The 57671-nt window shown below is 30.0% G+C and carries 67 protein-coding genes and 1 pseudogene (1 of these 68 running past the window's edge); 62 read left to right on the top strand and 6 right to left on the bottom strand.

All coding sequences use genetic code 11. The features are described 5' to 3' along the window. The 11 genes from ACREV6_RS21920 to ACREV6_RS21870 all read left to right on the top strand — a co-directional run. Positions 1 to 373, top strand: partial view of a sensor histidine kinase gene (locus tag ACREV6_RS21920; protein ID WP_431580175.1) — the final stretch only. The gene continues 458 nt to the left of window position 1, outside the view; 373 of the gene's 831 nt are visible here — the last part of the coding sequence; the start codon falls outside the window, past its left edge; its stop codon occupies positions 371 to 373. 135 nt (positions 374 to 508) lie between these two features. Next, a complete protein-coding gene (locus ACREV6_RS21915) occupies positions 509 to 1537 on the top strand; it encodes an ABC transporter ATP-binding protein (protein ID WP_431580174.1) in 1029 nt (342 codons plus the stop codon). After that, positions 1512 to 2516, top strand: a complete 1005-nt coding sequence (locus ACREV6_RS21910; protein ID WP_431580173.1) for an ABC transporter ATP-binding protein — start codon at positions 1512 to 1514, stop codon at positions 2514 to 2516. Before ACREV6_RS21915 ends, ACREV6_RS21910 begins: the two co-directional genes overlap by 26 nt. Further along, positions 2513 to 3301 (top strand): ABC transporter permease, encoded by a 789-nt coding sequence (locus tag ACREV6_RS21905; RefSeq protein ID WP_431580172.1) that lies wholly within the window; start codon positions 2513 to 2515, stop codon positions 3299 to 3301. The genes ACREV6_RS21910 and ACREV6_RS21905 overlap by 4 nt, the downstream gene beginning before the upstream one ends. 3 nt (positions 3302 to 3304) lie before the next feature. Next, a complete protein-coding gene (locus tag ACREV6_RS21900) occupies positions 3305 to 4114 on the top strand; it encodes an ABC transporter permease (protein ID WP_431580171.1) in 810 nt (269 codons plus the stop codon). A gap of 23 nt (positions 4115 to 4137) precedes the next feature. Next, the gene (locus tag ACREV6_RS21895; protein WP_431580170.1) at positions 4138 to 4482 is read left to right on the top strand and encodes a hypothetical protein; all 345 of its coding nucleotides are present in this window, start codon (positions 4138 to 4140) and stop codon (positions 4480 to 4482) included. 22 nt (positions 4483 to 4504) lie between these two features. Further along, on the top strand, positions 4505 to 5596 hold the full coding sequence (locus ACREV6_RS21890; protein ID WP_431580169.1) for a radical SAM protein: 1092 nt from the start codon (positions 4505 to 4507) through the stop codon (positions 5594 to 5596). Positions 5597 to 6778: 1182 nt separating this feature from the next. Then, positions 6779 to 8974 (top strand): CHAT domain-containing protein, encoded by a 2196-nt coding sequence (locus tag ACREV6_RS21885; RefSeq protein WP_431580168.1) that lies wholly within the window; start codon positions 6779 to 6781, stop codon positions 8972 to 8974. Between the two features lie 37 nt (positions 8975 to 9011). Then, the gene (locus ACREV6_RS21880; protein ID WP_431580167.1) at positions 9012 to 10346 is read left to right on the top strand and encodes a tetratricopeptide repeat protein; all 1335 of its coding nucleotides are present in this window, start codon (positions 9012 to 9014) and stop codon (positions 10344 to 10346) included. A 335-nt stretch (positions 10347 to 10681) separates the two neighbouring features. Beyond that, entirely contained in the window at positions 10682 to 11185 is a 504-nt protein-coding gene (locus ACREV6_RS21875; RefSeq protein WP_431580166.1) for a GNAT family N-acetyltransferase, read from the top strand. 232 nt (positions 11186 to 11417) lie between these two features. After that, positions 11418 to 12230, top strand: coding sequence for a creatininase family protein (locus ACREV6_RS21870; protein WP_431580165.1), 813 nt, complete (start codon positions 11418 to 11420; stop codon positions 12228 to 12230). Between the two features lie 81 nt (positions 12231 to 12311). Here the strand turns inward: ACREV6_RS21870 and ACREV6_RS21865 are convergent, their stop codons facing one another. Beyond that, positions 12312 to 12890 (bottom strand): L-2-amino-thiazoline-4-carboxylic acid hydrolase, encoded by a 579-nt coding sequence (locus ACREV6_RS21865; RefSeq protein ID WP_431580164.1) that lies wholly within the window; start codon positions 12888 to 12890, stop codon positions 12312 to 12314. Between the two features lie 1078 nt (positions 12891 to 13968). Here ACREV6_RS21865 and ACREV6_RS21860 point away from each other — a divergent pair. The 12 genes from ACREV6_RS21860 (at position 13969) to ACREV6_RS21805 (ending at position 23888) form a co-directional block, all read left to right on the top strand. Beyond that, positions 13969 to 14538: a GNAT family N-acetyltransferase gene (locus tag ACREV6_RS21860; RefSeq protein WP_431580163.1), complete on the top strand. Its 570-nt coding sequence runs from the start codon at positions 13969 to 13971 to the stop codon at positions 14536 to 14538. Positions 14539 to 14774: 236 nt separating this feature from the next. Next, a complete protein-coding gene (locus ACREV6_RS21855; RefSeq protein WP_431580162.1) occupies positions 14775 to 15041 on the top strand; it encodes a hypothetical protein in 267 nt (88 codons plus the stop codon). Between the two features lie 82 nt (positions 15042 to 15123). Further along, entirely contained in the window at positions 15124 to 15741 is a 618-nt protein-coding gene (locus tag ACREV6_RS21850) for a VanZ family protein (protein WP_431580161.1), read from the top strand. 62 nt (positions 15742 to 15803) lie between these two features. Further along, complete coding sequence (locus tag ACREV6_RS21845) at positions 15804 to 16676, top strand: aminoglycoside 6-adenylyltransferase (protein ID WP_431580160.1); 873 nt, start codon at positions 15804 to 15806, stop codon at positions 16674 to 16676. 645 nt (positions 16677 to 17321) lie between these two features. Next, positions 17322 to 18083 (top strand): flavodoxin family protein, encoded by a 762-nt coding sequence (locus ACREV6_RS21840; RefSeq protein WP_431580159.1) that lies wholly within the window; start codon positions 17322 to 17324, stop codon positions 18081 to 18083. 14 nt (positions 18084 to 18097) lie between these two features. Further along, the gene (locus ACREV6_RS21835; RefSeq protein WP_431580158.1) at positions 18098 to 18862 is read left to right on the top strand and encodes an HAD-IIB family hydrolase; all 765 of its coding nucleotides are present in this window, start codon (positions 18098 to 18100) and stop codon (positions 18860 to 18862) included. 319 nt (positions 18863 to 19181) lie between these two features. Next, on the top strand, positions 19182 to 19910 hold the full coding sequence (locus ACREV6_RS21830; RefSeq protein WP_431580157.1) for a hypothetical protein: 729 nt from the start codon (positions 19182 to 19184) through the stop codon (positions 19908 to 19910). Between the two features lie 380 nt (positions 19911 to 20290). Then, positions 20291 to 21106, top strand: coding sequence for an FTR1 family iron permease (locus ACREV6_RS21825; protein WP_431580156.1), 816 nt, complete (start codon positions 20291 to 20293; stop codon positions 21104 to 21106). A 228-nt stretch (positions 21107 to 21334) separates the two neighbouring features. Further along, positions 21335 to 21499, top strand: a complete 165-nt coding sequence (locus ACREV6_RS21820; RefSeq protein WP_431580184.1) for a winged helix-turn-helix domain-containing protein — start codon at positions 21335 to 21337, stop codon at positions 21497 to 21499. Between the two features lie 23 nt (positions 21500 to 21522). Next, the gene (locus ACREV6_RS21815) at positions 21523 to 23289 is read left to right on the top strand and encodes an urease accessory protein UreH domain-containing protein (protein ID WP_431580155.1); all 1767 of its coding nucleotides are present in this window, start codon (positions 21523 to 21525) and stop codon (positions 23287 to 23289) included. A 57-nt stretch (positions 23290 to 23346) separates the two neighbouring features. Continuing rightward, a complete protein-coding gene (locus ACREV6_RS21810) occupies positions 23347 to 23478 on the top strand; it encodes a hypothetical protein (RefSeq protein ID WP_431580154.1) in 132 nt (43 codons plus the stop codon). Positions 23479 to 23651: 173 nt separating this feature from the next. Next, complete coding sequence (locus tag ACREV6_RS21805; protein ID WP_431580153.1) at positions 23652 to 23888, top strand: SHOCT domain-containing protein; 237 nt, start codon at positions 23652 to 23654, stop codon at positions 23886 to 23888. Positions 23889 to 24040: 152 nt separating this feature from the next. Here ACREV6_RS21805 and ACREV6_RS21800 read toward each other — a convergent pair whose 3' ends face one another. The 3 genes from ACREV6_RS21800 to ACREV6_RS21790 form a co-directional block, all read right to left on the bottom strand. Then, positions 24041 to 24151, bottom strand: a complete 111-nt coding sequence (locus ACREV6_RS21800; protein ID WP_431580152.1) for a multicopper oxidase domain-containing protein — start codon at positions 24149 to 24151, stop codon at positions 24041 to 24043. A 252-nt stretch (positions 24152 to 24403) separates the two neighbouring features. Then, positions 24404 to 24922, bottom strand: coding sequence for a DoxX family membrane protein (locus ACREV6_RS21795; protein ID WP_431580151.1), 519 nt, complete (start codon positions 24920 to 24922; stop codon positions 24404 to 24406). Between the two features lie 50 nt (positions 24923 to 24972). Beyond that, a complete protein-coding gene (locus ACREV6_RS21790; RefSeq protein ID WP_431580183.1) occupies positions 24973 to 25275 on the bottom strand; it encodes a polyprenyl synthetase family protein in 303 nt (100 codons plus the stop codon). A gap of 572 nt (positions 25276 to 25847) precedes the next feature. Between ACREV6_RS21790 and ACREV6_RS21785 the strand changes: the two genes are divergently transcribed. The 23 genes and pseudogenes from ACREV6_RS21785 to ACREV6_RS21675 all read left to right on the top strand — a co-directional run bounded on the left by ACREV6_RS21785 (position 25848) and on the right by ACREV6_RS21675 (position 43359). Then, entirely contained in the window at positions 25848 to 26984 is a 1137-nt protein-coding gene (locus tag ACREV6_RS21785; RefSeq protein ID WP_431580150.1) for a C40 family peptidase, read from the top strand. Between the two features lie 410 nt (positions 26985 to 27394). Beyond that, positions 27395 to 28075 carry a response regulator transcription factor gene (locus ACREV6_RS21780; protein WP_431580149.1) on the top strand — a complete coding sequence of 227 codons (681 nt, stop codon included), beginning with the start codon at positions 27395 to 27397 and terminating at the stop codon, positions 28073 to 28075. 3 nt (positions 28076 to 28078) lie between these two features. After that, on the top strand, positions 28079 to 29446 hold the full coding sequence (locus ACREV6_RS21775) for a sensor histidine kinase (RefSeq protein ID WP_431580148.1): 1368 nt from the start codon (positions 28079 to 28081) through the stop codon (positions 29444 to 29446). A gap of 134 nt (positions 29447 to 29580) precedes the next feature. Continuing rightward, the gene (locus tag ACREV6_RS21770; RefSeq protein WP_431580147.1) at positions 29581 to 29919 is read left to right on the top strand and encodes a hypothetical protein; all 339 of its coding nucleotides are present in this window, start codon (positions 29581 to 29583) and stop codon (positions 29917 to 29919) included. A gap of 421 nt (positions 29920 to 30340) precedes the next feature. Further along, the gene (locus ACREV6_RS21765; protein WP_431580146.1) at positions 30341 to 30802 is read left to right on the top strand and encodes a GNAT family N-acetyltransferase; all 462 of its coding nucleotides are present in this window, start codon (positions 30341 to 30343) and stop codon (positions 30800 to 30802) included. A 181-nt stretch (positions 30803 to 30983) separates the two neighbouring features. Beyond that, positions 30984 to 31325, top strand: a complete 342-nt coding sequence (locus ACREV6_RS21760) for a VOC family protein (protein ID WP_431580145.1) — start codon at positions 30984 to 30986, stop codon at positions 31323 to 31325. A 289-nt stretch (positions 31326 to 31614) separates the two neighbouring features. Further along, a complete protein-coding gene (locus ACREV6_RS21755) occupies positions 31615 to 31749 on the top strand; it encodes a hypothetical protein (protein WP_431580144.1) in 135 nt (44 codons plus the stop codon). A 147-nt stretch (positions 31750 to 31896) separates the two neighbouring features. Then, a complete protein-coding gene (locus tag ACREV6_RS21750) occupies positions 31897 to 32079 on the top strand; it encodes an arsenate reductase/protein-tyrosine-phosphatase family protein (protein WP_431580143.1) in 183 nt (60 codons plus the stop codon). Further along, a pseudogene (locus tag ACREV6_RS21745) lies at positions 32069 to 32441 on the top strand (arsenical pump-driving ATPase); the annotation flags it as partial. The gene ACREV6_RS21750 and the pseudogene ACREV6_RS21745, both read left to right, overlap by 11 nt. 87 nt (positions 32442 to 32528) lie before the next feature. Further along, complete coding sequence (locus ACREV6_RS21740) at positions 32529 to 34175, top strand: FAD-dependent oxidoreductase (protein WP_431580142.1); 1647 nt, start codon at positions 32529 to 32531, stop codon at positions 34173 to 34175. A gap of 168 nt (positions 34176 to 34343) precedes the next feature. Next, positions 34344 to 34982, top strand: a complete 639-nt coding sequence (locus tag ACREV6_RS21735) for a hypothetical protein (RefSeq protein ID WP_431580141.1) — start codon at positions 34344 to 34346, stop codon at positions 34980 to 34982. 341 nt (positions 34983 to 35323) lie between these two features. Then, positions 35324 to 35935, top strand: coding sequence for a putative zinc-binding protein (locus ACREV6_RS21730; RefSeq protein ID WP_431580140.1), 612 nt, complete (start codon positions 35324 to 35326; stop codon positions 35933 to 35935). Between the two features lie 131 nt (positions 35936 to 36066). Continuing rightward, positions 36067 to 36363: a cation efflux transmembrane domain-containing protein gene (locus ACREV6_RS21725; RefSeq protein ID WP_431580139.1), complete on the top strand. Its 297-nt coding sequence runs from the start codon at positions 36067 to 36069 to the stop codon at positions 36361 to 36363. Positions 36364 to 36411: 48 nt separating this feature from the next. Next, positions 36412 to 36888: a permease gene (locus ACREV6_RS21720; protein WP_431580138.1), complete on the top strand. Its 477-nt coding sequence runs from the start codon at positions 36412 to 36414 to the stop codon at positions 36886 to 36888. Positions 36889 to 36891: 3 nt separating this feature from the next. Beyond that, complete coding sequence (locus ACREV6_RS21715; RefSeq protein ID WP_431580137.1) at positions 36892 to 37425, top strand: permease; 534 nt, start codon at positions 36892 to 36894, stop codon at positions 37423 to 37425. A gap of 145 nt (positions 37426 to 37570) precedes the next feature. Next, entirely contained in the window at positions 37571 to 37882 is a 312-nt protein-coding gene (locus ACREV6_RS21710) for an ArsR/SmtB family transcription factor (RefSeq protein WP_431580136.1), read from the top strand. 1195 nt (positions 37883 to 39077) lie between these two features. Continuing rightward, complete coding sequence (locus tag ACREV6_RS21705) at positions 39078 to 39695, top strand: HD domain-containing protein (RefSeq protein WP_431580135.1); 618 nt, start codon at positions 39078 to 39080, stop codon at positions 39693 to 39695. Between the two features lie 70 nt (positions 39696 to 39765). Next, entirely contained in the window at positions 39766 to 40620 is an 855-nt protein-coding gene (locus ACREV6_RS21700; RefSeq protein WP_431580134.1) for a hypothetical protein, read from the top strand. Between the two features lie 111 nt (positions 40621 to 40731). Beyond that, a complete protein-coding gene (locus tag ACREV6_RS21695) occupies positions 40732 to 41190 on the top strand; it encodes a GNAT family N-acetyltransferase (protein ID WP_431580133.1) in 459 nt (152 codons plus the stop codon). 64 nt (positions 41191 to 41254) lie between these two features. After that, complete coding sequence (locus ACREV6_RS21690) at positions 41255 to 41773, top strand: YcxB family protein (RefSeq protein ID WP_431580132.1); 519 nt, start codon at positions 41255 to 41257, stop codon at positions 41771 to 41773. Positions 41774 to 41794: 21 nt separating this feature from the next. Then, on the top strand, positions 41795 to 42292 hold the full coding sequence (locus ACREV6_RS21685; RefSeq protein ID WP_431580131.1) for an HIT family protein: 498 nt from the start codon (positions 41795 to 41797) through the stop codon (positions 42290 to 42292). A gap of 22 nt (positions 42293 to 42314) precedes the next feature. Beyond that, positions 42315 to 42893, top strand: a complete 579-nt coding sequence (locus ACREV6_RS21680) for a non-canonical purine NTP pyrophosphatase (RefSeq protein ID WP_431580130.1) — start codon at positions 42315 to 42317, stop codon at positions 42891 to 42893. 106 nt (positions 42894 to 42999) lie between these two features. Beyond that, positions 43000 to 43359 (top strand): hypothetical protein, encoded by a 360-nt coding sequence (locus ACREV6_RS21675; RefSeq protein WP_431580129.1) that lies wholly within the window; start codon positions 43000 to 43002, stop codon positions 43357 to 43359. Between the two features lie 394 nt (positions 43360 to 43753). On the opposite strand, the gene ACREV6_RS21670 is transcribed toward ACREV6_RS21675, so the two are convergent. Next, positions 43754 to 44464, bottom strand: a complete 711-nt coding sequence (locus ACREV6_RS21670; protein WP_431580128.1) for a Crp/Fnr family transcriptional regulator — start codon at positions 44462 to 44464, stop codon at positions 43754 to 43756. 208 nt (positions 44465 to 44672) lie between these two features. On the opposite strand from ACREV6_RS21670, the gene ACREV6_RS21665 reads away from it, so the two are divergent. From ACREV6_RS21665 to ACREV6_RS21630, 8 genes are all read left to right on the top strand, one after another. Next, entirely contained in the window at positions 44673 to 45905 is a 1233-nt protein-coding gene (locus ACREV6_RS21665; protein WP_431580182.1) for an FprA family A-type flavoprotein, read from the top strand. Between the two features lie 21 nt (positions 45906 to 45926). Beyond that, the gene (gene ric / locus ACREV6_RS21660; protein ID WP_431580127.1) at positions 45927 to 46652 is read left to right on the top strand and encodes an iron-sulfur cluster repair di-iron protein; all 726 of its coding nucleotides are present in this window, start codon (positions 45927 to 45929) and stop codon (positions 46650 to 46652) included. An 88-nt stretch (positions 46653 to 46740) separates the two neighbouring features. Next, the gene (locus ACREV6_RS21655) at positions 46741 to 46902 is read left to right on the top strand and encodes a DUF1540 domain-containing protein (protein ID WP_431580126.1); all 162 of its coding nucleotides are present in this window, start codon (positions 46741 to 46743) and stop codon (positions 46900 to 46902) included. 58 nt (positions 46903 to 46960) lie between these two features. Then, a complete protein-coding gene (gene hcp / locus ACREV6_RS21650; RefSeq protein WP_431580125.1) occupies positions 46961 to 48607 on the top strand; it encodes a hydroxylamine reductase in 1647 nt (548 codons plus the stop codon). Positions 48608 to 48725: 118 nt separating this feature from the next. Beyond that, on the top strand, positions 48726 to 48911 hold the full coding sequence (locus tag ACREV6_RS21645; protein WP_431580124.1) for a hypothetical protein: 186 nt from the start codon (positions 48726 to 48728) through the stop codon (positions 48909 to 48911). 167 nt (positions 48912 to 49078) lie between these two features. Next, positions 49079 to 49240 carry a rubredoxin gene (gene rd / locus ACREV6_RS21640; protein WP_431580123.1) on the top strand — a complete coding sequence of 54 codons (162 nt, stop codon included), beginning with the start codon at positions 49079 to 49081 and terminating at the stop codon, positions 49238 to 49240. 81 nt (positions 49241 to 49321) lie between these two features. Then, positions 49322 to 49510 (top strand): ferredoxin, encoded by a 189-nt coding sequence (locus ACREV6_RS21635; RefSeq protein ID WP_431580122.1) that lies wholly within the window; start codon positions 49322 to 49324, stop codon positions 49508 to 49510. Positions 49511 to 49745: 235 nt separating this feature from the next. After that, positions 49746 to 49916 carry a hypothetical protein gene (locus ACREV6_RS21630; RefSeq protein ID WP_431580121.1) on the top strand — a complete coding sequence of 57 codons (171 nt, stop codon included), beginning with the start codon at positions 49746 to 49748 and terminating at the stop codon, positions 49914 to 49916. A gap of 306 nt (positions 49917 to 50222) precedes the next feature. Here ACREV6_RS21630 and ACREV6_RS21625 read toward each other — a convergent pair whose 3' ends face one another. Next, complete coding sequence (locus tag ACREV6_RS21625) at positions 50223 to 50900, bottom strand: Crp/Fnr family transcriptional regulator (RefSeq protein ID WP_431580120.1); 678 nt, start codon at positions 50898 to 50900, stop codon at positions 50223 to 50225. Between the two features lie 99 nt (positions 50901 to 50999). Here ACREV6_RS21625 and ACREV6_RS21620 point away from each other — a divergent pair, with 99 nt between their 5' ends. From ACREV6_RS21620 to ACREV6_RS21585, 8 genes are all read left to right on the top strand, one after another. Continuing rightward, the gene (locus ACREV6_RS21620; RefSeq protein WP_431580119.1) at positions 51000 to 51326 is read left to right on the top strand and encodes a cupin domain-containing protein; all 327 of its coding nucleotides are present in this window, start codon (positions 51000 to 51002) and stop codon (positions 51324 to 51326) included. A gap of 1 nt (position 51327) precedes the next feature. Beyond that, positions 51328 to 51810, top strand: a complete 483-nt coding sequence (locus ACREV6_RS21615) for a permease (protein ID WP_431580118.1) — start codon at positions 51328 to 51330, stop codon at positions 51808 to 51810. Continuing rightward, positions 51807 to 52535 carry a permease gene (locus ACREV6_RS21610; protein ID WP_431580117.1) on the top strand — a complete coding sequence of 243 codons (729 nt, stop codon included), beginning with the start codon at positions 51807 to 51809 and terminating at the stop codon, positions 52533 to 52535. The genes ACREV6_RS21615 and ACREV6_RS21610 overlap by 4 nt, the downstream gene beginning before the upstream one ends. Before the next feature lie 897 nt (positions 52536 to 53432). After that, complete coding sequence (locus ACREV6_RS21605; RefSeq protein WP_431580116.1) at positions 53433 to 53804, top strand: hypothetical protein; 372 nt, start codon at positions 53433 to 53435, stop codon at positions 53802 to 53804. Positions 53805 to 54317: 513 nt separating this feature from the next. Further along, positions 54318 to 54851, top strand: a complete 534-nt coding sequence (locus ACREV6_RS21600; RefSeq protein WP_431580115.1) for a GNAT family N-acetyltransferase — start codon at positions 54318 to 54320, stop codon at positions 54849 to 54851. A 76-nt stretch (positions 54852 to 54927) separates the two neighbouring features. Next, complete coding sequence (locus ACREV6_RS21595; protein ID WP_431580114.1) at positions 54928 to 55440, top strand: GNAT family N-acetyltransferase; 513 nt, start codon at positions 54928 to 54930, stop codon at positions 55438 to 55440. 254 nt (positions 55441 to 55694) lie between these two features. Continuing rightward, entirely contained in the window at positions 55695 to 56393 is a 699-nt protein-coding gene (locus ACREV6_RS21590) for a 5'-methylthioadenosine/adenosylhomocysteine nucleosidase (RefSeq protein WP_431580113.1), read from the top strand. 238 nt (positions 56394 to 56631) lie between these two features. Continuing rightward, positions 56632 to 57465: a DUF2785 domain-containing protein gene (locus tag ACREV6_RS21585; protein ID WP_431580112.1), complete on the top strand. Its 834-nt coding sequence runs from the start codon at positions 56632 to 56634 to the stop codon at positions 57463 to 57465. The last annotated feature ends 206 nt before the right edge of the window (positions 57466 to 57671 follow it).

Below are 57671 nucleotides of genomic sequence, written 5' to 3'. Positions count from 1 at the left end.
AGATGTTAAAGCTGAAATTGAGAATATTCCATTTGAAATAATGGGAAGTGTAGATTTTTCTTCTCTGCTCAGTAATTTATTTGATAATGCAATTGAGGCAAGTATTATAACTTCAAATAGGGAAATACATGTGAATATTCTTAGGAAAAGAGCATACGACACTATTTTAATTAAAAATAGAGTTAATGAATCAGTTTTAGAGAGGAATCCTAAATTTATATCTTCAAAAACTTCTAATGGAAAACATGGATATGGAATAAAGCAAATAAAAAGTATAGTAGAAAAATATGATGGAATGATAGACTTTTATGAAGAGGATGGCATGTTTTGTGTATATGTAATGGTTCTATCTGAAAGATTAGAACAAACATGATTGTTCTAGTGAATAAAAGCACATGGTTGTTCATACCTAATAGGGTGTTGTTTATCCCATAGTCGTTGACTATGGGATTTAAATTTAACTATAATTAAAAATAGGTCCGAAAGGATAATATGCAAGGTGGTATTTATGATTACAGTAAAAAATTTGTGTAAAGAATATAAGGTTTTAAAAAAAGAAGAGAGTAAAAAAAATGCAATCAAACATATTTTTAAACGAGAATATGAGGTAAAGCAAGTTGTAAATAACCTTTCTTTTCATATATCACAAGGCGAAATTGTTGGCTTTATTGGACCTAATGGAGCAGGTAAATCTACCACAATAAATATGTTAACAGGTATTTTACTTCCTACAAGGGGAATTGTAAGAGTAAATGGCATGGATCCTTATAAGAATCATATTAAGAATGTAAAACAAATAGGAGCTGTTTTTGGACACCGAACTCAACTTTGGAAGGAGATGCCAGTTATTGAGTCCTTTCAAATGATGAAGCATATGTATAAAATTTCAGATAAACAGTACAAAGAAAATATGCAATTATTCTGTGATATTTTAGATTTGGATAATATTTTATATAAACCTGTTGATAAGCTTTCTTTAGGTCAAAGAATGAGGGCAGATTTTGCTTGTGCTAATCTGCATAACCCTAAAATTCTCTATTTAGATGAACCCACAATTGGGTTAGATGTTATCGCTAAAGAAAGTATTCTTAATTTTATATATGAAGTAAACAAGCTTCGAAAGACAACAGTTATTCTTACAACTCATAATGTAACAGATATTGAAAAAATCTGCTCAAGAGTAATGGTTATTGATAAGGGAGGGATGGTTTACAACGGTGATATAAAAAGAATGAAGGCTGTATTTGCTTTAGAACACACAATGCAGCTAGAAATTGATAATATGAGGTTTCCTGATTTGGAAGATTTACCTATCAAAAAATATAAAATTGAGAAGAATGGTATATCAATTACCTATGATAATAAAATTATTAATTCATCTATAATTTTAAATCATATAGTAAAACAGTGCCATATTAAAAGCATTAAAATGTATGAGCCAAATTTAAACGATATAGTTCGTGCAATGTATGAGAAAATACCAGCACAGAGTATTCAAAGGGGTGGAAATAATGGAGAAACCATTAATTCAAGTTAAGGGAATAAGTAAGACCTTTAAAATAAGCAAAAGGTCAAAAGGAATTCCAAGTATGCTTGTTAATGCATTTATGCCAAAATATGAGTATAAAAAGGCTGTAAATAATATTAGTTTTTGTATAAATGAAGGGGAAATGGTTGGGTTTATAGGGCCAAACGGAGCTGGAAAATCAACAACAATTAAAATGCTATCAGGCATTCTATATCCTGATAGTGGAGAAATAAATATTGCAGGATTTATTCCCTATAAACAAAGGAAGGAATATGTATCTAATATTGGGGTTGTATTTGGGCAAAAGTCTCAACTTGCTTGGGATTTGCCTGTAATAGATAGTTTTGAACTTATCAAACACATATATCGAATACCTAATCATAGGTATAATGAAAATTTAAATAAATTCACAGAGCTACTTGATATGAGTGGATTTATTAATCAACCTGTGCGTCAACTTTCACTTGGTCAAAGAATGCGTGCAGATATTGTAGCAGCTTTACTTCACTCTCCTAAAATTGTGTTTTTTGATGAACCTACTATAGGACTTGATGTTGTAGGTAAAGAGAAGATTCGAGAGTTTATCCGTTATTTAAATGAAAGTCAAGGTATTACCATGATTTTTACTACTCATGATATGCAGGATATAGAAAAGACTTGTAATCGCTTAATTATCATTGATAAAGGAGAAAAGCTCTATGATGGTAGTCTGGCAGGGATAAAAGAGAAATACGGAACATCAAGAGAGATTGATGTAGAGTTTGGAAGCCACTTTATTATGGAACCAATAAAAGATGTTGTAATTAAAGAGTTAAATGAGCTTGATGGGCGAAAAAAAAGATTTATATTTGAAAATTCTAAGGTGCATATTAACGAATTAATGACAGACTTACTTACTAAATATAATGTAAAAGATTTATCTATTGTAGAACCTGAAATTGAAGGAATAGTTAGACAAATCTATGAGGGGAGCATAGATATCAGATGAGAGCATACGTAGAATTTGCAAGAAAGAAATTTTCTAACAATATGGTATATAGATTTGATTATATTATAGGAATCATCAACACTTGTTTGCAATTTTTTATATTTTGGTGTATTTATAGGAGTCTTTATGGCACTGCAACTGAGATTGATGGAATTACATTTTCTATGGTAACAACTAATTTCATTTTATCCTTAGGTTTATCTAATGCTTTTCAAATTGATGATCTCTTTGTACAGCGAAAGATTGGAGATGGTTCAATAGTAAATGAATTTTTAAAACCAGTTAATTTTAAGATTAGACTACTTGCCGAAAACCTAGGAAATATTATTTTTAGGCTCACTTTTAATTTCTTACCAGCCTTTATTATTGCCAGGTGTTTTGTTGAAATAGAAAAGCCAACAAACTTGCTTGCATTAATTTTATTTGTTGTAAGTACAATTTTAGGATTCTTTGTATTATGGCAAATTAGCTTTATTGTTCAAATGACATCATTTTGGCTTATAAATGTATGGAGTCTTGCTACAATAAAGAACGTTTTTGTTAACGTATTTTCTGGAGCTATGTTACCACTTTGGTTTATGCCTAAAAGTGTAATGAGGATAATTAGATTTACTCCTTTCGATTCTATTTATTTTACTCCTGTTAGACTTTATCTTGGTGATATGCAAAATGGTGATATTTTATTCAATTTTGGACGTCAAATAATTTGGATAGGCATTCTCTATATAATTGGTGACGTAATGTGGAGATGTGGACAAAAGAAACTGATTGTACAGGGAGGCTAAAGAATGAAAAATGATAATTTATCTATGTTCTTATACTATACCAAAACAACAATAAAATCCTGGTTTCAGTATAAGGTTGACGCCATTCTTCGTTCACTTGCTGTATTCTTAAGAGAAGCGACAGGAATTATTGTTATCTATTTTACCTTGCTTAAATTCGGTAATATTAATGGGTGGTATATAGATGAAATGATATTTTTATTTAGTCTATTATTCATAACCTATGGAATATTAATTATATTCTTTACAGGACTTAGAGATTTTGGAGGCACAATTCAAAATGGTAGCTTTGATAGGTTAATATTACGTCCTAGAGGGTTGCTATTTCAAGTTATCGCAAGTAATTCTGATTGGTTTGCAGCTATAGGACATGGGTTTTTAGGTATCACATTATTTATCATTTCAGCCAATAAAGTGGGAATTGTATGGAATCTTGAAACAGTAATATATTACGTATTAGCAGTAATAGGGGGTGTTCTAATTCAAGGCGCAATATTTTTATTGTTTGCTTCCCTTAATTTTTATCTTATTAAAACTGATAATTTAAAAGAAATGTTTTACTGGAATATGAGAAAATTTGCAGGCTATCCAATTAGTATTTTTCATAAAATTATTCAATGGCTCATTATGTATGTAGTTCCGTTTGCTTTTGTAAACTATTTTCCAGCACAATTTCTATTAAGAAAAGAAGATATGGCAAACTATCCATTAGTTTATATGTATATTGCACCGTTTATTGGGATTATCTTATATTTGCTATCATACATTTTTTGGAGATATAGTTTGCGATATTATAAGAGCACAGGAAATTGATTACAGTTACTTATTTTCAAGATATGAAAAATAGTGTTAAAGCACCAAGAAAGAAACTCAGAGATTTTTTATCTCGTATTAGTGATATAGTTGTTGATTATAAAAAATATACAAAGGAAATGATGCCTTATAATTTATTAAAGGAAGAATTTACTCAAGTTATTGAAATACTTCCTTTAGTTAAAGAATGCTTTCAAGGCAGTAAAAGTGATGAAGAGTGCAAAATTATTTCATATCAATTAATTTCATTTATGCAATTAGTATTTTACAGAGCAGATGAATTTAAAGCGTTTAGTAAAATTAATATTATGAGTAAACAAGAAAGAGATAGGCTTATTGATATTCAACTAGATTTATTTTTAAAATAAAGAGTTTTGAAGGAGTTAAGTAATGAACAAAGCATTTGATTTATCTGAATATATGAGTAAGGGTATTGAAAATATAGTAAAAAATGTTTTGAAATCATCTATAAAAAATCCAAAGGAATCTGCATTTCTAATAAAATATATGTTAGCAGTAAAGAGTGCAAAAAATAAAAGAGATATCGTAGAAAGTAAAGGCGGGCATATACCACCATTTTTAATGGGAAGTATTGCTACTAATTGCAATTTATATTGTAAGGGTTGTTATGCAAGAGCTAATAAATCATGTGGAGATAACTTAAAAGGTAGTGAGATATCAGAAGAAAGATGGGGAGACATATTTAATGAAGCGAAGGAGCTTGGAATTTCATTTGTATTATTATTAGGGGGAGAACCGTTAATGAGGAGAGGAGTTATTGAAAAAGCTTCTTCTGTTAAAGAAATAGTTTTTACGATTTTCACAAATGGAACTATGATAGATGAAAGTTATATAAATTTATTTGATAAAAACAGAAATCTTGTGCCAATGATAAGTATTGAAGGTGATAGGGATCAAACTGATGGCAGAAGGGGGATAGGAACTTATAATTTAATAATGACTTCAATGGATAGTTTAAATAAAAAAGGAATTTTATTTGGGGGTTCTGTAACTGTAACAACTGGAAATATAATGACTGTTACAAGTAAAGAGTTTGTACAGGAGCTTTATAATAAAGGAACAAGAGTATTATTATTTGCAGAATATGTTCCAGTAACTAAATCTACTAGAAATATTGCACCTACTGATAAAGATCGGTTAATATTAGAAGAAAATGTAGAAGAACTAAGAAAAATATTTGAAAATATGGTGTTTTTATCATTCCCCGGTGATGAGAAATATTCAGGTGGATGTTTAGCTGCTGGAAGAGGTTTTTTTCATATAAATGCTAATGGTGGAGCAGAACCATGTCCATTTTCACCATATTCAGATGTTAATTTAAAAGAATGTAGTTTAAAAGAAGCTTTAAAATCACCATTATTTAAAAAACTTAAAAATAATGAGCTGTTACTAGGAGAACATGATGGAGGATGTCTATTATTTGAAAAAGAAGAGGTTGTTAAAGAATTGTTAGGAGTGTAATAAAGTGAGAGTGGAATAACAATGTCAATGCTGGTGGTAAAAGACAATATTACACTGTATAAATATATAAAGATAAATGTATAGATATTATAGATTTAAATAATAAAAAAACCGAACTTAGTAGTAATATGCTGAACCTTATCGCAAGTAAAGTTAATTATTTTATTATAATTACAACTTCTAATTATTCTTATAATGCAAAGAGAAGTTATTACGGTTTTTCCATTTATTTTCCCACACTTTTCCCACATAAGTGTTAGAAAGCTTTAGAATGTTATAAACTGTTATACCCTTGGAGGGGTTGATATACATAAGTTATAGCAGATTGCAGAAAGTTATAAAAGGCAATTTAACGACTCAGGGGTTCAATTCCCCTAGGAGTCACCAAAACGTAAACGTTGATATAGCAGGCTTTACAGCAATGTAAAGCCTGCTATATTTTTATTTTCCCACAACTTTGCCACACAAGTGGTAGAAAGCTTTAGAATGTTATAAAAAGATATACGCTTAAAAGAGTCGATATGCATAAGATACAGCATAATAAAGAAAGTTATAGAAAGCAATTGATCGAACTTACTAAGGATTTGTGAAATTAGTTTTATGGAGCAGAAGTGCTCTTTATTTTTGTGAATATTTTAAAACAAGAATAACAGCTATTATCTCAAATGACATTGGGTAAATATATGGAGGCGTCCTAGTCATAACGATGGCTTATGGATTGCTGTGTTTGAAATTGCTAAAAGATTGAATTTATCTATGAATATTCAAGAACTAAAAGCAAGATATGTAAATGGTAAGCTTTTTAAACTCTTGTTATTAAAATCTTGCATTAAATAATTTAAATAGATTTGCTTGGACAAAAAACATCGGTTAGATATCGGTGTTTTTTTTGTTTTTTCACAATATTAAAGGAAGGTTAAGATGGATTGTTTAGTAAATAACGAGTTATTTTGATTTATTATACAAATTTAGAAGGAATATGATAGAAGAATGCAGAAAGAATCTTAGTAGAATGTTTTAGAAGTATTTACAAGTATTATGTCTAAAATGGGAAGTTGAAAGTTCTTGTAACTATTTTAATTATTTGCTATACAAAAATCATTATATTTTTATTAATTAAAAATAAGTGTATATTAAACTATGTTTATCTCAGAAAGTGAGTGATAATAAATGGTATCAATTATGAAGAAACTTAAGAAAAATTTGTTGAATTTAAGCAAATATAGTAGAGAAAGAAGTGAGGTAGCATATAAATCATGTGAATATATAGAAATACATGGAATTAACGTTGATAATTTATATGCGCTAGAATCTGCTAGTAATGAATTATTAAACATTATGCCTACTGAAGAATACAAAATTCAGATTGAAATAACTGAACAAATTGTGTCATTGATGAACTATTGGTATATTAATGTGCATGATAAAGATGAAAAGGACTTCATAGCCCAGTATTTTTTTACATTGGAGAATTATTATAATATAGCATGGTTATTAGCTATGCTGGGTATATTCGGTTTGTCATGGGATTATCTTATGAAAGGGATTAGGCCAAATTATAGGGAAAAAGGTTTAGAATTAGACAAAGGAATAACTTATTCAATTTGGAAACTAGGAATTGAAACAATACCACAAGCACGTAGAGTAATTATGGAAGTCTGTAGTTGTTACTTTTATTTAGGTAGAATTTTGGGACATAATTATGAAGAATGTTATGGAATATACAAGAGTACGAAAAAATGGTTAAAAATTGGGAGAGAAGCTATAAATGGGGATATAGGATATTTATGTTTTGCTTGTAGTCTTTTTAATCCACATAATAATCAAGAAATGCATGAGATAACTGATACATTAACAGATCAATACTATATTGAGGTTTCAAGAAATAAAGAAGGTGCGCTTCAAATATGTTACACATTACATAGCGTTAATACAATAAGTAATGAGATAAAAATAAAGTGGGCAGTTAACGGTGTAAATATTTTAGATGATTTAAAAAGTACAAATATAGAAAGTCGGGTGGTTTTAGAATCAACAATTTTATTAAATGAGTCTAATTTTAAAAAAACAAAAATTAAAAATATAATCATAGAATATCTAAAATATTTAGAGAACACAATATCCGACTCAACCATTAGGGGATTTCAAAAACAAAAAATGAGTGTAATCATTAATAAATGTATTTTGTTCTCTATTGAACATAATGAGCATGAGTTTGCCGCCGAATGCGCATATATATGGAGAACTTATCCGCACAATATAGAAGGAAATTTTAAGAGTGAGGAAATTCTATTAATTATTTTTAGCAATTTTAAAACTGATATGATAACATACCTAATTTACCTCAATAATAAATGTATTCTTTTAGAATTTCCTAAGAAAATATCTTTGCGTAAATTAATCGACAGTAAAAATGATTTTGAGGGTAATTGGACTGTAATAACTGGCGAAAATTCAGATGAAAACTTTAATTATAACGGATATTCAAATGAGAATTTGGCAAATACATATAATGAAAATTTAGAACAATTCTATTGTATAAGTGAAATAGTAGAAAAAATAAAATTAATAAAAGATATTAGCAAAATTAATATTATTGAAATACCTTGGGTTAATGTACCCATGGAATCTCTAATTGGAATACATTGGGATAAATCTATATCGACGCTAGTTTCAGGCAATCCAAAAGAACAAAGGGTTATAAAGAATATTCTTATTTGGTGTGATCCTGATTGTTCATTACCATCTACAATTATTGAAAAGGAATTAATTGAGAATAATCTTATTAATTGTGAAGGCGTCAATGCTAATATATTTATTGGCGAAGAGTGTTCATATGAATTGTTTTGTGAAAAATATAAAGATGGAAATTATGATATGATTTGGTTAATGTGTCATGGAAACTTTGATTTTGACAATCCATCAAATTCCTGTTTGTATATTTCTAAAGATAAACCCATAGCAATAAATGAATTAATAGATTTAATACCACATACAGATCAGAGGCGATTACTTGTAATAAATGCTTGCGAGAGTGGCTGTTCTTCAGTTAGAAGTTCGGGTATGAATTTTGTTGGATTTGGTGCTAGTTTATCTAATCAGTTTCAATCTGTTATTGGACATTTGTGGCCTATAGATAGTTTTGCAGCTTCTGTTTTTGGTGCAATTCTATCACATAATATATTATGTAATAATGATTGGGGTAAGGCTATTAATAATACTAGAAAGCAAATGAATGATGGAAACAAAGCAATTGAAGAATTTTTTAAAATCACTTTGAAATATGAAGAAAATTCAGAAATCGTACAGAGACTAAATAGATGTTCGCAAGAAATGAATGAATTAATATTTTGGGGTTCATCTGCATTTTTTAAGTAATGAACAATTAGAAAAAAACATCAACTTGGAGGAGAATATGGGTATTATTGACGGATTAATAAGCGTTTTTACAGGAGTAACAGGAAATGGCATATTTAGTTATATTACAAAAGAAGATTTAGAATATAAAATTAATAATGCATATGAATGTGCAGTTAGAAATTTTAATGAAAAGTACGGAGATGAATATGGAGATAAGAATAACAGCTTTTTAATAAGGCAGGAAAATATAGATTTAATTATCAATTCATTTAATTTTCAAGAGGAAAATGTTTCTGTCGAAAGTTTCAATAATAGTCCTTATGTTAGCACTAAATATGCCAGTAATGAAGTAATACTTGATTTTATGTTTTTATTAAGGAAGGAGATGAAAAGTGATTTTCAATTGAGTAAATTATTGGCAGAAAAAGAACATATATGTGAACAGCATCAAATGAATAAACATATCACCCATTTTAACGAGCAGTTGAGCAGAATGGTTGAATTGCAAACCAGATCAAATAATGCACTTATAAATGATAGTGAGATAAATTTTAACGAAATTATGAATATATATAATGAAAAAAACTATACTGAGCAAGAGTTTAAGCTAATTAAATGGTTAAATATTAATAAAGGCCACAAGGAGGGCATTATATTAAAAGCACATATTGAATATAATAGAGGACATTTAGAATTAGCAAAGGAAATTTTTAGTTATATAGTTGAACAATACGAAGAAGAGTTTGAATTTAATAATACGATAGCATTAATATATGAGAAACTTGGTGAATTTAATGCTGCAGAAAAAAAATATCTTTTGGTGTTGCAAAAAGATCCTAGAAACTTAAATGTCTTATATAATATTGGCAATTTATATACAGAGGAATATGAAAACTATGAAGAAAGCCTAAAATATTTATTTAAGGCTAGTGAAGTAGCACCTTACGATAGTGAAGTATTGAATAATATTGGAGCAATATATAAGGAAAAGCTACATGACTATTCTAAAGCCAAGGAATATCTTGAACTTGCTATGAAGTATTCAAAGGATAATCCAGTACCATTTATAAATATGGGAGAATTATATTTAGAGGTGTATAGAGAATATGATAAAGCGGTTATGTTCTTTGAAAGTGCTCTAAAGGTTACAATAAAAGATAAAGGTGAGATACACAATATATTGGGGTTAATATATGGGAGTGTTATTTTTAAGGATAAAGATAAGTCTATCATGAATTTTGAAAAAGCTCTGAAATTTAGTCCTCTTTTAAAGGAGGCAAGGCTTAACTTAAACATTATCAATTCAAATATAGGTTATTTTGATATGTTTAAAACTTTATCATTTGGTAAAGTAGTAGATTTATTGGATGATAAACTAAATCATTATTAAAATAATGATAACTAATTGCTAGTAATCTTATATAAAGCAAATTATAAAAGCCTAGAGCATTAACTACCCATTATTTTTAAAATTAGAAATGTTGTAACTATGCCCATTAGGCGAATAATGGTAAGTTGAGATAACTAGTTAAATACTTAATAAAATTTGGAATAATGTATAGTGAACTCTATCACAGGTAATGTGAGGTTTTTGAGTAGAATTAAACTTCACATTATTCTTATAATGAGAAGTTCAAAAAAAGAAAGTTATAGGAAAATATGTATATGACCTTCTAGTAAAATAATGCGTACATGTTTGAAAAATTTATAATTGAAAGGAACATTATGAAAATTATTGAGACAGAAAGATTGTATCTGAGGGAATTACTAATTGATGATAAAAAAGATTTAATGAAAGTCCTTTCTAACCCTGAATCTATGAAATTCTATCCAAATCCGTTCAGTGAAGAAGAGGTAGAAAGGTGGATTCAATGGAATATTGAAAATTATAAAAAATATAAACACGGACTATGGGCTGTAATATTAAAAGAAGGTCAGATATTTATTGGAGATTGTGGCATAACAATGCAAAACATTGGTGATGAAACTGTACCAGAAATTGGTTTTCATATCATTAAGGACTATTGTAATAAGGGATTTGCAACGGAATCTGCTCTTGCCTGTAAGGAATATGCATTTAAAGTTTTACATTATCATGAAGTATTTTCATATACCACAGTACGAAATATTCCATCACAAAAGGTTGCTGAGAAGATTGGTATGCAGGTTTACAAATATTTTAAAAAGAATGGTGAGAAACAAATTGTTCAAGTTGTAAGTAAAGATTAGTTCGTAAACTTCTTGAATTGTGTATCAAAGTATATTAAGAAATAGAAATATGATGGCTATTAGCCATATTCCTATTATCCTTATAATGGGAAGTCCAAAAGATATGAAGAACTTGATAGGGTTAGGGCATATTACCAATATCTGAAGACATTTCTCAGTTAAAGAGTTGTGTCAAACTAATATAAAAGTGTGAAATTAATAATATTTATAAACTGTAAAGGAGAGATTTTTTATGATTAATGAAATTTTCAAAGACACAATGGCAAATATGAAGTGGACTGAAATACAAAATTACGTTGATAAAAATGCACTTGTCTTATTGCCCATAGGAGTAATTGAAGAGCATGGCCCGCAATTATGTTTAGGAACAGATATTTACACTGCTCATATATACTGCCTCACCATAAAAGAAAAACTTGAAGCAAAGGGACATATAGTTGTTATTGCCCCACCCTTTTATTGGGGTGTTTGCCAATCAACAGGTGGCTTTATAGGTTCTTTCCATGTACGAAAAGAGACTGCGAAAGCATTAATTTCAGATATTTTATTATCACTGTCAGAGTTTGGTTTCAACAATGTTTTTGGTGTTAATACACATGGAGATATTGAGCATAACATTGCGATAATAGAAGCATTTAGGGAAGCCCATGAGCAACTTCATATCAATGCTTGTTATGCTTTTGATGAGGGTAGGTTTCCGCACTTTGGACTAAAGTTGGACGAACCCTATTTATGCCCGATAAAACCACAAACAATTAATGTAAGTAAGGCAGAAGTCTCTGATGTGCATGGTGGAGATATTGAAACAGCCATGATATATGAGTTCTATCCAACTCTGGTTGATGTTGAAAAAGCAAAGTCTTTACCTCCGATTACCTTAGATGACAGCAGTGGTGAAGCGTGGTTGTTCGGCGGTCACATAAAAGAACTTTCATCCCAAGGCTATTTAGGTTCTCCTGCTGATTTTGAATATGTTGAAGTTCAAAAAAATGTTGATGATTATGCTTATAGAATATCTGAAGCAATACTAAGACGAATAGTATAGGCATAATACGAAGTGCATACATTAAGGGTTATGCTACCCTAACCCTTAAAAATGTTCATACTTTAATAGTATTAGAGAGTATTAGTCCTTATTGACCTTCATAGTTATTAGGTATTCACAACAATCATCACCTTGCATGAATGTTTTATTATGTTTACATGATATATTTGGGTTAATACCTTTTGCATAATAAGGGTCTCCATAACAGTGAAGGTAGTACATAATGTTTTCAACACCAAGTTCTCTTGCGACCTTTGATACTAAACACCCTTCACACCTTAAAACTGCTTCAGATTGACTTTTACAAACAAGTTTTCCTTTACCAAAGATTTTTAAAAAATCATCAAGAGTATCGCCTGTATTTGCAGACATATCCTGACCACGCTTTAATGCATCATTTGCGGTGTGTTCTTTAAGAATTTCTATCACTTTATCCCCATACAGTTCTTTAAGTTTTTCAATAATCATAACTGTATTTTCCATATACATTTTAAGTGGTTCTTTCCAATCGACATTGATTTCCTGAATTGATTTAACAACATCATCGCCCAAAGCAGTTGTCAAATGTTCAACTATTTTTGTTGCTCGTTTTACCTGAAAATTGTACAGTTCATGACAGAAAAGACTTTTGACTTCATTCTCAATAATATGAGCCTCCATAACTAATCCTCCTATAAGCGGTATTTATTAGATTGTAACATATTAAAAAGTCAAATCACAGACTGGTAATACATGGATTTTTATGGTATAATATATATATAGAAAATAAGTTTGCTACTCTAATTTTTTCAAACAAAGAGTGGTTCATTTTATGGGAAATAAGGTAAAACTCTAGCTACTTATTTAACTGCCCATTATTCTTATGATGTGAAGCTGGAAAAATGAATAATAAATTCATAAGTGTAGGGATATCAGAGATTTGTACTTTAGAATGTTATAAAATGGTATACGATTGAAAGTACTGGTATATATAAGTACCATATGGCTATTGAAAAAAATAATTTAACACATTTTTAACACACAAGTGTTAGAAAGCTTTAGAATGTTATAAAATGATATAGGCTTCAAAAAGAGGGTGCATCTATATTATAGTAGGTTACAGAAAGTTATAACAAGCAATTTAACGAATCAGGGGTTCAATTCCCCTAGGAGTCACCAAAACGTAAACGTTGATATAGCAGGCTTTACAGCAATGTAAAACCTGTTATTTTTTTATTTTCCCACAATTTTAACACATTAGTTTCAGAAATGTTTAGAATGTTATAAAATGATATATGCTTGCAAGGATTGTAACTACGTAAGTGGTAAGCTTTTTAAACTCTTGTCATTAAAATCTTACATTAAATAATTTAAATAGATTTGCTTGGATAAAAAACATCGGTTAGATATCGGTGTTTTTTTGTTGTTTCATAATATTAAAGAAAAGTTAAGAGGAATTGTTTAGTAAATAACGAGTTATTTTGATGATAAGTGTGGGGAATACTGTAGTTAACTAGACATGTTTTATAAAGATATCTGACTGTTTAAGAATAAAGGGTATATGTCGAACTTTGAGAAATACGCGTCATAACTATTGAAATTGAATAATACGGTATTGAGAAATAAAAACATTTACTATTATGGGAATATATTTATGTATAAATATGTATAACATGCTATAATTTCTATAAAGTTATGTCGAAGTTGTAGTAATTGTGGTGCTAACGATTATTTGTATAATATGAAAGCGGGGGTAAAGATGGAAAACATAAGTATTAAAAAACAAATTCATCACCTATTAAAAGGTAAAGCTATTGAACTTGTGCCCATAACAAAAGAACATATGGATTTTATATGTGATGAAGAAAGTGATACAGAATTATGGTGTTATGAAGAACATGTTGAGACTGACAAGGAATGTATTCGAAAAAGGTTTACTAAGAGAATTGAAGAAAAAGATGTTTTCGATTTTATTGTAAAACGCAGTTCAGATGGGGCCCAGATGGGAGCAGCTTATATATGGCAATGTAGTTCCACACGTAAAAGCTGGGAAATTGGATATGTTATCTTGCCGGAATTTCAAGGTAATGGATATTGTTTAGAGAGTACACAGCTTTTAATATCCTTTGCATTTAACGAATTGGATGCCCATAAGGTATTAGGTATGTGCCATTGCGATAATCAAAGATCTGCATCTATAATGCAAAAAGTAGGCATGTCAAAGCAGGGTGTATTCAGGGAAGAGTATCAATGTCGAGGTAAGTGGAGCGACCAATTCTATTATAGTATTTTGGAGCGAGAATACTATAATAATTACAAACAAAGTTAACTCAAATCTATATGCTGTGGTATATGAGAATAGTGTAAAGTTATGTTAATTCGCTATATTCTAATTACGTGTCATAACCAACTGTAAGAGTTATTAGATTGTTTGCGCAGGTTGTATCTAAAATGGGAAGTTGAAAAAAATAAAATGTAATTGATTAATAAGGGCGTAGAGACATGTCAAACCCGTTAAATATGGCGACATATTTTTAATGTTAAAATAGATAGGGTGGTTTAATTATGCAAAATATAATTTTAACGTCTACTGGGTTTACTAACAAAAACATCGAAGAAAAATTTTTATCATTGGTAAATGTACCTAATGATAAAATTAAAGTTATTTTTATTCCAACTGCTGCAATAACAGAGGACGCAAGGGTGTGGATTCCAATATGCAAAAATGACCTTTTAGAGGCTGGTATTTTAGAAGATAACATAGTTACATATGATTTAGATAGAATTATGAGTTGTGATGAAATTTGTGATTATACTTGTATTAGCCTTTAATTTAGTGTTGTTCTATGGTAATATATTATTTAATTGGTAAATTATAATGAGGTCAGTTAGTTAATTGAAGGGATGATTTTAAATGGGTATTATTTTAAGTATTAAAAGTTTATTCGTAATTATTCTACCTATATGGATACTGGTTAGAGTAGTTTCAATTCATAAGAATCCCAGTAAGGGTCAGTTTTTAGTTAAAAGGGAGATTGTATTTAATATTTTTTCGTTGTATATTTTTTGTTTTATAGGTATAACTTTATTTCCTCTATTTATAAGTTTTACTGGTGAAAAGGGTTATGTTGGAATAAACATTGTACCAGTTTTTAACACAATAAAGGATGTAGCAAATGTTATGAGTGATTCACAAATTCAAAATTTTATGATTAAATTTTGGATAAAAAATATTTTAGGCAATATGTTGCTATTGTTACCTTTCGGCTTATTACTCCCGATGTTATGGGAGAAGTTTGAAAATATTAGAAATACACTTTTAATCTCATTTATTTTTTCTTTCAGTATAGAAATCCTTCAACTTTTATCTTACTATATAGGTAATAGAGGTAGGTCATTCGATATTGATGATATAATATTAAATACTTTTGGTGCTTGGATAGGATACATGTTTTATAAGAAAATTCTACTAAAAATGAGTAACAAACAATTTCTAAATGGCATTCACAGGAATGTAGATTATAGTAAATAAATTTTTGTGTCGAACTTGTAGAAAATTTTGAAGTAAGGTTACTTATTATTTGGAGGGTAAAAATGCGTGCAGAACAAGAAATGTTTGATTTAATTCTAAATATTGCAAAGAAAGATGAAAGAATTCGTGCAGTTTTTATGAATGGTTCAAGAACAAACCCGAATGCTGTAAAAGATATTTTTCAGGATTATGATATTGAATATGTTGTTAAGGAAACAAAGTCTTTTCGTGAAGATAATAGTTGGATTGACAAATTTGGTGAACGGTTATATATGCAATATCCTGAAGGTAATTCATTTTTCCCAGGTGATGTAGAAAATTGCTATGCTTGGCTTATACAGTTTACAGATGGAAATCGTCTCGATTTAACTATATGCACATTAACACAGGCAATTCAAGATATTAGAAATGATAAACTTTGTAAAATACTACTCGATAAAGACAAGTGTTTACCATATATACCAGAGGCAACAGATGAAGTTCATTGGGTAAAGAAACCGACAGAGTGCCAATTCATGGATGCATGTAATGAATTTTGGTGGTGTCTTAATAATGTTGCGAAGGGTTTATGGAGAGAAGAAGTACCATATGTAATGGACATGCTAAATCATGCTGTCCGTCCGTGGTTAATACTATTATTAGGATGGAAAATTGGATATGATACGAATTTTACAGTTAGTATTGGAAAATCAGGAAAGTATATGTATAGATGGATAAAAGAGGGCGAATGGGATACGTTTTTAAAAACTTATCCTTCTGGAGTTGTAAAAGATATTTGGGAATCAGTATTTATTATGTGTGACCTATTTAATGATATGGCAAAAGAAGTATCTTTTATCATGAATGTTAAATATAATGAGGTTGAGGCAAAGAATAGTTTAAAGTTTTTAAAAGATGTTTTTGTATTACCTAAAGATGCTGAAAAAATATATTAGTGGGTAGCATAGGGTATTCATAGTGTACGTATAGTTACTTCGTAATCTTCTTAAAGTTCGTCATAAACAACTGTAAGCGCACTAAAGAAATTAGGTAGACTGGACAGATTGTGGCTATACTCATGCTAATAATAAGAAGTTAAAGGTTTATAAAAAGTTTTATTTAGAAAGTGTCATTGCTGTAGTAAATTGTGAAATTTGTATATCAAGAGTATCAACATATGAGACAATAATAGAATGTACTTCGCCTAACAAAATGTTGTCGTTCACCTTGGCTGGTGGACTATTTTTATATAGCAATATGTAAATTTATGACTTATAATCTATATATAGGTTAGTACTTAACCCATCGCCAAGGCACATTCCCCAGTCCAAGTGCAATCGTACTATGTCTGGGAAACGTCGACAACACGAAACGTTAGTGCGCCAAGCAAAGCTTGGCATCTACTTGCGATGTGGTTAACGTCACGGAAGTCAATACAGAAGAATCGTAAAAGGTGAGATTCTCGAGGGTCTGCTGGGGTCAAAGAACGTGGCATGTATAGAGAGATGCTAGGAACTTGGGAGGAATCCTATAGCTCCTTTAATCAGTTTTTTGATAATATGTATTTAAGTAAATTATTTTTTATAAAAGGTGGGGTTGAAATGAAAGTAATTGCAATTATGGGAAGTCCTCATAAAGGGAATGGCTATAAAATTGTTCAGAAGATAGAAAATGAGTTGAAACTAGTAGGTGATGTAGATTTTAAATATGTATTTCTTAGTGATTCTAATCTTAATATGTGTAAAGGGTGTTTTGCCTGTATATCAAAGGGGGAAATGTTTTGTCCCTTGAAAGATGACAAGGAAAGTATTGAGCAAGAAATTTTAAAATCAGATGGTGTAATTCTTAGTTCTCCCGGGTATGCACTAAATGTTAGCGGATTAATGAAAAACTTTATTGACCGTTTTGCATATAGCTTACACAGACCAAAATTCTTTAATCAGTCCCTTATGCTTGTTGCTAATGGTGGTTCTGGGTTAAATAAAGTTATTAAAGCACTATCTACTACTTTGGGGGGAAGTCTAAAAGTTTGTGAATTAGGAGTAACAAGTACACCTTGGGAAGCTAATAAAAAGTATGAGGAGAATGTTGAAAAAGATATTAAAAGTAGTGCAAGAAAATTTTATGAATCAATGAAATATAGAAAAAAAACAAATCCTCCATTAGGTAATCTAATATGGTTTAAAATTTTTAAAAAGATGGCAAGTATTTCAAAAGAAACCTTACCCGCTGATTATAAGTATTATAGTGGCAAGAAAAATTATTTTTATGAAACGAAAGTGAACTTTTTAAAAAGTTTTATTGCAGACATTATCGCAAGTATTGGTGTATGGAGTATGAAAAAACGAATTGTATTCAAATAGTTGGAGGTGTTCGAGTGAAGATTAAATCCAAATTATTGCTTTTTGATTTGGACGATACCCTATTAAATTCCGAAAAATTCGTTTCACAGGCAAATGTTTTAGCAATTAGCAAGTGTAAGTCTACAGGGATGATTATAGGGTATATAACTGCAAGATCGCCACGCAAGGTAAAAACATATCTGAAAGATTTACCCTGCGATTGTATATCGTATTACAACGGTGCATCAATAGTTGCAGAAAATATCTTATTAGAAAAAAATGAAATTCCATATGTAGAAGGCATTAAAACAATGTCTGAAATTCAAACTGCATATCCTGATATTGCAATTGGTGCATATCTTGAGCCATATAATTATTTTAATGGACAAATTCAAAACATAAGCACAAAAAAAGTGTATTCAGGAACAATACAAGATTTAGCACTATATGATATTCAACGCATACGAGTTGTGACGGAAGCTTGTAAAGATGTCTCATTGGACCAATTCATCACCAGTGATATGAAATACCTTCTTTCAATAAATGGTTCGGCAATTATAACGAGTAAAAGGGCCACCAAGGAGAATGCGGTGCGTAAATTTGGGGAGTATTTTAATATTGATATAAATGATATCGTCGCATTTGGTGATGATACTAATGATATAGGTATGATAAAAACTGCTGGCATTGGTGTTGCAATGGGTAATGCAATTGACGAGTTGAAATCTGTTGCTGATTTTGTTTGCGATACCAATGACAATGACGGCGTGGCGAAGTGGATAAACCATTTCCTGTTATAAGCTAAAACTTTAGTTTTCACCATTTTTATATTATTCACCAAGGAATAAGGGTTTGAAGGTTGCAATAGTTGATAGGTTTACAATAATGGTACTTCCACTAACAAAAGATTAGCAGACGTCCTTTTACCGGGTGCAATGCACCACCAAGAAGTATTCCTTAATGGTCCGGTTCAGGAACATCGCTAATCCGAAACGTTAGTGGTAATGGCATATTAATAAAAATTTTAGTTTCGCACTAATTTGTTAATTAATATACATTTGCATTTTAGCACAAAACGAGGATTTTCTATATAATTTTTATTGAATTGGAGGAACAATAATGTCAGTTGTGAGAAATAAAGATGGCAGTGTCTCTATCAAAAATAATAATGGGGTAACTGTTATTGGTAGAATGGTAGGAGTTTCAGATGATAAACGTGAAGAAAAATTCCAACAGTGGGTTGAGGACTGTGCTAAACTAGTAACTGCAAATGCTCATACAATAAAGGGAACAGAGCAGTATTTTTTAGAGCAGTGTGATGCTCTACTTCTTGCCGCAAATGATAGGCGTATGAAAAATTTTCAATTAAATGTAATTATGAACTATTTCAAAGATAAACTTGAGCATCAGTCATCAGAGTTTTCCTTTGATATGACAGACCAAGAAATAGAAAAATGGAACAAAGAGAAAAATGCTATGAGTGAAGAAGCAATGAATTCTTCTGCTGAGTATTTTGGACTTAATATGCGTGGATACTATTTGCCTCATACAGAACGTAATGAAGTCTATTATGAACAGGCTTATATTGAAACACAAATATGGATGAAACATACCGATTCTAACTTCAAGCAAATTGAAATGCAGGATATTTGTTTCTTTTTTGAGGAAACTACAGAACATTGCGAATCTAGTGGTGGGGGAAATAATTTGATGCAGCAACTTATAGTTTTTAGAGGTGTTTGTGAGGATGATATTAAAAAACGTAATCCACGATTTTTAGGATATATCAGTACATTGCGCGATATTGGAAATTTGCCTGATTTTATAACCCAACTAATCGAGTTGTAGATTAAGAAAACAACATAAGAGCTATGTAAGTTTTATTAAACTCCTGTAACGCTGGGACACTGTTTGATTACGATAAAGCGGAAGCTTATGCATTAGCAAAGCATTCAAACATTTTAATTTCAGATATAAGGAAGAGAATGAGTTAAGAAATTATAGATTAATAAATAAGCAAATTTGGGTTGAGTATGAAAATGGGGAAATAGATTCTAAAAATTTGAAAATTGAAAAATCTAACCTTCGTTTAGTTATTATTCGTTAGGCACTACCAAAATGATTCTTACATAAGATAATCATTTTATACATTGACATAAGTATAAATACACCTTATACTTAATTGAAAATGACTTTCAATATCATATTTTTAAAGGAGCGTTATATTAATGGAAAAATTTTTACCAGGACTAATTATGGGTTTTAGAGAAGGCCTTGAAGCTTTCTTAATTGTAGTAATTATACTTCAATATTTGAAAAAAAGTGGCAATATTACTTTCAGGAAAAATGCCTTTTCAGGAGCTTTAGTAGGAATTTTAGCTTCAATAGGAATTGGTGCAATTTTATTCTATATATCTAAATCTATTGGTAAAACGGAGGAATTATCTAAGGTGTGGGAAAGCTCGGCTAGTATTTTAGCACTAATATTGATAACTACTTTTATTTATTGGATGATAAAACATGGAAGAAACATGATTGCCGAGGTTCAAAAACAAGTTAAAACTAATCTTTCAGCTTTAGGCATTTTTAGTATTACCTTTATTATGGTTGCTCGTGAAGGTGCAGAAATTGCAATATTTCTTTTTGCAGGTAAATATACTTTATTATCAATATTTTCAGGGGTTTTTGCAGCGTTAATTTTTGCAATATTAATTTATTTTTCATTAGTGAAAATAAATTTAAAAATATTATTTAATTTAACTTTAGTATATTTGATTTTACAAGCTGGTTTTTTACTAGGTTATGGAATTCATGAAGGATTGTCTGCACTAAGTTCTCTAAATATACTTGCAAGTACAAGTCCTATATTTATTAAGGCTTTCGACCTTTCAAAAACCATATTATACCATAAAGAAGGTATTATAGGACTTCCTCTTTACGTTTTATTTGGTTGGTACTCAAAGCCAGAAATCATACAATTCGTTGTTCAATATGTTTACACCTTTATCATGTTTTTTATTTGGCATATGGAATTGAAAAAATAGAATACTTGTACATTGTGATATTTTGAATATTTAATATTGTCCTAGATTAAAATGTAATTAATGTATTTTCACTTTTATATATATTAAACTTTCAAGTCCAAACAAAAAATCAGTCATGGTGATTGACTAACACACTAACTGAAATTAAGAGTGAAAAAGTATTCTCATAATAAAAACTTATTAGTTATGAGATGAAATTATAATCCACATTGTTAAGTTAAATCAACAATATGGATTTTTATTTTCGCTCTTACACCAAATGAATTTGACATAGTACATATTCTTTCATCTAATAAGGGTAAAGTATTTACAAGAGAGCTATTTTTTATTGAAGTTTATGAATATATCTTTATAAAATCTACACATCTTCTTTGTATAATGTTAATTAGATAATATAATAGATAAAGAGGTGACCTATGAGTAGTAAAAAACAGAAAATTAAAGTTTACAACATGACATGTACCTCCTGTGAAGCTAGAATAGAAAAGTCACTGATGAGTATCAGTGGAGTTACTAAGGTATTAGCTGATTACAAAAGTGAAAGTGTATTATTAGAATATGATGATGAAATGTGTAATATAGTACAAATTAAAGAAAAAATCTCAAAAATTGGTTATAGTACAGAGAATTCTGGCAATTTCAAACTTGTTGGTATGCTGATAATAGTTCTTGCAATTATTCTTTTAAGTAAGGCTGGTAATAGCTTTGACATGGAATCTAAGCTAGAAAACGCATCTTATTTAGTTCTATTTATAGTAGGTGTTTTCACTTCCCTGCACTGCGTAGGTATGTGTGGCGGCATAATGTTATCACAAAGCATTTCAACAGAAAATAAAATCAATTTTCAATCTCTAAAACCAGCTATATTTTATAATTTAGGCAGAGTGATATCCTACACTATTCTTGGTGGAATTGTTGGAGCTCTAGGTTCTGTTTTTTCTTTTACGTTACCATTTAAGGCTGGTCTTCAGGTTTTAGCTGGGATTTTTATGATTATTATGGGATTAAATATGTCTGGATACAGTCTTTTTAGAAGATTTAACATAAAATTACCTTGGTCTTTCTGTAATCTTAAAAAAAGTGGAAAAACTCCTTTTGTTGTAGGCATTTTGAATGGTTTTATGCCTTGTGGACCTCTTCAAACTATGCAATTATATGCTCTTGGCACAGGTAGCGCGATGCTTGGTGCTACTTCAATGTTTATATTTGCGCTTGGTACAGTGCCTCTAATGCTTGGCTTTGGAGCTATCACCGGTCTGTTAAGTAAGGATCATACTAAGCAACTTGTAAAATTTGGAGGAATTCTAATAGTTGTTCTTGGACTTATTATGGGTAATAGAGGATTAGCTCTTGCTGGTATTAATATATCCCCTATGGCTTTATTGCGTACTGCTCATCAGCAAAATAATTCTGCTAAGCAGCCTAATTCTCCTGGGAATACTTCAAAAGCTACTATTGAAAACGGAGTTCAGGTAATAAATATGACTGCCAATGCTAGTGGCTACACCCCTAGTGTATTATATGTACAAAAGAATGTTCCTGTTAAGTGGGTAATAAATGGAGAGCAACTAACTTCTTGTAATAATGCCATTGTGGTTCCTTCTATGGATATAGAAAAAAAATTAGAGTCTGGTGAAAACATCATAAATTTCACACCTGGAGATAAAGATATAAACTTTAGTTGTTGGATGGGTATGATAGGTGGAGTAATTAAGGTAGTAGATGATGCTAATACCATCGATGCTACTAGTGATTCCAATAAAACTAGCCCTACTACTCCAGTCAGTCCTAGTATATATGGCAGTGATATAACTAAAACCCCCATCGAAATCTTAGTTAAAAAAGCCAAGCTAAGCAATAATACTCAAAGCTTAACTATAAATGGAATTGGTTATGAACTTTCTCCTATTATATCTGTAATGCAAAGTGGTCTTAAAGCTAATTTATCGGTTGACTTAACAAAGTTTGAGAATGCTGAGGGAGTATACTCAATAATTGACGCTGACTCTAAAGCTATTTCTTCCTTTGAAGGTAAAAAAGGAAGAAATCAGGTTTCGCTAACATTTGATAAACCCGGTGTCTATGGAATCGTAAAAGATAGCAATACACTTGGATTAATAGAGGTATCTGAGGACATTAATCCTATAGTGCTTGAAGATTTAAGGGATAAGTATCTAAAATGAACTAACGGATGATAAATAGTTTGTGACAATTAACAACTAATTGAACTAAATAGTCTAATGGTTGCAGTTAGTATAATTTCAGCAGTGTACTTTGCTGAATTGCAGGCAAAAAATAGATGGATTAAAGATGATATCATGTTTAACATAGCTATTATTGGTGTAATTTCTGGTGTAGTTGGTGCAAGGTAATGACTAATGTCATGCCATGATGAGTTAATGCGGGTGGTAACATTCTTCATCCTGCACAGGTATATGAATTTATTTTAGATTATATTCTCTTTATTGTGGAAGTATGATGGGAAGATAATATTCTAGTAGGTACTAAAACAAAAAATATAAAGATAATGAAAGGATAACTTGAAATGATGGGATATGGATATAATATGATGGGAGGTTGGTTTGGAATGATGATTATTCCTATAATTTTAATTGGAGTGGTTATATATGTAATCTACAATCAAGGGCAAAAGAATAATGGTAAAGATATTGGATTTAAAGATAATTCTATAGATATCTTAAATGAGAGATTTGCTCGTGGAGAAATAAATGAAGAAGAATATAATACTAAAAAAAATATATTATTAAATCATAAATTATAAAAAAAATTATAGTCATGTCAAAGTAATTGATAATTCTCCTTTGACATGACTTTTTAATTAATTTTAAGTAAAACTCTTTCATATGTTCATTAATTTTCATTGCAACTATTTGTTAAATATAGAATTAAGGTAGAACGTTAAAGGTTAGATTTTTATTTATAAACAATAGTTGTAAACATGCCATCTGGTTTACTTGTCATATTATTGGACATATGATGTGGCATATGGCAATGAAAGAGCCATACACCTGGATTATTTGCCATAAATTCAATATCTCAAGTTTCACCCGAAGTAACTATTATTTCTAGTTACATTTCCTGAACCAATCAGAAAAACAAAGGCATTAATTTTTTAATAGTAGTTAACCTTTCCCCTTAATAATTCTAATTTCATGTTTATAGTGCCCCTTTCGTTTTAAAAAATAATTTTATCTTATAGTAAGTTAACAATGAAAAGTTAAAGTTTAAGTGTTAAACTTTTATATTCTAATAAATTAGTTAATAGCAAAATTTATGTTATGAGGTAATTAGGTTGGAATCCGATTTTTTACCAAAGGTTTTTTTTAGAACTGGTAATATATAGTGGTCAAGTCCAATAGAGTAAGCATTTGCTCCTACAAATAAGAGTATAAATGCTATTGTATACATATTTGGATTTGTACTAGTAGTACCAGCCAATAAATAGTTTAGATTCATAAACGCACCAGCGATGAGACCCACAACTGTAAGTGCACCTAGAATTAAGCTAATACCAACTAAAATTTCACCAAATGCAACTAGATAGCTAAATGTTGTAGCATTTGGTAAAGCTACGTTTTTAATAAAATCAGCATACCAAGACTGTACTGCGGGGTGAGCACCCCCAGCTTTAGCTAGCGCACCTTTCAAAAATCCTGTTATAGAAGTTCCAGCAGTACTGCCAATCCACCCACTTCCAGTAACCTTTTCCAATCCAGCAGAAATCCATTGGTAGCCTAACCATATACGTAGTGCTGTCCAAATAATGTTAAATGATTTGTGTTTTAATAATTTCATTTTAATATACCTCCATTTTAATTTTGTGTTTTTATGGTTTATAAATATAATTACATGTTACTTACTTTCGCATGAGAAAGTTTAAGAATAAAGTTCACAAGATTTATTAAACTTATTTTGTATGGAGAATATTCAAAGGAATCAAGACATGCAATTGCTCTATTTCCATATAATTTAGCATCTTCCACTGTTATATTTAATTGCGCAGTAATGTCTTTGTCATTACAATCATCCATTATTTGGTATGCCATTCCTAAATTTAATCCATACTCTTCTATGCTAGTAATTTGCTCTTTTGTTGCTCCAGCCAAAACCGCTGCGATTTTGCAACTAAGGTGGTATCTGGTCCATATAATCTATGAGAGGAAGTTCACAATACATGAATTATGATATATAGTAAGTTAAATTATACCAAGCTATGATTTTTTAACGGAAATACAGAATCAAAATAGCTATTCTGTGGAGATTACTTAAACACTTAACTACATTTATTAAACATTTATCACATAACATATTGTATAAACTACCGATTAATTTATTGATTAAAATATGAGACAACATGGATGAGTAATATTTTATAAAAATTTAAATATAAAACATAATTGAATGTTGGTCATATCAAAGCAGTAGTGAAATCTTCTCTTTGATATGACTTTTTAATTGTAGACAAAAATATGAATAAGGAACTTAGGGTTTTAAGATAGCACTCGACGGAGGTTTTTTAGAGGCACCAGTAAAATTAAATCAATTAATACTTGGACCGGCAGAAGGGGCAGAAATACTAGACTTTTCAAAATATGAAAAGGGAGCAGGAATCGATACTACTGAAATTCCTGCTCATTTAAATCTTCATAAGAACTTCATAAGTTTATGATAAATTTTATATGTAAATCATAAAACTTAAAAGAGTGAAGGAGATGTAATAATGAAGAATGCCCTGAGAAGTATCGCTGTTGTAATTACCTTGATTTTCACTTCAAATGTAACAACACTCGCGATTCCAACAAATGATAAGTTACAACAGCAGAAGGGTTCACTAACTAAAATTCAAGATGAGAGGGAAGGAATTGAAGCTAGACTAGAGGAGTTTGATAATGAAATTGAAAAAATCATGGCCAAGACAGAAGAAAATAAAGTGAAAATACTCCAAACTAAAAAGGCGATTGAAAGTGCCGCTGCGAAGGCTAAGCAGGTTGAAAAGGAAAACCAAAAGGAAGAAGAATTATTTAATAGTAGAATGAGAAGCTTGTACATAAATGGATTTGATGGATATATGAGTATAATACTTGATTCAGAGGACTTTGGAGATTTTGCATCTAGAGTAGAAAACATAAAAACCATTATTGAATTTGATCAAAAAGTAGTGGAGGAGTTTAAAGTCGCCCAAAAAGAATTAAATGAAAAGCAGAAAAATTTGAATAACACAAAGGAAGTATTGCTAAATTTGCAAGTAGAAAATAAGCAGAAGCTAGATAAAATAATTGTTACTAAAGAGTCACAAAATAAATTGGCAACTGAACTAAAGAGTAAGGAAATTGTCACTAAAGAGTTACACAATAAATTATTAACAGAACTAAAAAGCAGTAAGGAAAATCTTCTTGTAGCACAACTAAACAAGCCTGAAGTGTCAGCAAGTAAAAGCATAACAAAAATAAATGAAATAAGAAATTCAGCACCTAAATATACACCTTCAAGAGGATCAGCTACTATATCAGATAATGCTGTAATAGCCTACGCTTCTAACTTCCTTGGCACACCATATTTATGGGGTGGAACAACGCCTTCGGGATTTGATTGCTCAGGATTTACACAATACGTATACGCGCATTTTGGAATATCAGTAGGAAGAACCACCTTTGATCAGATAAATGATGGTTTACAAGTATCAAGAGACAACCTTCAACCTGGAGACTTGATATTCTATGGAACCTTTGCTAATCCCCATCACATGGGCATGTACATTGGGGATAATAATTATATCCATGCTCCTCATACAGGAGATGTGGTTAAAATTTCACCAGTAGGAAGAAAAGATTATGTAACTGCTAGAAGAGTAAAATAAAAAATACATATATTGTGCAAAGTATAGTTTTGAAGTTGTTTTAATGAGCTTTGCACAATATATATTCTTTATTATAGTATTGATGAAATTATAATTTGATAGTTATCATATTATATAAATGTTTTTCATCAATATCTACTAATACTTTTTTATTCAATATGGTTATAGGACTAATACTACATTTATAGCGTTTTGAAGACATTTTTTTGTAGATATAATTATATTATGAGGAGTCAAGATATCATAGAAATGAGAGAATCTTTCTATTGATTTTTTCACGGAATTTCACTTTCACATTATTAACACATTAAATACATATTTTTATATATTATGATAAATATTAGGGAAACATAATAATGAAGAGAATTCAAATATGTCAACTATTAAATTAAAAAAGGGGTTAATTAAACGTGAATAATATATTAATTATTGAAGACGAAGAAAAGATTTCAGAAATACAAAAAGCATATCTTGAAAAAGAAGGCTATATTGTTTATTGTACTACAAAGGGTATGGAAGGTATAAAACTTTTCGAAAAAATTGAATTTAGCTTAGTTATACTAGACCTAATGCTGCCTGACATATCTGGTGAAGAGGTTTGTAGTATACTAAGAAAAATTTCTGATGTGCATATATTTATGCTTACAGCAAAGAGTACTTTAGAAAATAGAATAGAAGGATTAAATCTAGGAGCAGATGAGTATCTTGTTAAGCCGTTCAGCCCACGAGAACTAATTGCAAGAGTAAAATCTTTATTTAGAAGGCTGAATGTAAATGAGTGTGAAACAAAAATTTATAATAATGGTGATTTAGAAATTAATTATGAGAAAAGAATAGTTAAAGCGCGTGGCGAAGAAATATATCTTACACCAAATGAATTTGACATAGTACATATTCTTTCATCTAATGAGGGGAAGATATTTACAAGAGAGAAACTGATTGAAAGAATTATGGGAATAGATTTTCAAGGTTTTGATAGAACAATAGATGTACACATTAAGAATATACGAAAAAAGATAGAAGAGGACACCAGAAATCCTAAATATATATTAACTGTAACTAAAATTGGGTACAAATTTGGTGGTGATTAATTTATGCAAAGCATAAGAAGAAGATTAAGTATTATTTTGGTATGTACCGCTATATTAGCACTTTTATTATCTACGCTTTTTGTAAATATAACAATATCAAGAACCTTTGACAAGTACTTAGTTGAGATACAAAATAAGAGGAATATTAGAATAGTTAAATATTTAGAGGAGGTATATAAAAAAAATGGTACGTGGAATGAAAATTCAGGAATAGAAATTATGCATGAAGCCTATATGGGTAACTATTGTCTTACTCTTAAGGGGGAAAATAAAAAAAAAATTTGGGGAATGGACCCTAATGACATGATTGACAATCCTAACGTTCATATGCACATTAAAAATGAAGGAGTTTATACTACAAGCACCTTTGAAATAAGATCTAATAACAAAATTGTAGGATATGTAGAAATAGGACAATATGCTCCTATACTATTATCCGAAGAAGATGTAAATTTCAAAATTTCAATAAATGAGAGTATTATTCTAAGTGTTGTACTTTCAATCTTAATAACAATATTAATAAGTATATTTATTTCAAAGCAATTTTCCACCCCTCTTAGCCAAATTTCAAAAATTTCAGTTTATCTTTCAAACGGAAATTATGGAGAAAGGTCACATAATAAGAGTAATATTTTAGAGCTTGAAGATTTAAGAAATAGCATAAATACGCTTGGAGAAAAGCTTCAGCATCAGGATGTGCTTAGAAAAAGATTAGTATCAGATATATCCCATGAAATTAGAACACCCCTTAATATTCTTCAAAATAATTTTGAGGCTATGATTGATGGTATTTTTCCAGTAGATAATGAAAGATTAACTTATCTTAATGAAGAGGTTATTAGATTTGGAAAGCTTTTAGACAATTTAAATACATTAAAAGAGGTTGACGCGGAGGAAACAGCGCTAAGCATGCAAAAAATTGATTTAAAGAATATTATTTCCTCAGTTGTAAATGATTTTGAAGTAATAGCGGAAAATAAGAATCTTAGCATATCCTTAGAATGTAGTACTAATAAACCATGTAACATTTTAGGAGACAGTGATAAGATAAAACAGGTAATTATTAATTTGCTTTCTAATGCAGTCAAATTTACAGAAGGGTTAGGGGAAATTAATATTACTTTGAAAGAAAGTGATGAAAAGGTAATATTAAAAATAAAAGATACAGGCATTGGAATTAATAATGAGGATTTACCTTATATATTTGAGAGGCTATATAGGGGAGACAAAAGTAGACATGAAATAGAAGGCACAGGAATAGGACTCACCATTGTAAAGAATATATTGACACTTCATAAGGCAAGCATAGATGTGAAGAGTAAAAAGGGAAAGGGATGCGTTGTTACTGTGTATTTTAACCGAGTTTTGTGATCATCAATTCCATATGCTTGTAAGCTATTACCCTATAATTGTATTTTAAGTAGTATGAGATAAACTTCCAATAAAATGTGAAAATAATGAAATCAGCCTTGAGAGATAAGTGAATAGCAGAAAAGAAATAAACCTTGATAATTATAAATACATCTGTTCTCAATTTAACAGGTATATCCTTAAAGAGAGTTCAGGGATATGCAAAAGAAAACAATCCCTTTAATATTTTAGAACATCCTAAAATTATAGAACCAAATGAAAAACAGCTACAGAAAATAGGAATTCTTAATAAATTCATAGACTCCTACAATTTAAATAATAGGTATATACAAACACTTCATGTGGAGTGCTGTTCATTATTAACAAGAAAAAATAGAGGTGCAATAATTAAAAAAGATAGTAAAAACTTTGTAATAAGGTTTTGCTATTTTTTGTATCAGAGCAGTAATCGAGAGGGAAGGGTCCCAGTTTAAATAATGGATAAAAGTAAAAGAGACATTATAAGTAAAATAAAGATATAATGTTAAAATCTTGCACTAAATAATTTTAATAGATTTGCTTGGACAAAAAACATCGGGTAGATATCGGTGTTTTTTTTGGTATTTCATAATATTAAAGAAAAGTTAAGATGGATTGTTTAGTAAATAACGAGTTATTTTGGTTTATTATACAAATTTAGAAGGAATATGATAGAGGGAAGTAGAAAGATTGTTAGTAGAATGTTTTAGAAGTATTTATGAGTATTATGGCTATAATGGGAAGTCCCCAAAATGTGAAATACTTTATAAGTGTAGGGCATATCAGATATATCTGAAGACATTTCTCACTTGAAGAGTTATGTCAAATTTGTAGAAAAAGGGGAAGCAATATAATTTATTAGGTAGGTGAATTTGTGTGGAAATTATAAAGTTGCAGAAAAATGATATCAGAAATGCTCTTAATTTAGTGTGGAATGTTTTTCAAGAATTTGAAGCATTAGATTACTCAAAACAAGGCATTGAAGAATTCAGGAAATTTATATCATATAATTCTATCATTGATAAATTTGATAAAGGTGAAATATACTTTTGGGGTTGTATAGATAATGCTGATTTAGCAGGTCTAATTACAACAAGAGGAATTAATCATATATGCATGCTGTTTGTAAATAAAGAGTATCATAGACGAGGTATAACAAGAAGTTTATTTCAAACAGTTGAAGAGAGATGTAAAAGCGAGAATAATATTAGCAACATCACAGTAAATTCATCTCCATACGCAATAGAAGTTTATCATCGACTTGGATTTTTTGATACAGACAAAGAGCTTACTGTTAATGGTATTAGATTTACCCCTATGTCTTATTTTCAAAAGTAAAGAAAAAGGAATACTTGCGGTTGAAGTATTAAAGAAATTAGATAAACTGGACAGGTTATGTCTAAAATGGGAAGTTGAAAAAATTAAAATGTAATTGATTAATAAGGGCGTAGAAATATGTAAAATTCGTGTAATATGGCGAAGTAACTTTTAAATGAATTATATTGGAAAGGAAAAAAAAATGGATTTAGGAGAAGTTTGTTTAGAAACAAATAATGTAATAAAAATGGCTGATTTTTATAGGGAAATCTTAAATATCTATTCAGACTGTAAGGACGAAGTACATCAGTTTATTATCACTGAAGGTACAACCTTCAGTGTTTACAATAATGGAGAAAGTAAGAATAATCAAAATGTTAGTATTGCTTTTACTGTTGATGATTTAGAGTCAGAATATGAGAGGTTGCTAAAGTTAGGTATATATATTATTGATGCTCCTAAACTACAACCATGGGGAGCAAAGAATATGCATTTTTGTGACCCTGACGGCAATCATATATACGTTAGAAGCATCCCTAAGTAATTTTAGTGGATAAAGAGATTTAGATATTATTAATTCACAATTTTCATAAAATCTAAACTAGGGGAAGTCAAATGGCTTCCTAAAAATTGGTATGGTTATAACAACATTCTTAAATATAGCCTTAATTTCCTATAGCTAAGCGAAAGTCTTATGTGAATACAAATTTAGTATTGGTAAGTTTAAAATTTCTAAGAGGGAATGCCAAACTTTTATATTGACAAAACCTTCCTAAAGTTATATATTTATAACATGCAAGTTATAAATATATAACTTTAGGGAGGCTTCTTTTATGAATACAAAAATGAATATTAAATTAAAGCTTGCTAGGGAAACAAGAGAATATGTGAAGTATCTATTAAAAAACTATAATGAAATATTGAAAGACATTGAACAACTGAAATATGAATATAGGGCATTATCATAAATGAATCATATTAGAAGGGAATATTATGATAAGCTGTTGACAAAATAGATAGTTAATATTACAATATGAGCATAAGCGAATATACAAATATTCAAATCGTATTTTAAAATTAAAACTATTATATATAATAAAAAAGAGAATTATTTTATGAAGCCAAGGGTAGCATTTATATGTGTTCACAATTTTTGTAGGTCACAGATAACAGAAGCACTGTATGCTGAAACTATTCCTAAACTTAAAGATGTTATTGATGATTTGTACAATAACAATAAAAAAGTGATATTCACTATGGGAAAGGGTGGCGTAGGCAAAACTACAATTGCTGCTTGATTCCACTCAAAGCTATAACCAAGAAATTAAGCGATCACAGGGAGATATTCCGGAATCTGTTAAAAAATTATTGCCAAGGCTTCGTAATGCTTCCGAAACTGAAGTCATCATTGTAACCCTTGCTGAAGCTACACCGGTATATGAAGCAAGATATAGTGCGTGCGAAAATTTCAACAAAATGGTGGGTTATTAATTCATCTCTTCAAGCCGCAGGGACTACGAATAAATTATTGTCTGCAAAGGCAAGAAATGAAATTGAATGGATTAACAAGGTTGATGCACATGCAAATGGTAAATTTGCTGTAATACCTTGTAATCCTGATGAAATTAAAGGTGATAAATTAAAGGATTTATTAGTATAAAAGTAGTGATTAGAAGGTGCATTGTTGCATGAATTTAATTGTGAATACCTAAATAGATATTGATTCGGTAATAAGAGGAGGAAAAAAATGAAAATTGTAATTATAGGGGCTGTTGCAGGTGGAACCTCAGCAGCTGCCAAGGCAAGAAGAAACGACGAAGAGTCTGAAATGATTATTTTTGAGAAAGACAAGGATATATCCTATTCAGGTTGTGGACTTCCATATTATATTGGGAATAAAGTAAAAGATAGAGGGGAACTTGTACCAAGAGATGCAAGTTTTTTTAAGAAAAAATATAATGTTGACATTTTTACGCAGCATGAAGTTTTAAATATAGATGCCGTAGAAAAGATGTTAACGGTAAAGAATTTAAAGACAGAAGAAATTTTTAATCAAGACTTTGATAAATTAGTAATATCTACTGGTGCAAGTTCTGTGATGCCGAATATTCCAGGTATTTACAATGAAAATGTTTTTTATTTAAGAAATGTACAAAGTGCAGATAGAATAAAGGCATTTATAAATAAAAATAAACCAAAGCGCGTAGTTATTGTTGGCTCAGGTTTTATAGGACTTGAAATGACAGAAAACCTAAAGGATCTAGGAATTGATGTCACCCTAGTTGAACTTGCAAATCAGGTTATGCCACCACTAGATAAGGATATGGCCATCTATATCGAAAAATATTTGAATGAAAAAGGTATTAATCTTGTTTTAGGAGACAGTGTTACCGAAGTTAAAGGTGAAGTCACTAGCACTAAAGTAGTTTTAAGTAGTGGCAAGGAAATAGAAACAGACTTTATTATTGCTGCTGTAGGAATTAAACCAAACGTTAAAATTGCTAAGGAGGCTGGAATTGAAATTGGGTTAACGGGAGCAATTAGTGTTAATAAAAAAATGCAAACTAATTTTGATTACATATATTCCTGTGGGGATTGCTCAGAAAGTTATTCACTAATAACAGGAAAAAACATATATAGACCTTTAGGATCTACTGCAAATAAAACCGGTAGGATAGTAGGAGATTCAATAACGGGTGGAGGCCTCCAGTTTAGAGGAATACTTGGAACTGGGATTTTCAAGATTTTTGATTTGGCCGTTGCTTATACTGGGTTAAGTGAAAAAGAAGCATTAAAGGAAGGCTATGAAGTGGCTGTATGCCATAATATAAAACCTGATAAAGCAACTTACTATGGTGGTGAAGAGATGACTATAAAAGCCGTAGCAGATAAAAATACAGGTAAGCTACTCGGCGTACAGATTGTTGGTACAAATGGTGTTGATAAAAGAATTGATGTTTTTGCAACAGCAATTACCTATGGCGCCGTGGTTGAGGATTTATTTCATCTCGATTTAGCCTATGCACCACCTTTCTCAACAACCAAAGACCCGGTAATGTACACAGGTATGATACTTGACAATGCTATTAATAAAGGAAGAGAAATTATAACTCCAGAACAATTAAAAACTAGATTGAAAAATGGAGAAAAAATTAAAATTATAGATACAAGAGTGTCAAAGCAATATGGGGAAGGTCATGTAGAGGTAGCAAAAAACATTCCTCAAGATAAGATTCGAAAAGAATTAGAAGCTTTAGATAGGGATGAAGTTACAGTTACTTATTGTAACAAAGGAGTAACAGGTAATGCAGTACAAAATATATTGATAAATAATAAATTTAAAAAGGTTTATAATTTGTCAGGTGGATTTAAAAATTATAAAAACCAAATGTAGATGCTTATACACAATTACAAAGTGGTAATTTATATATAACTAAATTCCAACAAGGTTGGGAACTTATAGGATTTATATATCCCCCATAAATGGGCGTGGGATGGATGCCTAAATTGGATACTGATTCAGTAATATTTTAACTGATTTTAATAGCGGGGGTAGGTATATATGATTGTAAAGTCAATAGAGAATCCAGATTTATTTAAGGTATTAGACAAAAGCACGCACAAAATGATTAATGGCTGTAATCAAGAATGGTATACTACAGAGTGGCAACGCCAATCGGGATGTGGTCCTACTACAGCAAGTGCTATTATCTTTTATCTAAATCATAGCAGGTCTATTTTTGAAGTAGATAAAGAGATAAGCAGCAATGAGAGCTGCTTATCTCTAATGGAAGAAGTTTGGAAATATGTTACGCCAACAAAAGAGGGTATACCCACAACTAAAATGTTTTATGAAGATGTACTTGCTTACACAAAATCAAGAGGCCTAAATGTTAACTATAACTTTTTAGATTTGCCTAAAGATAAATTTAAACGTCCTAAATTATCAGAAGTATTGATGTTTTTACAAGATGGACTTATCAATGATGCGCCTATAGCATTTCTAAATTTATGTAACGGTGATGAAAAGAATTTACAACCGTGGCATTGGGTTACTATAATTTCACTAGAGTATTCAGAAGATGGGAAAAGTGCGTTTATTAAAATTTTAGATGAAGAATTAATTAAAAAAATTGACCTTGTGTTATGGTACAATACTACAACAATTGGAGGAGGATTTGTATACTTTAAATTTAATTAATTTTACTACAATTAAAAACAATTTTAATATACATAAGAATGACTTTTCGGTTTTTGAACTACCGGTAATATCATGTTATTGTGAAATGAAAATGAGAAATATTGTTAGAAAGAAAGGTTGCCTTAATCAGGCAACCTTTCTTTCATTAGATATAGTCAACGTTGAAACCTTTATAAAAATACCTTATATGATAAGTTGTATATAATTATTTAATTAAAACATACTATTTATTATAAAGTATTAAAAAAGGTATTGACAACATGAACTAAAAGTTTTAACATAAGAATATAAGAAATTAATTAAATGGTTAATTACATAAATAAGCAAATGGAGGAATTAAAATGAGTGAAAAAGAAGTTAGTGGCTGCGGCTGTGGCTGTGGCTGTGGTTTAGTAGGAACAGAACAAGTAAAACAAGTACAAGTAACTGGTGGTTGTGGATGTGGTTCATTACAACAAGAAGATAAACAAAGCAGTAGTGATATAAAAAAACCTATAGGCACTGTAATTAAAAAACAAACTGAAAATTGGTATCTTCCTTATATGGATAAGAAAACAAAGGGTATTGAAGTTGAAGAGCAGAAAAGCCCAGTTGCAGTATTTTACTGTGCGGGTGCATCGAATGTAGGACAGTCAACAATGCTTGGTAGTGTAAAGGCTGCAAATAATGTTGGGTACGATAAGGCATCATTATTATGTCTTGCAAGTATTTCAGCAAAACTTCCGAACATCACAAATGGAGCAAAAAATGCAAAGGGAATAGTAGCTATAGACGGATGTCCAATGAGTTGTGCTAAAAAGACCTTAAAGGCCTTTGGATTTGAAGCAGATAGACATATTATTGTTTCCAAAGATTTGGGAGTTGCAAAGAATTTTGATTTAAACTTATCAACAGATCTTGAAAAAATTTCTGCTGCGGTTGAAAGTGCAGTTTTAGAAGTTTACGAGAAATAGTAATTAGTATTAATGTATAATTAATAGCATTTGGTCAATATGAATAAAATCATATTGACTAAATTTATTGAATTGAATTAACCAGTTAATTATATAGTTATGTAATTGAACTAATATTGGGAGGAAACATTATGTCAGATCATAATCATACAGATGCTCATAACCATGGCCATAATCATGATGTTAGTGAGGTTAAAGGAATAAATTTACTTATAACTATGATTTTAAATCTTGTTATAACAGCAGTTGAAATAATAGGCGGATTATATTCAGGCAGCTTATCCTTAATTTCTGATGCAGTTCATAATTTAAGTGATGCATTATCTATTGTTGTAAGCTATTTTGCTATTAAACTGTCACAAAAGAGTAATGATGAAAATAAAACTCTTGGGTATAAGCCATATAACTATACAATTAGAGTTCAATAGATGTGAAAACTGTGGCATAATTAATGTAAATTAGGGGGTTAGACTTAAATGAGTAATATTATTTTATATACATTAACAATTTTGTTATTAGTTTTTTCTTATTATAAAAATAAGAAAAAAACTAAAATGGCACTTAAAAAAGCTTGGAAAGCATTTGAGAATATTTTACCGGAGTTCTTAACAGTTATTATGTTTGTTGGAATTCTACTTGCGGTATTCAATGCAGAGTTAATATCAAAGGTTATTGGAACTAATTCAGGCTTTTTTGGTGTTATAATTGCCGCAGTAGTTGGAGCAATAACTTTAATTCCAGGATTTGTTGCTTTCCCCACTGCAGCAATGTTACTTCAAAATGGTGCAGGTTATATGCAGATAGGTGCTTTTCTTTCATCATTAATGATGGTGGGTGTTGTTACTATGCCAGTGGAAATAAAATATTTTGGCAAGAAGTTAACATTACTTAGAAATTTATTTGCTTTTATATTTTCGTTTTTAGTAGCATATATTATTGGAAAGGTGGTTTAGTGTATGAAAAAGTTATTAAAAAGATATAGATATTTTATTGGAATGATAATAGCAGTAGGCATTCTAGCAATATTTAATTATAATTTGGGAATGAAATCTTTTAGTATTGCTGCATATAGTTTTAAAGAAATGGCTTTAGTTATACCACCAGTATTTGTACTGCTTGGACTACTTGATATATGGGTTCCAAGAGAAATGATGATGAAATATATGGGAGAAGGATCAGGTCTTAAAGGAATAATACTTTCAATAATTCTAGGTTCAGCAGCAGCAGGTCCCCTTTATGGTGCATTCCCTGTTGCAGCAGTTTTCATGAAAAAAGGAGTTAAATTTAGTAATGTTCTGATCTTTATTGGAGCTTGGTCCACTACTAAAATTCCAATGTTATTATTTGAAATATCAGCTCTTGGAAGTAAGTTTGCAATAACAAGATTATTAATTGATATTCCAGGAATAATAATAATTGCTTACTTATTATCAGTTTTTGTTTCAAAGGATGAAGTTAATAGCATTTATAAGAACGCAGAAAAGCTATAGATATATAGTTAATAGCTAGAATATTGAAATACTTGCTTATGTACTATATAATAAATACTATATAAGTAATTAATTTAAAATTATAAGCACATAAGTAAGGTTAATAGTAATTAATTACCTCTCAAAAGTACAAGGAGGAAAAAAATTGAATCAAGATGATTTAGCGGTAAAGGTATTTAAGGCACTTGGACATTCTGTAAGATATAAAATAATGCAGTTACTTTGCGATGGACCTATATGTGTTTGTAAGCTAAATGAAAAATTTGAATTTAGCCAAGCGAACTTATCACAGCATTTAAGAATTTTAAAGGATTCAGGACTGGTTAAGAGTGAGAGAGTTGGACTTGAGATTCACTATAGAATATATAATGATGAGGTGAAAATTATTATAGAGCATGTTAATAAATATGTTTTTGGTTATGTGAATAATATGAAAGACAACATAGAAGAAAGATAAACTTCTTTAAAAGCTGCAAATAGTTGGATAAATATTCTAACTATTTGGGCTTTTTTTCAAAGAGTATATCCTATAGGGACTAGTTTAACTAACTTCAGGTTCTTTAATTTTAGGTAAAGACTTTAGCTTGGGTTATACCAAATAATGAAAGATGGCATAGGAAAACAACTATATTAGTTAAACATTATAATTAAGGGGTGCTTAATAGTTTATCGACTTATAAATATATCCCATGTATATGGAGTAAATTGTATATTTTGATGAAAGTATAGTTATTGAGGTAAAGGCCATAAGAGGATATCGAGGTGCAATCTAATGAATATTGAATATAGAGACGAATTGGTATTTACGTCCATAAAGGTTTTTTACAAAGGTAATTAAAAGATAGTTAATAATGTAGTACCTTACACATTTACCACAGTAGTCCAAGTGATGATCCTAGTTCAGTAATATATAGATTTGATAATAACTGCATTAAAAAGATTTATGATACTGCAGGATATATAAAGGAAAGGTAGAATTTATTAATAGTGAAAGTTTAAAAGGAAACGAAATATTAGAATTAAGGTTAGAATTTCGGATGGCAAAGCAGGATCGCTTGAGTGGCTTAATGCTGGAGACTAGTTTTATGAAGCAGAAGTGCTGTTTATTTTTGTGAATATTTTAAAAGACAGAGGGGCCTAGTCATAACGATGGCTTATGGATTGCTGTGTTTGTAATTGCTATAGATTGAATTTATCTATGAATATTCAAGAACTAAAAGCAAGATATGTAAATGAGTCATATAGCCATGAATAGACACCTACATAAATGGTAAGCTTTTGAGCCGCTTGTCATTAAAATCTTGCATTAAATAATTCAAAAAGATTAAGGTTATTTGTTAAATAGATTTGCTTGGACAAAAAACATCGGTTAGATATCGGTGTTTTTTTTGTTGTTTCATAATATTAAAGAAAAGTTAAGATGGATTGTTTAGTAAATAACGAGTTATTTTGATTTATTATACAAATTTAGAAGGAATATGATAGAAGGATGCAGAAATATTGTTTGTAGAATGGTTTAGAAGTATTTACGAGTATTATGTCTATAACTGTAAGCTGAAAAAAAATTTACGTCATGGTGAGTGTGAAGGATATCGTAGTTAGTTGGAGTACAGTTACAGTATATACAAGAATTAAGATATGGGAGGATATGAATGGATATTAATGTTCTTAGAGAAATTGCATATAAGTTGCTGGCTAATAGAAAATCCCATTTAGAAAGAGAAAAAGGATTTATTTACTACCATGGAATAAGAGTGTCTAAACTTTCTTTGAAATTGCGAGAAGTAATTTTATCAGAAGATTGCTCTCATGATGATATTATTATTGTTGCTTCATTATTTCATGATATAGCAAAGGGAATAGAACCCCATGGAAAATATGGAGCTGTATTGATTAAAGATGTTCTTAAAGAATATTGTACAGAGTATGAAATTAATGAGATTGTTAAAATAATATATTCCCACAACCTAAGAAAGAAAAATAATGTTTATTCAGAATATATAAAAATAGTACAGGATGCAGACATACTTGACCATTTTGGTGCTGTGGAAATCTGGATGAATTTTCAGTATTATGCTCATAAAGACGAGCCAATGCAAAATTCAGTAGAATTTTATAACAAGGAATTTGACTCTGAAGTTCAAAAATGTAGAGAATTACTTAATTATGAGGTATCGCGCGAAATTTTTGATGACAAAGTTTCTTTTGTACATTCATTTATTGATAGGTTTAGCAGAGAAGCGGAAGGTGAATTGTGTATAAAAATATGATGAAGTATTTGTAAGGGCAGATTAAGCTAAACAGAAATATAAAATATTAATAGTACAGGGGGTATAGACAATGATAAAAACAATTAATAAAGTTGAAGAAGTAATTGATTTTGCATGGGAATTAAATCAGAATAATTTATATGCTAGTTATCCAAGAATAAAATCAATGAAAGAGTGTGAAAGAGAGATCGAAAGAGCTATCCGTGAAGATAATTATAATATAGTAGCTTGCTATCATCAAAATGTATTATGTGGAGTTTGTGTTTATTTTTGGATATGTGATGAAAAATATGCACAAACAACACAATTTTTGATAAGAGAAGATTGTGACCAAACTGCAGAAGAATTGATTGGGTATATAAGTAAGAAATTAGCTGGATATGAATTATTGATAGGGGTACCATTTTCTAACGAAAATGCAAATCAATATTTTATGAAAAAGAATATAGAATGTATCGAATCTAGTATTGTTACCAGTTTATATAATTTAAAATCCAATTCGAATCAAAAGCATGATTGCGTAGATAAAATTACTAAAGATAATTTTGAAGAATATGCTATATTTCATGACAAATATGCTATCCCTTCTGGAGGTTATTGGAATAGCAAAAATTTACAAAAGCATATGGAGCGCTTTCAGGTACTTGTTTTTAGGAAAGATGAAGCGATTCATGCAAGCATTTTTACTAAGACTGGCAAAGACTTATCAGACATTGTTGGTTTATTTATTGATAAAGAATATAAAAATAATGGTGTTGAAAGTATTTTAATTAATGAAATGTTAATGCAATTATATAATGAATTTGGTGAAATAAAGGAAATTTTGTTTTTTACTGATGAAGATTGTACTGATGAATTAAATTTAGCGTTGACTGCAGGTTTTGAAATTAAAGAGAAATATAGATGTTATAAATGTATACTTTAGTTCGTTAAATTATTATTTAATAAAGGCTCGTAATATTCTTATCATACAATATAACTGTAGAAAAATGTAAATTAAAGATTGACAGAAATTTTATTTCTTGTGAGGTGAATTATGACTATACATTTTAGTAATATTACTCCCGATAATTGGCGTACTTTTAAGGAACTGAAGGTTAAAGAAGAACAGAAAAAATTTGTTGCTCCCAATGTGACAATACTTGCAAGGGCATTTGCATTTCGAGATTATAATAGTCGTGTATATGCCATTTATAACGGGGATTTACCAATAGGAATGTTAATGAAACATGATTTAGACGATGATAGCCTAGTGTGTGTGCTAGACCAGTTCATGATTGCAGAACAATATCAAGGAAAGGGTTATGGAAAGTCTGCTATGCAACTCTGGTTCTCCATGATAAAGAATGAAGAGAAATATGATTCGATAATTCTTTGCTATATAGAAGGTGATGAAGTCGCACGCAATTTATACCTTGACATGGGGTTCCATTATACTGGTGAAGTTGATGAAGATGAAATAGTTATGGAATATAATCTGAAGGATAAAGCATGATATGTTTTTTTGTTTGCAAAACAAATTTTTCAGGATAATATATTTTCAATTATAGGGGGATTTTATGAATTTAGAATATCAAATAACTAAGCAGGACTACATCGATTTTAACATTTACCATATGACTCATTCAGTGACAATGAAACGTTCCTTATTTATCCAAAGATTTATTTTCCCAAGCATATTTCTAATTTCACCTATATTTCTAATAAAGATTACTGATATACCTTTATGGTATTGGTTTAGTGTTTGTATAATATCATCTGTATTATGGATTGTTTTTTATCCTAAATTTCTAAAAAGGTCTGTAGAAAAAAGAATTTTAAAGATACTTGAGGAAGGTAAAACCACAGGCATTCTTGGGGAGCACAACTTTTCATTTACAGAAGAAGGTGTTGTTGATAAAACTGAATTCAGTGAAACAAAATATAATTTAATTGAAAAAATTGTAGAGTCTGAAACACATATATTTATATACGTTAGTGCTGTAATGGCTTATATTATACCGATAAGAATATTCGGCAGTGTTGATGAAAAGAGTGAATTTTTAAATATACTGAATAAAACGTTAAAAGTAAGATGAAAACAGTAGGGTGGGGTTAAATTGTACGTTAAACAATTGTCAGAAAACGAAGAGAAAGCACTAAATCAAAGATTTGAAAAGATAAAAGAATTGCAAGAAAAAGGTATATGTTTCGGATGTTATAACTTTAATACAGGGGATATATTCCCTGACGAGGGTTTAATTTTTTACGAGGATGAAAAGGTAAGGTGTCAATTTGAAAAATACCCAAGAGCAACTGGACAGACAATTATTGTATCAAAGGAACATTATGAAGACATTTCTGAAATGCCTCTTGAATTAGGAACACATATATTAAAAATATCAGATGCAATAATTAAACTTCATAAAGAAATTATTGGTGCAGAAAAAGTATATATGTGTACAATATGTGACGGTAAAAGGAATCATTTACATTTTCAACTTTTACCTCGATTAAAAGGAGAGTCGAGAGGCTATGGAAATTTTGTCAGAGAAGAAGGAATTATTATGGATTATTATGAAACAGTAGAACTTTATAAGCGTAAAATGAATAAATGAGATATAAAAAGGAGTGTATATAGTGGATAATACATTAATTTATGTTACAGGTAACGATGTTAAATTTGATGTTGCGATAAAGGCATTTACCAATACAGGAATACTTCTTTTACAAAAGAAATTAGATACCCCTGAAATTCAAAGTAAAAGTGTACAAGAAGTAGCTATGTATTCAGCTAGTTGGGCAAGCAAACAGCTAAATCAACCTGTCATAGTAACAGATGCTGGCTTTTACATAGAGACATTGAATGGATTTCCTGGTCCATTTATCAAATATGTAAATGAATGGTTTTCTTCATATGATTTTATTAACTTAATGCAAGGCAAGACTAATCGTACTATTATTATTCAAGATTGTTTGGCATATTGCCGTCCAGGTGAAGAACCAGTTGTTTTTACTGGATCATACCAAGGGAAATTGGCAAAACAACCCAGTGAGAAATGTGGTACTTCAATTGAACAGCTTTTTATTCCAGAAGGTTTTGATGTTCCTATTTCAGATATACCTGTCGAAAAAATGATTTCCTACTGGAGTAACGGTGAGATAGTGAGCAAATTTAAAGAATATATTTTATCTAAATTGGGTAGGGGGTGCTTATAACCATTAGGCTAATAATGAGCGTGCGAGAAAATGAATAACTTGGATATGGCAAACTAGTAATGCATGTTGACGTAAAAATTATATTTTATTTTGAGGAGGAATAATCATGAAAAGTATTAATTCACCGAAAGTAATCTCAATAATATGTTATGGTGTTTCTGCATTAATTTTTTTTGTAATTTATCTTGAGGGAGTATTTCTTTCTGCTGGGGATGAAATGGGCTATTGTATTTTTAATTTTTATATTGTAATGCCCTTAACTACTCTAATTTCTTCCTATATCATTAGTATGAAAAAAGGTTATCTGTTTTGGTTTTATCCTGTATTCGTTGGCCTTTTGGGCATAATAATTCCGATTGTAATATTCAGTACCTTTGATGGGATAGAATTATTCTTTGCTTTTTTTCCTGCGTTGATTGGACTTATAATTGGGTTGATTATCAGATTTAAAATAAAAAGAACTTAAAATGAATTTAAGTTATTACGGTTTTTCTATTTATTTTCTCACACTTTTATCACATAAGTGTGAGAAAGCTTTAGAATGTTATGAAAATATTAGATTTAAAGGAAACTACATTCTATAAATTAATTAATCAGTATGAAATGGATAAATAAAGGGGCCTTCTTCTTTTGATTAAGGTTAGCGCAAATAATATTAAAAAGCCATCTGGGACTGAGCTCAGATGGTTTTTTCCTTTTGGTTTAAGATAACATATTATTATGGGGAATGTTTTTTATTCTATTTTTTAGATTCTTTATACCAAATAAAAAACATAATAAAGGTAGACAGATTTTTATTCTTAATCGGTCTACTTTAAGGGCAGCATGTTAATAATGCGCCACAGATTGATTTGAAATTATTATTCTACATATGACTTTAACTTATCTAATTTTTTTATAATAAGTACTTTGTTGCCCTTAAGACTAATGATACCCAATTCTTCAAATATACCTAACTTCCTGCTTATAGTTTCTCTTGTGACTCCAACATAATTCGCCATCTCTTCTCTATTAATAGGTAAGTTAATTTGTAAGCCTTGGCTTGTAGAAGTACCATATTTCTCCCCAAACTCTAAAAGCATAAAGGCAATTCTTATTTCTGCATCATTAGTAGCCAGATTTTGCGCAAGATTTTCAGTCTGAGATAGACGTTTTGAAATAACTTGTAATAGCTTTAAGGATATTTCTGGATTACTCATGATAATCTTATCCATATCTTGTTTAGTCAATGTACATATTTTAACGTTTGAGATAGCATAAGCATCAAAATTATACAGTTCATCACTACTAAACAAGCTTAATTCTCCAAAAAAATCACCACCAGTAAAGATATGAACTATTTGCTCCTTACCTTCTTTTGTTAATTTAGATATTTTAACTTGGCCTTCATTAATAATGAATAAGGTATTTGATTTTTCACCTTGACTACATAACATATCACCTTTTTTATAGACTTTATGTCCAGTCATATCAATAATTTTTATAAGTTCATCATCAGATAGAAATGAGAATATCGGTACTTTCTTAGCGCATAGGCTATGATTACAATTTTCACAATTACACTTTTCCATATATATATCACCTACCATCTAATATCATAACATTTTTAATTTATTGTGGTCAAATATTAATAAGTAGAAATTTTTAATATTTCCGATTTGTGATTTGAATCATATTCCTAAAATCAAAATCATTATAGAATTGGGTCATAGGGGAGAGAGAACACATTAGAACAAAACAAATTAAATACAGGAGGAATACATTATGAATGAAAACATTATGAATGAAAAAATTATGCTAAGTGAGAATATATATTGGGTTGGTAAGGTTGATGAAAGAGATGTACCTTTTCATAGATTAACATTAACTAAAGGGACAACTTATAATAGTTATTTATTAATGACTGAAAAACCAACAGTTATAGATACTGTTGATATGAGTTTTGGACGAGAGTATGTAGAAAACTTAAAAAAAATAATAGATCTTGAAAAAATTAAATACATTATAATTAATCATACTGAGCCTGATCATTCTGGTTCGCTTGGAAGTTTGGCTGCGTATGCTAAAAATGCCGTAATTGTGTGCACAAATTTGGCTGTAGATCAGCTTAAGGAAATGTACAAACTTCATAATAGAGAATTTCTAGTAGTAGGTGATGGGGATACTCTTGATATAGGAGGTAAAACCCTCAAGTTCATAGAAACACCTTATCTTCATACAGCGGAGACAATGATAACTTATTGCATAGAAGATAAAATTTTATTCCCTTGTGACATTTTTAGTACTCACGTAGCCAACTATGAGTATTTTAATGATAGGGCAAAAGAGGATATAGATGATGATTATATTGGGTACTATAAATTAATAATGCACCCTCATAGAAGATACGTTCAAATTATGATAGAAAAAATTAGAGATCTAGATATAAAGATGATAGCACCATCACATGGATATATCCTTAGAGACAATGTTCAAAGTTTTATAGATATTTATGATAATATGAGTAAAAATACAGAAATAAATAAAAAAACATTGATTCTATATTCTACTATGACAGGTAGAACAAAAAAAATTGCTAACTATATCAAGGAAAAATTTGAAGAGCTAAATATAGTTTCAGAGACCATAGATGTAAATAAAGTAGTAAAAGAAGATGTAATGAAAGCTATTAATGAAGCTGATGCTATTTTGTTTGGTAGCTCCACAAGATATGCTGATATGATTGGAAACATGGAAGATATATTAAAAGAAATACATGAACTAAACCTAGAAAATAAAATAGGGGCGGCGTTTGGTTCTTATGGTTGGAGTGGAGAAGCTATAGAAGTAGTTCAAGATTATTTGAAGCAAAGTAACATTAAAGTCTTGAGTACTTCTGATGTAATTAAGTCTACTGGTATGATTGATATAGAATTCCCACTAAGGATTAGATTCTCACCAAACGAGGACAACCTAAAGAGCATTGAAAGAGCAGTTAATTATACTGCAGACTTATTACTTGGTACAGTTTAAAAATAAGAGGAGGAATTAATTATGGAAAAAATTATAAATGAAAACCAAAGCCTCGGCGAAATAGTTTCAATTTTCCCAGGTGCTGCAGAGATATTTAATAGATATAAAATAGATTATTGCTGCGGTGGACATGATACGTTAGCAGGAGCCTTGGACGAGATAGCAGTAGAACATGATAAAATCATTGAAGAACTTAATAACGAATACGAGAAGTTTATAAAATCAAACTCAGAATATAAAGACTGGAGAAAAGAAAAACCTTCAGTAATAATAAAACACCTAGTGCAAACTCATCATGAATTCACAAAAAAACAGCTCAAAGAAATAGATACGCTATTATTTAAAGTACTCAAGGTACATTTTCAGCATCATAGTGAAGAACTGCTAAAGGTGCATAAACTTTTCGGATCCTTGAAAACAGAACTTGAGGAGCACCTTGTTAAAGAAGAAGAAATTTTATTTCCTCTTATAGAGAAATATGAAATAACAAGAGAAAATAATATATTATCCCAAATAAATGAGTTAACTAAGGGAACAGAGGAGGAACATGAAGCTGCTGGAAATATACTTAAAGAATTAGAGGAGGTAACAAGAGATTTTGAGGCACCAGAAGGGGGCTGCACATCTTTCAAACTTGCATATACGAAACTTCATGATTTAGAAAAGGATCTATTTATTCATATTTATCTAGAAAACAGTGTACTATTCCCTATGATTCAACAGAAAAGCGATTGCCATATCAAATGATTATCAAAAGAGTATTTATTATGTATAATTAACTTTAATGATGATAATAATAATTTGTATTCAATAAATTAATGGAGGTGATTTTCTTATGAACCATAATGAGAGCATAGGTTGTACAGTAAATGAATGTAAACATCATTGTAAAGATGATAATTACTGCACTCTAAACAAAATAGAAATTATAAAACATGAAAGTGTTTCTAAAACACCGGAATGTACCGACTGCGGAAGTTTTAAAACATTACAATAATGTGAAAAAGTGCAATCTCATTTTATAAGGTGAGACTGCAAAGCTAGGAGGGTTACATATGCAAGGAAAAATGTTTTGTTTTCAATGCGAACAAACTTTTGGTGGAAAAGGTTGTACCAAAGTAGGAGTTTGTGGAAAAACGCCAGAAATTGCAGCAATGCAGGATTTGCTCATATATCAGTTAAAAGGAATAAGCTGTTATGCTACTAAACTTTTAGCAAAAGGCGAAATAATTGATAAGTCTTGGGTTTCATTTATTGAAAATTCATTGTTTATGACATTAACTAATGTAAATTTTGATCCTGAATCTCATATTGATATGCTTAAAAGATCTCAAGTAATAAAAGAAGATGCCAGGAAAAAGGTAGCAGGAGAAGAAGTAAATACAAAAGAGGCTTTATATAATCTAAGTGATACTATAGAGCAGATGCTTGAAGATGCTAAAAAAGCAGGTATTATGTATGATGAGGATTTAGATGCTGATATCCGCTCAGTTCGCGAAACTATAAAATACGGACTAAAAGGAATTGCAGCTTATGCACATCAAGCTAGATTTATTAAATATAATAGCGATGAAGTAGATGATTTTTATTTTATAGCTTTAGCCGTAATGACTGATGATAGTTTAAACCTTCAAGATCTTATCAAGTATTTAGTTAAAACTGGAGATATGAGTGTTAAAGTTATGGAGGTATTAGATAAAGCCAATAATGAGAAATACAATTCTCCAACACCTACAAAGGTTAATGTAAACATTAAAAAAGGACCATTTATAATAGTTTCTGGTCACGATTTAAGGGATCTTGAAATGTTACTTGAGCAAACAGAAGGAAAGGGAATAAATATTTATACTCATGGTGAAATGTTGCCTTGCCATGGATATCCTAAGTTAAATAAATACCCTCATTTAGTAGGTAATTTTGGGGGGGCATGGCAAGATCAACAAAAGGAATTTGATGGTATACCTGGTTGTATTTTAATGACAACGAATTGCTTAATGAAACCAAGAGATTCTTATACAGATAGAATTTTCTCTACAAGTGTAGTTGGCTTTGAAGGTCTAAAACATATATCTAATGATGAGAATGGTCATAAGGACTTCTCTGAAATAATTAATAAGGCTCTAGAGCTGGGTGGCTTCGAAAAAGATGAGGAAGTTAAAGAAATTCTAGTTGGATTTGGTCATAAAGCAACTTTAGCTCATGCTGAAACAATAGTGAATGCAGTTAAAGAAGGGAAAATTAGGCACTTCTTCTTAATTGGAGGATGCGATGGCGCAAGACCAGGAAGAAATTACTACACTGAATTTGCAAAGCAAGTTCCTAAGGATTGTATTATCCTTACTTTAGCTTGTGGAAAATACCGATTTAATAAATTAGAATTTGGTGAAGTAGCGGGACTTCCAAGATTACTAGATATAGGTCAATGTAACGATGCATACTCTGCTGTTAAAATTGCCTCAGCACTAGCTGATGCATTTAAATGCAACATTAATGATCTACCACTTGCAATAGTTTTAACTTGGTATGAACAAAAGGCTGTTGCAGATTTATTGGCATTACTTTCACTTGGAGTAAAAGGAATTTACTTAGGACCAACTTTGCCAGCTTTCTTAAGTCCAAATGTATTACAATTCTTAGTTGATACTTTTGATATTAAACCAATAAGCACACCAGAAGATGATTTAAAACAAATATTAGGATAAAAAGTATGGCTGCTGCTAAATGTAAAAAATTGAATACATTTAGAAGCAGCTTATTTTTTTAAAACTTTTGTGACTTAAATCATATTCTAATGAAAAACAAATTTGTATAATTAATAATATGATGTTAATAATAAAAAATTTTGGTATTTCATTATTTTCTATGGGATGCATTGATGAATCAGAGTCTACAAATATATTAACAGATGAGGATATTAATTTAAAAGTTTACAAGAAGATATTTATAAAAGATAATAACGTAATTGGTGCAATTGTTATAGGTGATATGAAGAGGTCACCACTTTAAATTGCGAAAGGTTTGAAACAATAAACCTTGGAATACGAGAAATGTGGAACCCAGATGAAGTAGCGTTGGATAGGTGTAGAAATTTTGGTAAGAGTATAGGAAAAATTATGGGAGATACTAATGATTAGTCAATAATATTATTAAATAAATTAATAGGAGATGTTTTTATGGATAAATATGTTTGTTTAGTGTGCGGATACATTTATGATCCAGCAGAAGGAGATTCAGATGGCGGAATAAAGCCAGGTACTAAATTTGAGGATATTCCAGAGGATTGGGTTTGTCCGTTATGCGGAGTTCCAAAATCGGACTTTGAAAAAGTAGAATAAAGTTACTAACTTAATATATTACTATGTTATTAAGGAAATAACTAATTAGTAAATAAAAAAATAGTTAAAGGGGTGATTTTAATGAAGGCTCACGTTGATAAGGATACATGCATTGGATGTGGATTATGCCCTGAGGTATGTCCTGAAATCTTTCAAATGGAAGAGGATGGGAAAGCTGTGGCGTCGCTAGATGAAGTTGCAGAAAATCTCGTAAGTAGTGCAAAGGATGCAGAAGAACAATGCCCTGTTGCTGCAATTTCTGTAGAATAGTAATAATATAGATAAAAAGTGTAATAAACTGCGGCCTTGTGTTGTTAAAAGAAAATCATATTGAAAGTCAAGGAGGAGGTCCGATGAATGAAGTTTAAATACGGTAACACATGTTACCGTATTTTTACGTAAAAATAGTTATAATATAAATAAACATTATTTATATTATATTTAAGACTATATAAAATATACTGTGTCTGCATCAATTAAATACTAAAGTAACATAGTCTATAGTTTGATAAAGTGCCACATTGAAAACATGAATAAAGAAATAGTAGATGTTGACGGAATATTAAAAATAACATCTGAAAGCATAATAGGCCATATAGAAAAGGCAAGTATTGTGGATAGACAAATGGAAGAAACGGAAAGACAACTAAACGCCTATAGTAAAAAATTAATCTAGTGTTTAATTTGATTTAAATCACATTTTAAATAGGTCTAAAGGGATAGAATGTTACTAACAAGATAAAGATGCAGAGCAGGAGTGACCAGTTAGTGCAATAACTATAGAGTAATAATTATTAACACCAATAATAAAATATAAAGGAGAAAATATAATGAATATTATTAGAATGAATGAAATTATTTGGGATTGCTCCTCCAATTAATGTAAAAGTATGGTACACCAAACAAGTGGGTATGCAAAAGTCCCCACAATAAAAAATGGGAATATATTTTTGTGAAAGGTAAAAATAATATAATACAATATCTACAAATGAGAATAGGTTAATGAACTAATATCAATTATTGTTATTGAGCGAGCATCATATTCTATTAACCCGTCCTTTCGCATTTTGTTTAATTCACGAGAAAGAGACGACCTTTGAATTCCAAACTTTTCAGCTAGTTCTTTTTTTGTGTAGTCTAATTTAATTATCCTACTGTTTTGCGAGAAGCTTTCATAAATTAAAAAATCAATTATACATTCTCTTATAGTTTTCATAGATAATGATTTGATTTTATCTGTTAATATTAAAGTTTTGTCTGATATTGATTTAAGAAAATTATTTAAAAAAATAACATTAGTTTGGCAAAGCTTTAAAATTAAATCTTTCTTTATATGAATAATAGTAGCATCAGATTTTGCAAGAATTGTCATAGGATATAAATTTCTATATGAAAAAAGCAAATTTCCACCTAAAACTTCACCAACTGTAAAATCACTAATAGTTAATACATTTCCTTTTGAATCAATTTCTTGAACTAATACAGTACCCTTTAAAATTATGTCAAATCTTGTACACTTTTCGTTTTGAAAATATATTACGGAATTTTTTTTATAGCTTGTAATTTCATATAAATCTTTGGTAAATAAATAATCTAGATCTTCAAAAGAAAGGTCTTTAAATAAATCAATGTTTTTAATTAAAGGTATATAAGCATACATTAATTTTCTCCTTTTTTAAAATTAGTAACCATGGTAACTGATTTATAATTCAGTTTAAATTATAATACAAGTAGAGATATTTTGAAAGGGGACATTATTATGATAGAAAAAAATTATAAATTTAAAAATTCTAATGAAAAGTGCATTTCGAAAATTATCGATGATGATAATTTGCTATTAAATCATATGACATTCATTAAAGGAACAGGACTTCCGGAACACTTTTCTAATTCAAATGTGTACATGGTTATAGTAAAAGGCATATTAACAATAAAATTGGGAGAACAGGATGAAAAAAAATATTCACAGGGAAATATAATAAATATACCATATAATATAAAAATGAATATAAATAATTTAAACGATGAAATTCTTGAGCTATTCGTAATAAAAGCACCAAATCCTAAAAACTTTGTAGGCATATAGGATGGATATATTCACGATTATACTTTGGATTATTACTGGAACATGGTTTGTTTGGTCAATAATTAAAGATAAGAAGAGAACATTAAATTCTATTAAGATGTCAAGTGGAATGATGAAAAATATGATAGGTGAGATAACTGCTATACTCTTTCTTATCGGGTTAATATTAACGTTTATTCCTCCAGATACGATAAAACAATATATGGGTCAATCCAATACTATAATATCTACAATTGTTTCGGCTTTTGTAGGAAGTATAACTTTAATACCTGCTTTTGTTGCTTTTCCATTGGTAGGGTCTCTTGTAAATGCTGGAGCTAATATAGTTCTAGTGGTTGCATTTTTAACAACGCTTACTATGGTAGGGATAGTTACTTTTCCTCTTGAAAAAAGAGAATTTGGTTTAAGGTTTACTATAGCAAGGAACTCTTTAAGCTTTATATTTGCCATTATAATTGCACTATTAATGGGGGTGATAATGTGAACGCCATTAGAGTGAAAATAAAAAATAATATGTTTTTAACTTTGGTAATTACAACTTATATAGTGCTAGGAATTCTAATGCCAATTAAAGCTGTTCAGTCTTTAAATAATAGCTTATATTATATAAAAGAAATGCTTATAATTATGCCAGTTATATTGCTACTAACTTCCCTTATTGAAGCATGGGTTCCTAAAAAATCCATAGAAAAGGCTTTAGGTGAAGGTTCAGGTTTTAAAGGCTCTGTATTTTCTTTCTTACTTGGAAGTTTTTCCGCAGGGCCTATATATGCAGCATTTCCAGTGTGCAAAATGCTTTTGAAAAAGGGCGCAAGTGTTTCAAATATTGTAATTATGCTTAGTACCTGGGCAGTAATTAAAATACCGATGCTTGCTAATGAAGCAAAATTTTTGGGCCCTAAATTCATGGCTATAAGATGGGTTTTGACTACTCTCTCAATTTTCATTATGGCTTATATCACTTCAAGGTTAGTAAAAAAGGAAGATATACCAATGAAGTATACTTTGACTAATGAAGAAGAACTTGTGCTTAATGTAAATGAGCAATATTGTATTGGATGTGGATTATGTACAAAAATATCACCTGATAACTTTATTATTATAAATAAAAAAGCAAAGGTTATTAAGAATGTAGCTAAGTCAGAGGAAAATGAAAACATTAAGGTAGTGATAGATAAATGTCCGGCTAAAGCTATTAGATACAAATAATTATATTAAATAAATAATAATAAAGCTTAGAATTGTAAAATAATTTTAAGCTTTAATTTATGAAGTGTTTTCACAAGTTTATACATCTGGAAAATTATAATTGATACTGACTTAAGTTAAGTACAGAGTACTTGCACATAATTTTATAGGTGAGCCTATAAATCAAGCTGATTCGAGTGTAAAGATTTTTAAAGCGTTAGGAATAACAATATATTTGAATGCGTGTTTTAAACTGATACATATAGAATAGACACCTGCATAAATGGTAAGCGTTTGAACATCTTGTCATTAAAATCTTTCATTAAAAAAATTAAGGTTATTTGTTAAATAGATTTGCTTGGACAAAAAAACATCGGTTAGGTATCGGTGTTTTTTTGTTGTTTCATAATATTAAAGGAAAGTTAAGAGGGATTGTTTAGTAAATAACGAGTTATTTTGATTTATTATACAAATTTAGAAGGAATATGATAGAAGGATGCAGAAAGATTGTTAGTAGAATATTTTAGAAGTATTTATGAGTATTATGTCTATAATATGTAGTCCCCAAAAAGTGACACAATCGATAAGTGTGTGGAATACCGTAGTTAGCTAGACATGTTTTATAAAGATATCTGACTGTTAAAGAATAACGGGTATATGTCGAACTTTGAAAAAGGGGCGACATAACTATTGAAATTGAAAGTACGAACAGCGCTCATTGATAATTGAATAATACGGTGTTCTAAAATGAAAATATTAACTATTATAGGAATATAATGATTCTAAATTATGTATAATATGCTATAATTTCTATAGAGTTAGGTCGAAGTTGTATAAAAGTGCCTCACAGTGGTACTTTATCGTTCATTATCTCTAAAATAATTAATAATATGGGAAAGAGAGGGGTGTTTAAAAAGCATGAACAAAATAAAGGATATTTTTATTGGCTTAGGTGTAAGTGCGTTCATACTAATAATATGGGTATATAAAATGGTAGTTACAAGTGATATACCTGTTGAATTATCTTATACGAATAGTGTAGTAATATCCTGTCTGTTAGTTTTATTTCTAATAATATATAGTTTTTATATAAGAAAAACTATATATATACTAATGAATACGAATTTGTTGTTAATACCATTGTTTCTATGGCTTATGTCTATGCAACAGGCATTAACATATAGCTATCACAAATATGATACGGTGGTTAGTATTATAGGTTTTGCTATTACTTTGATTTCATTTTTGCAACTTATTTGTAGAAAAGTAAAAATAAAGGTTAAGACGTAATCTTCTAAAATAAAACGTCACAACTATTAAAACCGAATAATCCATTAAAATGTCGTATTATTCATAACTGAATTTACGGCATTTTTTACGTCGCACTCCAAATATAGTTCGTCATAACCAACTGTAAGAGTTATTAGATTGTTTGTGCAGGCTGTGGCTATAAAGGGAAGTACCTGTTTGACCAGGTGTGAGGGGTTACAAGATTTCTAATACTCCGACGTGCCCGAACAATATCATGTTTGATGTGTGAAGCTCGGTGAAGTTGCGGAAAATGTTATCTGTGATGATAATAAGTATCACGTACGGTGTGAACCGGTGGAAAGGTGACTCTGACTGCCACCTTTGGTGGTAATACGTTGGCTCACCTATCGGTATCAAAAAAAAGTGTAAAACTGGATAGGCGTAGAGCATATCAGCGATATCGGAGGACATTTATCAGTTAGAGAGTTATGTCTAACTTGCTAAATTTTGCGATGAAAGAATATTTTAAGATATATAGAGGAGGTTTTAAAAATGATAAATATTAATATTGAAACAGATAATCTAATTATCAGACCTTTTTCACCATCTGATGTAAAGGATGCAGCTTATTATAGTCAGCAGCCAAAGGTGTCCTATTGGATGGCTGATATGGTTATGCATGATGAGACAGAGGCACTTGATTGGATACAATGGATAAATAAACGGTTTGATATTATTGAACCATTTATAATGTTAGCAATTGAGCATAAGGATGAGCATAAATGTATTGGCTTTGTGGGAGTTCATGCACAAGCTATGGTAGACAATGAAGTTGAGATTTCATATAGTGTTTCAGATAACTATCAAGGCAAAGGTTACGGTACTGAGGCGGCTAAAGCATTAATTAAGTGGGTTTTTAAAAATACTGAGTTGAAAGAATTAGTTGCTATTGTTAAGCCAGATAACACTTCTTCTAATACTGTAATTAAAAAGCTTGGTTTTCAAAATATGGATACTAAGATGGCTCAATATTGTGGTGAAATGTGCAAATTTAATTATTACAAATTATATAAGAAGCTTTCGTAATAATCTTAAACTGCGGTGCGATGGTAGAAAAAAGCGAACCATTAAAATTTTAATATGTAAGGGGAATAGTATAAAAATGAAAAATTTAGAAACAAATCGATTAATTATTAAAAGCACTAAGAAAGAAGAGGCTGACTTTTGTTTGGATATATGGTTGGATGATGAAATGGGTAAATATTTATCAGACCCACCTCGTGAAAAAGCAAAAGATAACTATTTAAAATGGAAAGAGAATGTAGAAATTTATAATGGATGCTATTATTTTGTTGCAGTTTCAAAGGAAACTGGAAATTACATTGGAACATGCAGTACTGCTCCAAGTGAAGACAAAGAGCATTGGGATATAGGGTATGCCATTCATAAAAACTATTGGGTTCAAGGATACGCTACAGAAATGATAAAAGCACTAATTGATTTTTGCCATATTAATGGGGCAAAAAAAGTAACTGCTCCTGTGGCACAAGAAAATATAGGTTCAAATGCAGTATTAAAAAAACTTAACTTTTATATTGAAAAGGAAGGTACCTTTAAAAAACGTGGTACTGATATTATATATGATGAGTATACGTATAGACTTGATTTAGAATAATCCTCAATAAGTTAGATTAATAATATTTGTAGGATAGATAAAATTAACTTATAATGAACAATTTTAAACTTTCGTGAGCAAATAAAATTTCGATTTATAGAGGTAATAGAACAGAATTTAATATTTAGTTGTGACGTATATTTCATGGAGTTCGTCATAAACAACTGTAAGAATTACTAAAGATATAGATAAACGGGACTGGTTATATCTATAATTGGAATTAATTAATTGCGAAATAATAGGGGGATAAAGTGATGAGAATAGGGGTAATAGGACCTACTGAAAGAGAAATAATGCCTTTTATAGGTAAAATATCAAATGTAAAGTTTAGTGAACATGCTATGTTAAAGTTTTATTCAGGAGATTATGAAGGAATTGAGGTAGTATCAGTAGTTTGTGGAGTATGTAAAGTTAATGCTGCTATTGCTACACAAATTCTAATCAATAAATTTGAGGTTACGCATATTTTACTAACAGGAGTTGCAGGTGCATTAAATAGACAACTTGAGATTGGAGATATAGTTATTTCAAGTGAGGTTGCATATCATGATGTTGCACATGAAATCTTAACAGAATATCATCCATGGATGGAAGATATATATATCAAACCAGATGTTGAACTGTTAGAGTTATGTGAAAATATTGCTAACTCCTTATCGATTCCAAGCAAATGCCACATTGGAAGAATTATTACTGGCGAATCATTTATTACGCATAATGAAAGGGAAAGTTTAATAGAACATTTTAATCCGCTATGTGTAGATATGGAAAGTGCTAGTGTTGCTCATACATGTTATGTAAATAATATCCCTTTTATAGTTATTCGTTCAATGTCAGATGATGCAGATGAAAACGCTTCAAAAACATTTGAAAGCAACATAGAAATGGCAGCATTAAATTCTATAAAATTTGTTGAAGAGCTTATCAAAAAGTTAAGTATATCTTTAAAATAAAAAGTAGTTGGATTCTATAAATGGTGCATTTTTAATTCAGAAAAATGTTTGAGGTTGCTGTACTAATATACGTACTGATATCATTTAAACAGAGGTCGCGTGCAGTCGAAAAAATGAATATTTAATTGATGAGTGCAGTGAAAATGAAATATGTATAATAAAGACTTTTGGGAAAAGAGATAGTAAGCTATGGTAGGAGAAGTAAACTCAAAAAAATATAGAGAGATGGGGGAAAGGTATGGAAAAGCAAGCGTTAAAGACATTATTAAGAAGTATAAAAGATAACAAATATGCAGTACCAGAGGGTGTGAACCCATATAAATTATCCTTAGAGTTGATGGATTATATAGGAGATATTGATGGTGAGTTGCGTAATGACTTGGTCTTTGGTGTTCTTGTAGAATGGATAATGACGGATGTTGTGACATTTGAAGAAGCACATGATATATTTGTGATAGCATTAGACGAAAAACATATTTTAAATGGATTGGGAGAAATTAATGATACGGTTTTTGGCAGGACTTTTTCCGTTGAAGTGGCTGCATGTATCATCTATAAGCACAGGAAGCTTTTATCTGATAGTGATATTTTAAAAGCTTTTAATACAGTTTTGAAATTTTATAATGAGGACAGGGATGTAAGAGGCTTTGTAGAAGGTAAAAGCTGGGCTCATGGGGCTGCCCACGGTGCTGATGCCCTGATGGAACTTGCACAATGTCAAGTAATAGGATATGAAGGACTAAAAGAGATATTAGATTCAATATATAAAAAAATTAAGGTGAATTACTACGGATATATTAATAACGAGGATGAACGTATGATATCGGCTGTTAAGGAGGTTTTGGAAAGAGATATAATTCCTGTAGGAGAAATTGAAGAATGGATCAGAAGCGTTGGTAACATAGAAAAAACAGGTATAGTTCCTGATTATTTATTTATTGAATTTAATGTAACTCTTTTCTTAAAAGGCTTATACTTTAGACTTGTTGGTAATACGAAGTATGAACAAGTAGCAAAAGTAGTTAAAGAGGTGCTAAAGAATGCAAGTCGTTTTGGTGAGGATTACTCATAAACATAAAGGCAAATTAACGACTCAGGGGTTCAATTCCTCTAGGAGTCACCAAAACATAAACGTTGATATAGCAGGCTTTGAGAATGTTTATAGATTTGTGTAAATGACTTTAGAAGTGTATATCTAACTAGAAATTAGTATGGGAATTTACTCCTGTACTAATTTTTTATTTTTTGGGCAATACTAATACTGGGGTAATGTAAATA

This window comes from Clostridium sp., from assembly GCF_050717515.1.
Taxonomy (GTDB): domain Bacteria; phylum Bacillota; class Clostridia; order Clostridiales; family Clostridiaceae; genus Clostridium_AD.
Note: the sequence above shows the minus strand (reverse complement) of the source record. Positions and strands in the feature narration are given on the sequence as shown.

Bases quoted from the DNA above. Each gene is read 5' to 3' on its own strand.
- hcp (WP_431580125.1), top strand. From the start codon at position 46,961: ATGCAAGGAAAAATGTTTTGTTTTCAATGCGAACAAACTTTTGGTGGA.
- ACREV6_RS21585 (WP_431580112.1), top strand. From the start codon at position 56,632: ATGGAAAAGCAAGCGTTAAAGACATTATTAAGAAGTATAAAAGATAAC.
- ACREV6_RS21755 (WP_431580144.1), top strand. From the start codon at position 31,615: ATGAATACAAAAATGAATATTAAATTAAAGCTTGCTAGGGAAACAAGA.
- ACREV6_RS21890 (WP_431580169.1), top strand. From the start codon at position 4,505: ATGAACAAAGCATTTGATTTATCTGAATATATGAGTAAGGGTATTGAA.
- ACREV6_RS21810 (WP_431580154.1), top strand. From the start codon at position 23,347: ATGGTTGCAGTTAGTATAATTTCAGCAGTGTACTTTGCTGAATTGCAG.
- ACREV6_RS21735 (WP_431580141.1), top strand. From the start codon at position 34,344: ATGATTGTAAAGTCAATAGAGAATCCAGATTTATTTAAGGTATTAGAC.
- ACREV6_RS21815 (WP_431580155.1), top strand. From the start codon at position 21,523: ATGAGTAGTAAAAAACAGAAAATTAAAGTTTACAACATGACATGTACC.
- ACREV6_RS21855 (WP_431580162.1), top strand. From the start codon at position 14,775: ATGCAAAATATAATTTTAACGTCTACTGGGTTTACTAACAAAAACATC.
- ACREV6_RS21845 (WP_431580160.1), top strand. From the start codon at position 15,804: ATGCGTGCAGAACAAGAAATGTTTGATTTAATTCTAAATATTGCAAAG.
- ACREV6_RS21625 (WP_431580120.1), bottom strand. From the start codon at position 50,900: ATGTATGCTTATATACCTTTAATTAAAAACATTGATTTATTTAAAGAC.
- ACREV6_RS21620 (WP_431580119.1), top strand. From the start codon at position 51,000: ATGATAGAAAAAAATTATAAATTTAAAAATTCTAATGAAAAGTGCATT.
- ACREV6_RS21715 (WP_431580137.1), top strand. From the start codon at position 36,892: ATGAAAAAGTTATTAAAAAGATATAGATATTTTATTGGAATGATAATA.
- ric (WP_431580127.1), top strand. From the start codon at position 45,927: ATGGAAAAAATTATAAATGAAAACCAAAGCCTCGGCGAAATAGTTTCA.
- ACREV6_RS21865 (WP_431580164.1), bottom strand. From the start codon at position 12,890: ATGGAGGCTCATATTATTGAGAATGAAGTCAAAAGTCTTTTCTGTCAT.
- ACREV6_RS21720 (WP_431580138.1), top strand. From the start codon at position 36,412: ATGAGTAATATTATTTTATATACATTAACAATTTTGTTATTAGTTTTT.
- ACREV6_RS21750 (WP_431580143.1), top strand. From the start codon at position 31,897: ATGAAGCCAAGGGTAGCATTTATATGTGTTCACAATTTTTGTAGGTCA.
- ACREV6_RS21775 (WP_431580148.1), top strand. From the start codon at position 28,079: ATGCAAAGCATAAGAAGAAGATTAAGTATTATTTTGGTATGTACCGCT.
- ACREV6_RS21645 (WP_431580124.1), top strand. From the start codon at position 48,726: ATGATGTTAATAATAAAAAATTTTGGTATTTCATTATTTTCTATGGGA.
- ACREV6_RS21665 (WP_431580182.1), top strand. From the start codon at position 44,673: ATGAATGAAAAAATTATGCTAAGTGAGAATATATATTGGGTTGGTAAG.
- ACREV6_RS21605 (WP_431580116.1), top strand. From the start codon at position 53,433: ATGAACAAAATAAAGGATATTTTTATTGGCTTAGGTGTAAGTGCGTTC.
- ACREV6_RS21785 (WP_431580150.1), top strand. From the start codon at position 25,848: ATGAAGAATGCCCTGAGAAGTATCGCTGTTGTAATTACCTTGATTTTC.
- ACREV6_RS21655 (WP_431580126.1), top strand. From the start codon at position 46,741: ATGAACCATAATGAGAGCATAGGTTGTACAGTAAATGAATGTAAACAT.
- ACREV6_RS21635 (WP_431580122.1), top strand. From the start codon at position 49,322: ATGAAGGCTCACGTTGATAAGGATACATGCATTGGATGTGGATTATGC.
- ACREV6_RS21705 (WP_431580135.1), top strand. From the start codon at position 39,078: ATGGATATTAATGTTCTTAGAGAAATTGCATATAAGTTGCTGGCTAAT.
- ACREV6_RS21915 (WP_431580174.1), top strand. From the start codon at position 509: ATGATTACAGTAAAAAATTTGTGTAAAGAATATAAGGTTTTAAAAAAA.
- ACREV6_RS21695 (WP_431580133.1), top strand. From the start codon at position 40,732: ATGACTATACATTTTAGTAATATTACTCCCGATAATTGGCGTACTTTT.
- ACREV6_RS21880 (WP_431580167.1), top strand. From the start codon at position 9,012: ATGGGTATTATTGACGGATTAATAAGCGTTTTTACAGGAGTAACAGGA.
- ACREV6_RS21590 (WP_431580113.1), top strand. From the start codon at position 55,695: ATGAGAATAGGGGTAATAGGACCTACTGAAAGAGAAATAATGCCTTTT.
- ACREV6_RS21850 (WP_431580161.1), top strand. From the start codon at position 15,124: ATGGGTATTATTTTAAGTATTAAAAGTTTATTCGTAATTATTCTACCT.
- rd (WP_431580123.1), top strand. From the start codon at position 49,079: ATGGATAAATATGTTTGTTTAGTGTGCGGATACATTTATGATCCAGCA.
- ACREV6_RS21615 (WP_431580118.1), top strand. From the start codon at position 51,328: ATGGATATATTCACGATTATACTTTGGATTATTACTGGAACATGGTTT.
- ACREV6_RS21595 (WP_431580114.1), top strand. From the start codon at position 54,928: ATGAAAAATTTAGAAACAAATCGATTAATTATTAAAAGCACTAAGAAA.
- ACREV6_RS21725 (WP_431580139.1), top strand. From the start codon at position 36,067: ATGTCAGATCATAATCATACAGATGCTCATAACCATGGCCATAATCAT.
- ACREV6_RS21690 (WP_431580132.1), top strand. From the start codon at position 41,255: ATGAATTTAGAATATCAAATAACTAAGCAGGACTACATCGATTTTAAC.
- ACREV6_RS21740 (WP_431580142.1), top strand. From the start codon at position 32,529: ATGAAAATTGTAATTATAGGGGCTGTTGCAGGTGGAACCTCAGCAGCT.
- ACREV6_RS21870 (WP_431580165.1), top strand. From the start codon at position 11,418: ATGATTAATGAAATTTTCAAAGACACAATGGCAAATATGAAGTGGACT.
- ACREV6_RS21730 (WP_431580140.1), top strand. From the start codon at position 35,324: ATGAGTGAAAAAGAAGTTAGTGGCTGCGGCTGTGGCTGTGGCTGTGGT.
- ACREV6_RS21670 (WP_431580128.1), bottom strand. From the start codon at position 44,464: ATGGAAAAGTGTAATTGTGAAAATTGTAATCATAGCCTATGCGCTAAG.
- ACREV6_RS21830 (WP_431580157.1), top strand. From the start codon at position 19,182: ATGTCAGTTGTGAGAAATAAAGATGGCAGTGTCTCTATCAAAAATAAT.
- ACREV6_RS21860 (WP_431580163.1), top strand. From the start codon at position 13,969: ATGGAAAACATAAGTATTAAAAAACAAATTCATCACCTATTAAAAGGT.
- ACREV6_RS21675 (WP_431580129.1), top strand. From the start codon at position 43,000: ATGAAAAGTATTAATTCACCGAAAGTAATCTCAATAATATGTTATGGT.
- ACREV6_RS21700 (WP_431580134.1), top strand. From the start codon at position 39,766: ATGATAAAAACAATTAATAAAGTTGAAGAAGTAATTGATTTTGCATGG.
- ACREV6_RS21760 (WP_431580145.1), top strand. From the start codon at position 30,984: ATGGATTTAGGAGAAGTTTGTTTAGAAACAAATAATGTAATAAAAATG.
- ACREV6_RS21805 (WP_431580153.1), top strand. From the start codon at position 23,652: ATGATGGGATATGGATATAATATGATGGGAGGTTGGTTTGGAATGATG.
- ACREV6_RS21840 (WP_431580159.1), top strand. From the start codon at position 17,322: ATGAAAGTAATTGCAATTATGGGAAGTCCTCATAAAGGGAATGGCTAT.
- ACREV6_RS21875 (WP_431580166.1), top strand. From the start codon at position 10,682: ATGAAAATTATTGAGACAGAAAGATTGTATCTGAGGGAATTACTAATT.
- ACREV6_RS21600 (WP_431580115.1), top strand. From the start codon at position 54,318: ATGATAAATATTAATATTGAAACAGATAATCTAATTATCAGACCTTTT.
- ACREV6_RS21910 (WP_431580173.1), top strand. From the start codon at position 1,512: ATGGAGAAACCATTAATTCAAGTTAAGGGAATAAGTAAGACCTTTAAA.
- ACREV6_RS21895 (WP_431580170.1), top strand. From the start codon at position 4,138: ATGAAAAATAGTGTTAAAGCACCAAGAAAGAAACTCAGAGATTTTTTA.
- ACREV6_RS21825 (WP_431580156.1), top strand. From the start codon at position 20,291: ATGGAAAAATTTTTACCAGGACTAATTATGGGTTTTAGAGAAGGCCTT.
- ACREV6_RS21900 (WP_431580171.1), top strand. From the start codon at position 3,305: ATGAAAAATGATAATTTATCTATGTTCTTATACTATACCAAAACAACA.
- ACREV6_RS21800 (WP_431580152.1), bottom strand. From the start codon at position 24,151: ATGGCAAATAATCCAGGTGTATGGCTCTTTCATTGCCATATGCCACAT.
- ACREV6_RS21795 (WP_431580151.1), bottom strand. From the start codon at position 24,922: ATGAAATTATTAAAACACAAATCATTTAACATTATTTGGACAGCACTA.
- ACREV6_RS21885 (WP_431580168.1), top strand. From the start codon at position 6,779: ATGAAGAAACTTAAGAAAAATTTGTTGAATTTAAGCAAATATAGTAGA.
- ACREV6_RS21905 (WP_431580172.1), top strand. From the start codon at position 2,513: ATGAGAGCATACGTAGAATTTGCAAGAAAGAAATTTTCTAACAATATG.